Source organism: Streptomyces sp. 2-1 (assembly GCF_048564895.1).
Classification (GTDB): domain Bacteria; phylum Actinomycetota; class Actinomycetes; order Streptomycetales; family Streptomycetaceae; genus Streptomyces; species Streptomyces phaeochromogenes.
Map to the genome: position 1 here is coordinate 6458084 of NZ_CP183383.1, position 57267 is coordinate 6515350.

The 57267-nt window shown below is 68.8% G+C and carries 49 protein-coding genes, 1 tRNA gene and 1 pseudogene (2 of these 51 only partly in view); 34 read left to right on the plus strand and 17 right to left on the minus strand.

All coding sequences use genetic code 11. The features are described from left to right. Positions 1-90: the 3' end of a YcaO-like family protein gene (locus ACN20J_RS28660; protein WP_419667120.1), read on the plus strand. Its footprint begins 1179 nt before the window's first position; the window shows 90 of its 1269 coding nt (coding positions 1180-1269); its start codon lies off the left edge, out of view; its stop codon occupies positions 88-90. Next, entirely contained in the window at positions 87-1343 is a 1257-nt protein-coding gene (locus tag ACN20J_RS28665) for an MFS transporter (protein WP_419667121.1), read from the plus strand. Before ACN20J_RS28660 ends, ACN20J_RS28665 begins: the two co-directional genes overlap by 4 nt. Here ACN20J_RS28665 and ACN20J_RS28670 read toward each other — a convergent pair. Beyond that, positions 1332-2312 carry a helix-turn-helix domain-containing protein gene (locus ACN20J_RS28670; protein ID WP_419667122.1) on the minus strand — a complete coding sequence of 327 codons (981 nt, stop codon included), beginning with the start codon at positions 2310-2312 and terminating at the stop codon, positions 1332-1334. The two genes, ACN20J_RS28665 and ACN20J_RS28670, sit on opposite strands and share 12 nt — an antisense overlap. A gap of 185 nt (positions 2313-2497) precedes the next feature. Between ACN20J_RS28670 and ACN20J_RS28675 the strand changes: the two genes are divergently transcribed. The 3 genes from ACN20J_RS28675 (at position 2498) to ACN20J_RS28685 (ending at position 5965) form a co-directional block, all read left to right on the plus strand. Beyond that, positions 2498-3355, plus strand: a complete 858-nt coding sequence (locus tag ACN20J_RS28675; protein ID WP_419667123.1) for a hypothetical protein — start codon at positions 2498-2500, stop codon at positions 3353-3355. Between the two features lie 110 nt (positions 3356-3465). Continuing rightward, positions 3466-4251, plus strand: a complete 786-nt coding sequence (locus ACN20J_RS28680; RefSeq protein ID WP_189836996.1) for an SDR family oxidoreductase — start codon at positions 3466-3468, stop codon at positions 4249-4251. A gap of 142 nt (positions 4252-4393) precedes the next feature. Further along, complete coding sequence (locus tag ACN20J_RS28685; RefSeq protein WP_190229062.1) at positions 4394-5965, plus strand: sodium:solute symporter family protein; 1572 nt, start codon at positions 4394-4396, stop codon at positions 5963-5965. 93 nt (positions 5966-6058) lie between these two features. Here ACN20J_RS28685 and ACN20J_RS28690 read toward each other — a convergent pair whose 3' ends face one another. From ACN20J_RS28690 to ACN20J_RS28705, 4 genes are all read right to left on the minus strand, one after another. Next, complete coding sequence (locus tag ACN20J_RS28690; RefSeq protein WP_189836998.1) at positions 6059-7213, minus strand: ADP-ribosylglycohydrolase family protein; 1155 nt, start codon at positions 7211-7213, stop codon at positions 6059-6061. A 330-nt stretch (positions 7214-7543) separates the two neighbouring features. Beyond that, a complete protein-coding gene (locus ACN20J_RS28695) occupies positions 7544-7744 on the minus strand; it encodes a DUF397 domain-containing protein (RefSeq protein WP_055615876.1) in 201 nt (66 codons plus the stop codon). Positions 7745-8054: 310 nt separating this feature from the next. Further along, on the minus strand, positions 8055-8924 hold the full coding sequence (locus ACN20J_RS28700; RefSeq protein WP_055615875.1) for a helix-turn-helix domain-containing protein: 870 nt from the start codon (positions 8922-8924) through the stop codon (positions 8055-8057). Between the two features lie 524 nt (positions 8925-9448). Then, positions 9449-10204 carry a GOLPH3/VPS74 family protein gene (locus ACN20J_RS28705; RefSeq protein ID WP_055615874.1) on the minus strand — a complete coding sequence of 252 codons (756 nt, stop codon included), beginning with the start codon at positions 10202-10204 and terminating at the stop codon, positions 9449-9451. A 226-nt stretch (positions 10205-10430) separates the two neighbouring features. On the opposite strand from ACN20J_RS28705, the gene ACN20J_RS28710 reads away from it, so the two are divergent. Both ACN20J_RS28710 and ACN20J_RS28715 read left to right on the plus strand, forming a co-directional pair. Next, positions 10431-13322: a D-alanyl-D-alanine carboxypeptidase gene (locus tag ACN20J_RS28710; RefSeq protein ID WP_419667124.1), complete on the plus strand. Its 2892-nt coding sequence runs from the start codon at positions 10431-10433 to the stop codon at positions 13320-13322. A gap of 215 nt (positions 13323-13537) precedes the next feature. Then, a complete protein-coding gene (locus ACN20J_RS28715; protein ID WP_419667125.1) occupies positions 13538-15523 on the plus strand; it encodes an MFS transporter in 1986 nt (661 codons plus the stop codon). Between the two features lie 181 nt (positions 15524-15704). Here ACN20J_RS28715 and ACN20J_RS28720 read toward each other — a convergent pair whose 3' ends face one another. The 3 genes from ACN20J_RS28720 to ACN20J_RS28730 all read right to left on the minus strand — a co-directional run bounded on the left by ACN20J_RS28720 (position 15705) and on the right by ACN20J_RS28730 (position 18208). Beyond that, on the minus strand, positions 15705-16586 hold the full coding sequence (locus ACN20J_RS28720) for a MerR family transcriptional regulator (protein ID WP_419668976.1): 882 nt from the start codon (positions 16584-16586) through the stop codon (positions 15705-15707). 110 nt (positions 16587-16696) lie between these two features. Next, the gene (locus ACN20J_RS28725; RefSeq protein WP_200396529.1) at positions 16697-17191 is read right to left on the minus strand and encodes a glutathione peroxidase; all 495 of its coding nucleotides are present in this window, start codon (positions 17189-17191) and stop codon (positions 16697-16699) included. 9 nt (positions 17192-17200) lie between these two features. After that, positions 17201-18208: an ArsR/SmtB family transcription factor gene (locus ACN20J_RS28730; protein ID WP_419667126.1), complete on the minus strand. Its 1008-nt coding sequence runs from the start codon at positions 18206-18208 to the stop codon at positions 17201-17203. 156 nt (positions 18209-18364) lie between these two features. Here ACN20J_RS28730 and ACN20J_RS28735 point away from each other — a divergent pair, with 156 nt between their 5' ends. Beyond that, positions 18365-19549, plus strand: a complete 1185-nt coding sequence (locus ACN20J_RS28735; protein WP_419668977.1) for an MFS transporter — start codon at positions 18365-18367, stop codon at positions 19547-19549. Here the strand turns inward: ACN20J_RS28735 and ACN20J_RS28740 are convergent. Next, the gene (locus tag ACN20J_RS28740; protein WP_190229066.1) at positions 19527-19892 is read right to left on the minus strand and encodes a PH domain-containing protein; all 366 of its coding nucleotides are present in this window, start codon (positions 19890-19892) and stop codon (positions 19527-19529) included. The two genes, ACN20J_RS28735 and ACN20J_RS28740, sit on opposite strands and share 23 nt — an antisense overlap. A gap of 293 nt (positions 19893-20185) precedes the next feature. Between ACN20J_RS28740 and ACN20J_RS28745 the strand changes: the two genes are divergently transcribed. Both ACN20J_RS28745 and ACN20J_RS28750 read left to right on the plus strand, forming a co-directional pair. Further along, positions 20186-21433 carry a GNAT family N-acetyltransferase gene (locus tag ACN20J_RS28745; protein ID WP_419667127.1) on the plus strand — a complete coding sequence of 416 codons (1248 nt, stop codon included), beginning with the start codon at positions 20186-20188 and terminating at the stop codon, positions 21431-21433. Positions 21434-21435: 2 nt separating this feature from the next. Next, on the plus strand, positions 21436-22668 hold the full coding sequence (locus ACN20J_RS28750) for a DegT/DnrJ/EryC1/StrS family aminotransferase (protein ID WP_419667128.1): 1233 nt from the start codon (positions 21436-21438) through the stop codon (positions 22666-22668). Positions 22669-22716: 48 nt separating this feature from the next. Here the strand turns inward: ACN20J_RS28750 and ACN20J_RS28755 are convergent, their stop codons facing one another. Next, positions 22717-23094 (minus strand): winged helix-turn-helix transcriptional regulator, encoded by a 378-nt coding sequence (locus ACN20J_RS28755; RefSeq protein WP_190229069.1) that lies wholly within the window; start codon positions 23092-23094, stop codon positions 22717-22719. 108 nt (positions 23095-23202) lie between these two features. Between ACN20J_RS28755 and ACN20J_RS28760 the strand changes: the two genes are divergently transcribed. Next, positions 23203-23565 (plus strand): DoxX family protein, encoded by a 363-nt coding sequence (locus ACN20J_RS28760; RefSeq protein ID WP_361897929.1) that lies wholly within the window; start codon positions 23203-23205, stop codon positions 23563-23565. 51 nt (positions 23566-23616) lie between these two features. Here the strand turns inward: ACN20J_RS28760 and ACN20J_RS28765 are convergent, their stop codons facing one another. Beyond that, positions 23617-24855 carry a M20 family metallo-hydrolase gene (locus ACN20J_RS28765; RefSeq protein ID WP_419667129.1) on the minus strand — a complete coding sequence of 413 codons (1239 nt, stop codon included), beginning with the start codon at positions 24853-24855 and terminating at the stop codon, positions 23617-23619. A 59-nt stretch (positions 24856-24914) separates the two neighbouring features. Further along, a complete protein-coding gene (locus ACN20J_RS28770) occupies positions 24915-26636 on the minus strand; it encodes a thiamine pyrophosphate-dependent enzyme (protein ID WP_419667130.1) in 1722 nt (573 codons plus the stop codon). 379 nt (positions 26637-27015) lie between these two features. Here ACN20J_RS28770 and ACN20J_RS28775 point away from each other — a divergent pair, with 379 nt between their 5' ends. The 18 genes from ACN20J_RS28775 to ACN20J_RS28860 all read left to right on the plus strand — a co-directional run bounded on the left by ACN20J_RS28775 (position 27016) and on the right by ACN20J_RS28860 (position 47295). After that, complete coding sequence (locus ACN20J_RS28775) at positions 27016-28377, plus strand: MFS transporter (protein WP_419667131.1); 1362 nt, start codon at positions 27016-27018, stop codon at positions 28375-28377. Further along, complete coding sequence (locus ACN20J_RS28780) at positions 28374-28790, plus strand: RidA family protein (protein WP_361897937.1); 417 nt, start codon at positions 28374-28376, stop codon at positions 28788-28790. Before ACN20J_RS28775 ends, ACN20J_RS28780 begins: the two co-directional genes overlap by 4 nt. Then, positions 28787-29467: an RraA family protein gene (locus tag ACN20J_RS28785; RefSeq protein ID WP_419667132.1), complete on the plus strand. Its 681-nt coding sequence runs from the start codon at positions 28787-28789 to the stop codon at positions 29465-29467. Before ACN20J_RS28780 ends, ACN20J_RS28785 begins: the two co-directional genes overlap by 4 nt. 108 nt (positions 29468-29575) lie before the next feature. Then, on the plus strand, positions 29576-30943 hold the full coding sequence (locus tag ACN20J_RS28790; RefSeq protein ID WP_419668978.1) for an NAD-dependent succinate-semialdehyde dehydrogenase: 1368 nt from the start codon (positions 29576-29578) through the stop codon (positions 30941-30943). Between the two features lie 61 nt (positions 30944-31004). Then, the gene (locus tag ACN20J_RS28795; RefSeq protein WP_419667133.1) at positions 31005-32219 is read left to right on the plus strand and encodes a PucR family transcriptional regulator; all 1215 of its coding nucleotides are present in this window, start codon (positions 31005-31007) and stop codon (positions 32217-32219) included. A gap of 220 nt (positions 32220-32439) precedes the next feature. Then, the gene (locus ACN20J_RS28800; protein WP_419667134.1) at positions 32440-33789 is read left to right on the plus strand and encodes a phosphatase PAP2 family protein; all 1350 of its coding nucleotides are present in this window, start codon (positions 32440-32442) and stop codon (positions 33787-33789) included. 58 nt (positions 33790-33847) lie between these two features. Then, a complete protein-coding gene (locus ACN20J_RS28805; RefSeq protein ID WP_419667135.1) occupies positions 33848-34570 on the plus strand; it encodes a hypothetical protein in 723 nt (240 codons plus the stop codon). A 119-nt stretch (positions 34571-34689) separates the two neighbouring features. Continuing rightward, on the plus strand, positions 34690-35184 hold the full coding sequence (locus tag ACN20J_RS28810; RefSeq protein WP_419667136.1) for an AAA family ATPase: 495 nt from the start codon (positions 34690-34692) through the stop codon (positions 35182-35184). Positions 35185-35269: 85 nt separating this feature from the next. Next, complete coding sequence (locus ACN20J_RS28815; RefSeq protein WP_419667137.1) at positions 35270-35719, plus strand: cytidine deaminase; 450 nt, start codon at positions 35270-35272, stop codon at positions 35717-35719. A 312-nt stretch (positions 35720-36031) separates the two neighbouring features. Beyond that, the gene (locus ACN20J_RS28820; RefSeq protein ID WP_361916513.1) at positions 36032-37060 is read left to right on the plus strand and encodes a beta-ketoacyl-ACP synthase 3; all 1029 of its coding nucleotides are present in this window, start codon (positions 36032-36034) and stop codon (positions 37058-37060) included. A 189-nt stretch (positions 37061-37249) separates the two neighbouring features. Beyond that, the gene (locus tag ACN20J_RS28825) at positions 37250-37483 is read left to right on the plus strand and encodes an acyl carrier protein (RefSeq protein WP_055618755.1); all 234 of its coding nucleotides are present in this window, start codon (positions 37250-37252) and stop codon (positions 37481-37483) included. An 11-nt stretch (positions 37484-37494) separates the two neighbouring features. Then, a complete protein-coding gene (locus ACN20J_RS28830; RefSeq protein ID WP_419667138.1) occupies positions 37495-38745 on the plus strand; it encodes a beta-ketoacyl-[acyl-carrier-protein] synthase family protein in 1251 nt (416 codons plus the stop codon). Positions 38746-38749: 4 nt separating this feature from the next. Next, positions 38750-39745 carry a 3-oxoacyl-ACP synthase III family protein gene (locus ACN20J_RS28835; RefSeq protein ID WP_189837016.1) on the plus strand — a complete coding sequence of 332 codons (996 nt, stop codon included), beginning with the start codon at positions 38750-38752 and terminating at the stop codon, positions 39743-39745. A 221-nt stretch (positions 39746-39966) separates the two neighbouring features. Continuing rightward, on the plus strand, positions 39967-40761 hold the full coding sequence (locus tag ACN20J_RS28840) for a ferredoxin (protein WP_419667139.1): 795 nt from the start codon (positions 39967-39969) through the stop codon (positions 40759-40761). Positions 40762-40786: 25 nt separating this feature from the next. Further along, complete coding sequence (locus ACN20J_RS28845; RefSeq protein WP_419667140.1) at positions 40787-42022, plus strand: cytochrome P450; 1236 nt, start codon at positions 40787-40789, stop codon at positions 42020-42022. 460 nt (positions 42023-42482) lie between these two features. Beyond that, on the plus strand, positions 42483-43304 hold the full coding sequence (locus ACN20J_RS28850) for a LamG domain-containing protein (RefSeq protein WP_419667141.1): 822 nt from the start codon (positions 42483-42485) through the stop codon (positions 43302-43304). Positions 43305-43635: 331 nt separating this feature from the next. Next, a complete protein-coding gene (locus ACN20J_RS28855) occupies positions 43636-45054 on the plus strand; it encodes an ATP-binding protein (protein WP_419667142.1) in 1419 nt (472 codons plus the stop codon). 1212 nt (positions 45055-46266) lie between these two features. Continuing rightward, a complete protein-coding gene (locus ACN20J_RS28860) occupies positions 46267-47295 on the plus strand; it encodes a TPR end-of-group domain-containing protein (RefSeq protein WP_419667143.1) in 1029 nt (342 codons plus the stop codon). Positions 47296-47382: 87 nt separating this feature from the next. Here ACN20J_RS28860 and ACN20J_RS28865 read toward each other — a convergent pair whose 3' ends face one another. Further along, entirely contained in the window at positions 47383-47685 is a 303-nt protein-coding gene (locus ACN20J_RS28865; RefSeq protein ID WP_419667144.1) for a hypothetical protein, read from the minus strand. A gap of 377 nt (positions 47686-48062) precedes the next feature. After that, entirely contained in the window at positions 48063-48539 is a 477-nt protein-coding gene (locus tag ACN20J_RS28870) for an IS701 family transposase (protein ID WP_419668979.1), read from the minus strand. A gap of 114 nt (positions 48540-48653) precedes the next feature. Here ACN20J_RS28870 and ACN20J_RS28875 point away from each other — a divergent pair, with 114 nt between their 5' ends. Further along, the gene (locus ACN20J_RS28875; protein WP_419667145.1) at positions 48654-49160 is read left to right on the plus strand and encodes a hypothetical protein; all 507 of its coding nucleotides are present in this window, start codon (positions 48654-48656) and stop codon (positions 49158-49160) included. A gap of 222 nt (positions 49161-49382) precedes the next feature. Then, positions 49383-50522 (plus strand): annotated as a pseudogene (locus tag ACN20J_RS28880) (IS701 family transposase); the annotation flags it as partial. Positions 50523-52166: 1644 nt separating this feature from the next. Here ACN20J_RS28880 and ACN20J_RS28885 read toward each other — a convergent pair. Both ACN20J_RS28885 and ACN20J_RS28890 read right to left on the minus strand, forming a co-directional pair. Next, positions 52167-52889 carry a hypothetical protein gene (locus ACN20J_RS28885; protein ID WP_419667146.1) on the minus strand — a complete coding sequence of 241 codons (723 nt, stop codon included), beginning with the start codon at positions 52887-52889 and terminating at the stop codon, positions 52167-52169. A gap of 108 nt (positions 52890-52997) precedes the next feature. Next, positions 52998-54122, minus strand: a complete 1125-nt coding sequence (locus ACN20J_RS28890; protein ID WP_419667147.1) for a DUF1152 domain-containing protein — start codon at positions 54120-54122, stop codon at positions 52998-53000. An 80-nt stretch (positions 54123-54202) separates the two neighbouring features. Here ACN20J_RS28890 and ACN20J_RS28895 point away from each other — a divergent pair, with 80 nt between their 5' ends. Together ACN20J_RS28895 and ACN20J_RS28900 are read left to right on the plus strand one after the other, a co-directional pair. Continuing rightward, the gene (locus ACN20J_RS28895; protein ID WP_419667148.1) at positions 54203-54943 is read left to right on the plus strand and encodes a GntR family transcriptional regulator; all 741 of its coding nucleotides are present in this window, start codon (positions 54203-54205) and stop codon (positions 54941-54943) included. 277 nt (positions 54944-55220) lie between these two features. Beyond that, positions 55221-55712: an ATP-binding protein gene (locus ACN20J_RS28900; RefSeq protein WP_419667149.1), complete on the plus strand. Its 492-nt coding sequence runs from the start codon at positions 55221-55223 to the stop codon at positions 55710-55712. A 193-nt stretch (positions 55713-55905) separates the two neighbouring features. On the opposite strand, the gene ACN20J_RS28905 is transcribed toward ACN20J_RS28900, so the two are convergent. Next, a tRNA-Arg gene (locus ACN20J_RS28905) sits at positions 55906-55978 on the minus strand. Between the two features lie 406 nt (positions 55979-56384). On the opposite strand from ACN20J_RS28905, the gene ACN20J_RS28910 reads away from it, so the two are divergent. Further along, positions 56385-57267, plus strand: partial view of an MMPL family transporter gene (locus ACN20J_RS28910; protein ID WP_419667150.1) — the beginning only. The gene runs 1406 nt beyond the window's last position; the window shows 883 of its 2289 coding nt (coding positions 1-883); it begins with the start codon at positions 56385-56387; the stop codon falls past the right edge of the window.

Here is a 57267-nt window from a genome sequence, read left to right on the forward strand (position 1 = left end):
CCCGGGCTGGAACGGTTCTTCCTGGTCTCCGAGGCGCACCTGGTGGTCCCTGGCCGGCGGGGACTCGCGGCGCTCTCACGAACACGGTGACCGGACGCGCCCGGAACCCCTACCGGTCGGTGGCCGCCCATCCGCGCGTGCGCTGGATTCTCCCCGCGGTCGCCGTGTCGTCACTGGGCGACGGCATGGCGGAGGTCGCCGTCATCTGGCTCGCCCTGCGACTCGCTCCGCCCGGTGGGGAGGGCTGGTGGGTAGCCGCGGCGGCCGGCGCCTATACGCTGCCCGGCGCCGTCGGAACCCTGGTGCTCGGCCGGTTCGTGCGGCGCCGGGATCCGGTCCTGCTGGCTGCGGGTGATGCCGCTCTGCGTGCCGTCGCGCTCACCGCCGTCGCCGGGACCTATCTGCTGGGCGCGCTCACTCCGGCCCTCTACGTACTCGGGCTGGGGCTTTCCTCGGTGCTGCACGCCTGGGGGCAGGCCGGCCTGTACGGCTGGCTGGCCGGAGAACTCGCGGAGGAAGACCGGCTGGCGGGCAATGCGACGCTGTCGGGCGTTGCCACCGCGGCGGCGCTGGGCGGGCCGTTGCTCGCCGCCGCGCTGCTGGCACGGACCGATGCGGCTCTGGTGCTGGCCCTGGACGGCGGCACGTTCGCGGTACTGGCGGTCGCGCTGCTGGCCGGGCGCAGGCGGGGTCCGTCGCGATCGGTTGTCGCCGAACGTCCCCGGTCACCGGGGCATCCGGCCGCGGCCCTGTCCCTGATCGTCCTCGGCGCCGTGGTGCTGCTGTTCTTCGGCGCGGTGTATGTGATGCTGCCGCTCCTGGCACGGCAGCATCCTGGCGGTGGGTCCACCTTCCTGGCTGTGCTGTATACGGCGTTCACCGTGGGGGCTCTCGTCGGCTCCGGGCTCAGCGGCTTCCTGGACGGCCTCCCGCCGCGGCTGCTCATCGCCGTTCTGACCGGGGCGTTCGCGCTGTCGCTCGCTGTGCTGGGGCTGCCCGTCCCGGAGGTACTGACGGTGGTTTCGTTCGCGGTGTCGGGCCTTCTGTGGTCGATGTACTCCACGGTTTCGATCACCTTGCTCCAGCGCACCGTGGAACCTTCGACCCTGGTCGGCGTGCTTGCCCTGAACTCGTCGGCCCGACTGGTGGCCCTGCCGGTCGGCTACGGACTCGGCGGCCTGCTGGTCTCTCTGACCGGTCTCCGGCCGGCCATTCTGTTGGCGGCACTGTCCGTGGCGGGAGCGGGCTGGGCCATGGCAGCCTGCGCCAGGGATGAGCGCACCCGCGCGATGGTGGAGCAGCGCGATGACGCAACAGCGAGGCCGACGAGGTCAGTGACGTGAAGGCCTGTTCTTCAGATAGACCGCGGGAGTCACGCCGTAGTGTGCTTTGAAGTTCCTGATGAAATGGCTTGCATCGGAGAAATTCCAGCGTGCCGCGATATCGGTTATACGGTCAGTGTTCCCGGATCGTACGAGGTCGTCATGGGCTTTCTGGAGTCGGCGCCGTCGCGCAAAGGCCATCGGTGAATCACCGGACTCCGCAAATAATCGATGGAGCGTTCGTAAGGAAATGCCGAGGGATTTCGCAATCATTCTGGGGGAGAGGTCATGTTGAGCGAGGCTCTTCTCTATGGCGATCTTGACCGCCGCGACCCGTAACGTCCCCGTGTCGTGTGCTGTCGTATCGGATCGCCGAGACAGGATGCCGGCGAATATCGCGCCGCACGATTCCAGGGCGAGATTCTGTGTGTCGAGCGATCCGCTGAGGTGATCACGAGACCTCTCGACAGCCTCCATATAGTGGAGAAGGAATTGCACCTGAGGCAGGTTGCAATCCTCTATCAACGGCTCGTTCATCAGCTTCGCTCGCGCGAGCTGCGGTAGGACGAAGTCTCGCGGAACCTTGATGACCCGGGCCCGGGTTCCCGGAGCGCTGGAGAACAGCAGCGGAGCTCTGGTGTCGCGCATGCAGATCTGACCCGGCTTCACCGAGAAATCGCCTTCGCGGCCGGACCATGACATCTCTCCGGACTCCACCAGGTGGGCCGCGATCGGATCCGTGTCGTCGTCGCACCCGGATATGCCGGACACTGAGTCGGAGTAGATGTCCATCGCCATCAGGCTGCTGTAATTGAGGCCCTTCATCGAGTATCTGAACCCGTTCGGATTCGAGGAGTACGGGATGCGAATCTGCCTGAGGTGGGCGAGAGGGCCGTCTCGCCACTCCGTGAACTTGATCTCGGCACGACGGAGGTCATCGCGTCTGAATCCTGCCGACAGCGAGAATTCGATGACCGGGCTGTGATTCACCGGTGTGTCCTTCGGTTCGGTCCTGTGACAGCTGGTTCCGCTGCGCCGCACGGTAGAAGACCGGCGGTTCCTTAACCGTAGCGGCTCGGTCGCCCGTTCGCAAGAGACCGCCAGTCTGTAGTGCGGTCGCGGAGTCGAGAGGCATTCCTCTCCACACCTGACGCTCCATCAGGTAAACCGGACCCATGACAGAGGACGCGACGCACGAAGACGAAACCCGCAGCCGCACATACGCGGAACTGGCCGCCGTCGGCCCCTACGGAGCCGACCTCGGACACGCCCTGATCACCATGGTCGAGCCGCACCCCGGCCACGAACGCCAGTACAACCGCTGGTACGAGGACGACCACTTCATCGCCGGCGCGATGGCCATGCCGTGGATGTACGCGGGCCGCCGCTGGGTCGCCACCCGGGACCTGCAGCGCCTGCGCTATCCCCAGGCCTCCGCCGTCGCGCAGCCGGTGACGGCAGGGTGCTACATATCCGTCTACTGGATCACCGCGGGCCGCTACGCCGACCACATGCGGTGGACCGTCGGTATCAACAAGCGCCTCAACCGCGACCACCGCGTCTTCCAGGACCGCACTCACGTCTTCACGGCCTTCCAGAACCACTCGGCGACCGTGTACCGCGACGGCGGCCAGGGTCCGCGTGACATCCACGCCCTCGATCACCCCTACGCCGGGCTCGTCGTCCAGGTCGTCGAGGCCCACTCCCCGGCCGAGAGGGAGAGTCTGCTCGCGTGGCTGTGCGAAGACCACCTCCCGAAACGGCTCGCCGACTCGCCCGCGGCGATGGTCGCCGTCTTCACGCCCACGCCGCTGCCCCTGGACCGGATGGCCTACGTCAAACAGGTCGAGGGGGTCGGGACCCGGCTGACACTGCTGTGGTTCCTCGAAGGCGATCCCCGCGACAAGTGGCTCGACCACTTCGCGGACCTGGAGACGGCCGTGGCCGCTTCCGGGCTGGGCGACGTCCAGTTCGTCGCACCGTTCATACCCACGGTGCCCGGGACGGACCGCTACGTGAACGAACTCCGGTGAAAGCGCGGCGCCCCCTTCTCTCCGGTTCCCTTCCCTTCCCTTCCGTCCTCCTCCGAGCGCCCCTACTCTGACGGACCGTCAGATCAACCGCCAGAGCCGGGAGGCCTGCAATGTCACTGCTCCAGGGCAAGACCGTCGTCGTCTCGGGGGTCGGGGCCGGGCTCGGTCACCAGGTCGCGGCGGCCGTCGTGCGGGACGGCGGGAACGCCGTGCTCGGCGCCCGCACCGAGGCCAACCTCGCCAAGTCGGCCGCCGAACTCGACCCGGACGGCGCGCACACGGCGTACCGGGCCACCGACATCACCGACGAGCGCCAGTGCGAGGCGCTCGCCGCGCTCGCGAAGGAGCGGTTCGGGCGGGTCGACGCCGTCGTCCATGTGGCCGCCTGGGACAGCTACTTCGGCGGTCTGGAGGACGCCGACTTCGCCACCTGGCAGTCCGTCCTCGACGTGAACCTGCTCGGCACCCTGCGCATGACCCGCGCCTGCCTGCCCGCCCTGAAGGAGCGCGGCGGATCCGTCGTCGTCATCGGCACGCAGTCGTCCGTCGCCGCCCCGTCCCAGGTGCGGCAGGCTGCGTACGCGGCCTCGAAGGGCGCGCTGACCAGCGCGATGTACTCCATGGCCCGGGAGCTGGGCCCGCACCGGATCCGGGTGAACACCGTGCTGCCAGGCTGGATGTGGGGGCCGCCCGTGGAGGCGTACGTACGGTTCACCGCGCACACCGAGGACGTGCCGGAGGCCGAGGTGCTGGAGCGGCTCACCTCGCGGATGGCGCTGCCGGAGCTGGCCACGGACTCGGACGTGGCGGACGCGGCGGCGTTCCTGGCGTCGGACCGGGCGCGCGCAATCACCGGGCAGTCCTTGCTGGTCAACGCGGGGGAGCTGATGCGGTAGCCCCATCCGGCCTCGTTCATGGACATGAACCGAGGTCAGTGAGCAGAACTATTTTACCTCCTCTTGATAGTACGGGCTGTTGTCGCAGTCATGCCATCGAACCCACGATGAGCGGGCGTCACACGACCCTGGGAGGGGACATATGAACGGTCTCGACTGGGCCGTGCTCATCGGCTACTTCGGTGTGATGGTCGCGATCGGTGTCTGGTCCCACAAACGGGTCGACAACGTCAGCGACTTCTTCACGGCCGGCGGCAAGATGCCGTGGTGGCTGTCGGGCATCTCCCATCACATGTCCGGCTACAGCGCGGTGATGTTCACCGGCTACGCCGCCATCGCCTACACGTACGGCGTCACGTCCTATGTCACCTGGTCCTTCCCCATCGCCATCGGCATCGCGATCGGCGCGAAGCTGTTCGCGCCCCGGCTCAACCGGGTGCGCTCACGGCTGCACGTCGCCTCGCCGCTGGAGTACCTGAAGAACCGCTACAACCTGCCCACCCAGCAGGCGCTCGCCTGGTCCGGTGTGCTGCTGAAGATCGTGGACGTGGGCGCCAAGTGGGCCGCCATCGCGACCCTGTTGTCCGTGTTCACCGGTGTCTCGCTCAACATGGGCATCCTGATCACCGGCGCCGTGACGGCCGTCTACTGCACGGTCGGCGGGCTCTGGGCCGACGCGCTCACCGAACTGGGCCAGTTCATCATCCAGTTCATCGCCGGTATCGCGATGCTCGTTGCCGTCATGGCCGAGCTCAACGGCTTCAGCACGCTGTGGAGCGTCTGGGACGAGCCCGCGCTCGACGGCCACACCAAGCCGCTGGCCGGCCCGTACATGATGGTTTTCCTGATCGCCTATCTCTTCATCAAGACCTTCGAGTACAACGGCGGCATGTGGAACCAGGCCCAGCGCTACATGGCCACGGACTCCGCGAAGTCCGCCACGCGGTCGGCCACCCTGTCCGCCGTGCTGTGGCTGGTCTGGCCGCTCGTGCTGTTCTTCCCCATGTGGGTCGCACCGCTGATCATCAAGACGGACGTGCCGGCCGACTCGTACGCGCTGATGGCCGAACAGTTGCTGCCGCACGGGCTGTTGGGTCTTGTCATCGTCGGGTTCTTCTCCCACACGATGGCGATGTGCTCGTCCGACGCCAACGCGATCGCGGCCGTCGTGACCCGCGACATCATGCCCGCCGTCTCGCGCAAGGTGCGCGAGTGGGACACCCGGATGGGGCTGCTGGCCGCGCGCTGGTCCACGCTGCTCTTCCTCGGCCTCTCGATGGCCATCGCGACGCAGGTCAACTCCGGCTTCTTCGACGACATCATCACCGTCGTCATCAAGTGGGTCGCGGGGCTCATGGGCCCGATCGCCATCCCGCTGATGCTGGGCCTGCTGCCCTGGTTCCGCAAGAGCGGTCCCACGGCCGCGCTGATCAGCTGGGGGCTCGGCCTGTTCACCTTCTGGCTGGTCAACTACCCGATCAGCTGGAACGTCGACGGCGGCGTACCCCTGCAGTACCAGGTGTCCATCCCGCTCGCGGTCTCGCTCGTCCTCTACATCCTCATCGGATACGTGAAGCCGGAGGACACCCCCGAACGCGACGCCCTCATCGCGAAGATCAACAACGACGACGACGGCCGGGGCTCGGCCGCCGCTGCGGTGCCGGCTCCCGCGGGGGCGGCGGACGGAGTGGTGGGCGCACCGGTCAAGGACTGACCGCCCGCCCGTACGACCCTGTCCGCCCGTACGACTGCGAGGGTGGCCGCTTCCTGACGAGCGGCCACCCTTCGCGTCCGCCGAGCCCCGTGGTCAGCCCGCCGGGACCGGTGTGGCGCCCGCCAGGGCCGCGTAGCCGCGTGGGTAGCGGGCCAGCCAGCCCGGGGAGGAGCCCGCCGGGCCGTGCAGGGCCGGGCCCTGGGTCATCTCCATCGCGAAGTCGTCGGCGAGGACGAGCATGGTGGGGCGGCCCTCCAGCTCGGCCAGCCAGGACGGCGGCAGGGCCGTCTCGCCGTGGAGCGAGCCGAGCAGGGCGCCCGTGAGCGCGCCGGTGGCCGCCGAGTCGCCGCCGTGGTTCACCGACAGGCACAGACCGTGGCGGGTGTCCTCGCCGACCAGGGCGCAGTAGACGGCGACCGAGAGCAGCCCCTCCGCCGTACCGCCCCCGGCCAGGTCCTCGACCCTGGCCGGAGTGGGCATGCCCTGCCGTACGGCCCCCAGCGCCTGCTGCAGCGCGTCCGAGACGGGCTGGTGCCCCGGGCGCCCGGCCAGCAGCTGCAGGGCCCGCTGGACGGCCGCGTCGAGGCTCTCACCGCGCGCGAGACCGTGCACGACGACGGCGTACGCCCCCGCCGACAGGTAGGCCGTCGGATGCCCGTGGGTCTGTGCCGCGCACTCCACCGCGAGCTGCATCACCAGCTGCGGCTCCCACCCGACGAGCAGCCCGAAGGGCGCGGAGCGGACCGCTGCCTCGGGGCCCCGCTCGTCGGGGTTCTTGGGGGCGTCCAGCGTCCCCATCATCTCGTCGCCGAGCCCCACCAGACAGGCGCGCGCGGGCTCACGCCGGGCGTACAGCCACTCCTCGCGGGCCAGCCAGCCGTCCTCCTTGCGCCGCTCGTCGGGCCCCCAGTCGCGCTGTGTGGCGGCCCACCGCAGATATGCCCGGTGCAGGTCCGTCGGCGGATGCCAGGCTCCTGTGTCGCGGCGCACCTGGGCCCGTATCAACCCGTCCATGGAGAACAGGGTCAGCTGGGTGAGATGGGAGACGGCACCGCGTCTGCCGTGGCCGAAGGCCAGATCGGTGAGCCCCTGAGCCCCGTGCGCCTCGCGGATCCCCTCCATCGAGCGATCCGCGACGGGCGAGCCCAGCGCGTCCCCGACGGCCGCGCCGAGGAGCGTGCCACGCACCCGGCTGCGGAAGTCCTGCTGTTCGGTACGGCCCCAGACGGCACCGGCTGTCGCACCCACCGAGGCCTCCTACAGATCCCGATCCGATCCCGTGCCGATTCCGTCGGTACGGCCGACAGTCCAGCACTGTAATCGAACGGGAACGGTCGGTTGAAGGTCGGAGCGGTTTGCGAACAGTGTGAGAGCTGATCACATTTGGAGGTCTTGAAAGACGGGAAGTCCGGAAAAGGACCGAGCCCCCTCGGCCAGGACGGCGGGCCGGACGAGAGGGCTCTTTCGTGGTGCTTGTGCAGTTGTTGATGCGGTTGTGCGGAGCAGTTGTTGATCCACTGCTTGTCGGTGCTCTTGCTGCGTTGGTGCTCGTGCTGCGCGAGGCATCCGGTGGTGGGGTCAGACGGTGCCCCGGCTCACCTCTGCCACGAAGGCGTTCCACGAGCCGGCCGCGAAGGCCAGCGTCGGGCCCTCGTGGACCTTGGAGTCGCGGACGGCCAGCGCCGTCAGGACGGGGGACTTGACCTCGACGCACGCGCCGTTGCCCTGGGAGTACGAGGACTTCGTCCACGTATCCGTGGCGCCTTGCTTGATTGCCATTTTCGCTCCGGTAGCCAGTTGCTGAGTTGCTGTCACCGCACTGCGGGTTCGTTCCGGAACCCACGGTTCGGATTGCGCCAAGGTTGTTGCTTCTTGGCGTGATCGACGCTACTCGCCAACATCGGCGTACGAAGCGACTATTCACCCGTCTGGGTGGCATATACCAGCGGAGTCTTCCGTCGAGATACCACGAGGGTGTATTCTCCGGCGCCCTCTCGCCGGGGGTGGTGGAATTCGGCCCAACACCGCCTCGCGCGCCGCCCGGTGACACCCTGTCCCACCGGTGCCACCCTGCCTCTCGGGCCCTGACTCAGGACACCGCCTCGGTGGCGTAGTCCTTGGCGACGTCCGCGATGAACTCCCGGGACTGGTCCGCGTTCAGGGCCTGCGCCCGCAGATGCTCGTACATGACGCTGTACTTCTGGACGTCGTTCGCCTTCTCCAGATACAGGTCGCTGGTGACGCCCTCGATGTAGACCACGCTGGAGTCGGCCGCGTCCGGGAACTCCAGGATCGCGTACTGCCCGCTGACCCCGGGATGGGCGCCCATGGTGAACGGGATGACCTGCACCGTCACATGCGGCACGTGGGACATCTCGACGAGATGCTCCAACTGCTCGATCATCACCTGCTTGTTGCCGACGGTCCGGCGCAGCGCGGCCTCGTCGAGCACGGCCCACAGCCGCAGCGGGTTCTCCAGGTCGGAGATACGTTCCTGTCGTCGCAGCCGTACCTGTACGCGCTTCTCGATGTCGCCGGGAGCCGCCTCCGGGAGCGCGCCCTGGATCAGGGACTCCGCGTACGGACGGGTCTGCAGCAGGCCCGGGACGACCAGCGGGTCGTACACGCGCAGGCTCGCCGCGTCCGTCTCCAGACCGATGTAGACGCTGTACGGGATGTCGCCGAAGGAGTGCCACCAGCCCTGCTGGCGCGAGTCCTTGGCCATCTGCATCAGCGAATCGACGATCCGGACGTCCTCGACCTCGTACACCCCGCACAGATCACGGACGTCGCGCTGGCTGATGCTGCGCCGCCCGTTCTCCAGGCGGCTGATCTTCGACTGCGAGACAAGCAGCCGCTCGGCCACTTCTTCTGCCGTCATGCCCTTGAGCTCGCGGAGCCGGCGCAGCTCCTGGCCCAACCGGCGCCGCCTGACGGTGGGATTGACATTGGACGCCACGGGACGTGCACCTCCGGCTGCGTACTGTCTGTACTTTGCGTATCTGCTGTTGAGCAGATTGCCACCAAGGTGCTTGCTACCGCTGGGAAACAGCGGATATGCCGTGCGTACGCGCCACTTGTCGCCACCTCACGCCACCTTGCGTGGAAGAGTGGTGAGAAGTGTGATGAGACGCGCGGTTGTACGTGGAGATACGGGACGTTGCGATACGTGCGACTTGGTGGCACAAGGGATGACATAGGGACAAGACGTAGGGACGAGACACAGGCGCGACATGCGGACGCGCGGGGCGGCGGGCCGTGTCGTCGTCCGGACGTACGGCCCACCGCCCCGCGCGGCCCAGCGGCTCCCGGACCGGGTCTTGGGGACGTCGGTGCGGCGCTGACGTGCGTGACGCGCGATACGGGCCGCGTGCTGCACGGTGGGTGCTGCGGTTGTCGGATCCTGCTGGTCCTGCTGGTCCTGCGAGTCCTACTGGTCCTGCTGTGCTGCGGTCGTGCCGGCGGGTGCCGTGGGACTGCGGCTCAGTGAGCCACGGCACGCGCCATCGAACCGCGGCGCGGTTGCATCGGGACGCCCCTGGCGGGCTCCGGTGCGGGCCTGGCTCCGGGGGCGGCCTGACGGCCGGCCGGTGCCGGGCTGCGGCGTGGCTGTGCCGCCACACCGTTCTGGACGTCCATCACGGCGTGCGCCACGAGACCGCCCATGGGGTCGTGCCTGATCAGGTCCCGGAGGCGGGAGCGAGACGAACGCCCTTCGTTCCCCGGGTAGAGGTGCTTGCCCAGGCCGACGGCGTGCGCCAGCGCGGCCAGCGCGGCGGTCCGCGGGTCCGGCGGTACGCCGGTGCGGATCGCGCTGTCCAGCCGGGCCCTGATCTCCCGGCTGATCTCCGTGTCCGTCGCCTGATAGCGAGTCGTCGGAAGCACCCCGCACATCTGTCCCGCCACGGCATGCACCATGCCGCACCGCTCCAGATGCGAGAGATAGGTCTGGCGCAGCCCCAGTCGGGGTCCGCCGATCCAGTTCACAGCGCGTACTGGAGCACCCCGCCTGCGGAGTAGTTCCAGCGCACAGTCCAAGGTCGGATCTCCGGTCGGCCGTGGTGCCACCACGGCGATACGATCCCCGTCTGGGGCTATCCGTCCGGCCAGCGCCAGCTCCACTAGCTGCGCTCCGGCCAGACCTAGGTCGAGCGACTGCGGCTGTGCGGTGGTACCCGTGGTCGGGTCCAGCGCCAGCAGCAGAAGCTCCTCCGGAAGTGTTCTGCGGCTCCTGCCCATCCATGCCTCCCCGCGTGGATGAATGACAGGGTGACCCCTCTCACATTGGTCTGTCGAGAGTGCGTGACCGGAATGTAGTGGAACCGATAGGTATGTCGTTCTCGTCTACCACGGGGGTTAAGCCCGCACACAGGACACTGGTACATGGTTCGGACACGGGATGTCCGGGCGTGTGTGCACTGCTTGGCGGGTTCATGGTTCGGTTGGCCGCACGGAGTTGTGGCACATGGAGGAGGCACCGGTGGCGGGCGAGTCCCCCGACAGGTCGAAGCAGCACGAGTCGTCGGCAGAACCGACGTCGGGGAGCAAGGCTCCGGTTCCGGATCCGCGGCTGGCCGTCGCCAGGGAGGCCGTGACGGCGGCTGCCCGGGTGGACACGGCCACGGCGGTGTTCTCGACGAAGCGCGCCGCGGGTTCTTCGGGGTCCGCGGGTTCCGCGGGGTCGGACGGCTCGGAGGGGTCCGCCGCCGGGAGTTCCCAGGGGAGTGACGGTTCTGCGGACCGGGAGTCCGCCGGGAAGGGCCCCGCCAAGGGCACCGAGGGCGGTGACGCGCGTCTGCGGGACGTGGTGGCCGCGTGGGTCGCGACCGCGGACGACGAGGCGCCTGAGGGCGCCTCTGACGCCGATGACATCGATGGCTCCGATGACGCTGAAGGTTCCGGTGCCGCGGAGGGGTCCGACGGTCCGGAATCGGACACGTTGGGTTCGGCCGGTTCTGCCGGGTCGGCCGGTTCTGCCGGGTCGGCCGGTTCGGCCGGGGGTGACGCGGAGGTTCCGGACGGAGCCGAGGGTGCCGCTGGCGAGTCCGGGGCCGACGAGGACGCCGAGTCGGAGGGTGCCGCTGCTGCGGAGGCCCCGGCTGCGGAAGACGCCTCCGGCGAGACCGACGGTGACGACGCGGGGCCCGTTGGTGGCGCCGACGCCGATGCCGAGAGCGAGTCGCAGAGCGAGGCGACCGACGAGGCGAAGGACCAGCCGGAGGACGAGCCGAAGGCTGACGCCGACGCGAAGGCGGACGCGGCGCCCGAGACGGTTGGGTCCGACGAGTCCGACGGTGACGGTTCCCGCGACGGTGACGCGGGCGCGAAGGCTGACGTCGTGTCCGAGGCCGACGCTGCCTCCGGTGCGGACGAACCCGCGGACGAGGTCCCCGCTGAGGCCAAGGCCGACGCCGCGAAGACCGACGCCGTGCCTGAGACCGGCGCTGCTTCCGATGGGGACGAACCCGCTGACGAAGCTCCCGCCGAGGCCAAGGCCGATGCTGCGAAGGCAGACGCCGTGCCCGCCGCCGAGGCCGACGCCGACGCTGACGTGAAGACCGATGCCGAGCCCGACGCGGACTCCGGCTCCGGCTCCGACGACGACCCCAAGCCCCCCGTCGACCAGCCCACCGCCATCTTCAAGATGCCGAAGCGTGCCGTGGATCAGCCCACCACCATGCTCAAGCTGGGCGGCGCCAAGCCGGGTGCCGAGGCCGAAGAGAAGCCCAGGACCGAAGCCGCTTCCGAAGCCGATTCGGGGACGGACAAGGGCACGGCGACCGACCCCGGCAAGGGTGCCGAGCCGGACAAGGGCGCCGACCATGCCGCCGAAGGCAAGCCCGCTCCGGCCTGGGCCGCCAAGCCCTCCGAGTCCTCCGCGCCTTCCGCGTCGCCCTCCGCCGAGCCGGAGGCAGAGCGCACCAGCAAATTCGTAGCTCTCAAGCCGCTCGACGAGCCCGCGCCGCCGAAGGCGCGGCCCCTCGCGCCGCCGGCGGTTCCGCCCGCCGCCGAGACGGCCGCCATCCCGCAGGTCGGCCCCGAGCGGACGACCCAGCAACCCCTGCCGCCGAAGCCCCCGTTGGACCTGCTGGCGGAGCTGACGAACACGCCGGCGCCCCGGCAGACCCCGGTGCGGACGATCGTGCGGCGGGTCAAGATCTGGACGCCGCTGGTGCTGCTGCTGGCCGTGGTGTTTGCAGTCGTACAGGCCGTACGCCCGCTGCCCACCCCCACGCTCGCGCTGACGGCCGACGAGTCGTACGCCTTCGAGGGGAACAAGGTCTCCCTCCCGTGGCCCGGCGAGGGCCAGGGCTGGATGGACGTGAACGGCATCGGCACGGTCGACAAGTTCGGCGAGCAGAAGCCGGTCGCCATCGGCTCGGTCGCCAAGGCCATGACGGCGTACGTGATCCTCAAGGAGCACCCGCTGAAGCCCGGCGAGGACGGCGCGAAGATCCCCGTCGACGCGAAGGCGGAGACGGAGGGCGGCTACGACGCGCAGGGCGAGTCGACGCTCAACACCGTCAAGGAGGGCGACACCCTCACCGAGAAGGACGCCATCGCGGCCATCATGATCCCCTCCGCGAACAACATCGCGAGGCTGCTGGCCCGTTGGGACTCGAACGGTTCGGAGGAGGCGTTCGTCAAGAAGATGAACGACGCCGCCAAGGACCTCGGGATGACCAACACGACGTACACCGACCCCTCGGGCCTCAAGGAGACCACCGTCTCCAGCGCCGAGGACCAGGTGAAGCTCGGCAACGAACTGGTGCGGATGCAGGCGCTGGTGGACATCACCAAGCTGCCGACCTGGGTGGACCCGTCCGGCAAGAAGTGGGACAACTACAACCGCCTCGTGCCGTACAACAACGCCATCGGCATCAAGACCGGCTCCACCACCAAGGCCGGCGGCAACCTGCTCTTCGCCGCCACCCAGGAGGTCGGCGGCGAGAACGTCATCGTCGTCGGCGCGGTCCTCGGCCAGCACAAGCCGCCGATCATCGACACGGTCAACGCGGTCAGCAAGGAGGCGATGATCGCCGCCCAGGAGGCGCTGACCTCGCGGAAGATCCTGAAGAAGGGCGACGTCGTGGGGTACGTGGACGACGGGCTCGGCGGTCACACGCCGGTCGTCGCCACGAAGGACGTCTCCGCGGTGGGCTGGGCCGGACAGACCGTCAAGCTGAAGCTGGGCGAGGACGGCACGACCATCCCGAACGAGGCCAAGGCGGGAACCAAGGTCGGCTCCCTGAGCGTCGGTGACGGCACGAGCGGCAACGCCGTCGAGGTGCCGGTCGCGCTCAAGTCGGACCTCGTCGAACCGGGCTACGGGTCCAAGCTCACCCGCGTGAGCTGACGGACATACGAGCGTAGGGGCGTACGGACGTACGCAACCGCGGCGGCTTGGGGGCGTAATGCTCCCAAGCCATGCCGAAACGGCCGCACCCCGCCGACGGAGTACCGCCCCGGCGCTCCGGGCCGGGGTGCGTGCTAGCGTCGCGAGAAGGGCAAGGTCGCCCGCCGCGGGGCCCGGCCGAGCAGTGAAACAACGGGACACGGGAGTGCCTTCACGTGGCGACAGCGGAGCCGACGCACGCCGACGACGCCGAGCCGGGCCAAGAAGCCGGCCAGCGAATACGCCTGCGTACGCGGAACGTTGAACGCCCCGAACCGGACGAAGCCCGAGACGCCTCTGACGTCTCTGACGTCTCTGAGGCCCCCGGGTCCGCCGAACTCCCCGACGCCTCCGACTCCGGGGACGGCGAGGACGGCGAGGACAGTGGGCGTCGCGCGGACCCCGACGGCGTTCACGAGACCACTCGCCTCCACCGCTTCCTGCGGCACCCCGCGACCCTCGCCACCGCCCTCGCCGGCATCCTGCACGTCATCTGGTTCTTCACGTTCGCGAACAGTGGGGGCGACCTCGCGGCGCAGGACGCGTGGGCCGAGTTCGTCGGGCGGAACCCGGGGTCGGCGTACAACCTGGCCTGGTACGGCGGGATGCACCCGGTCTCGTACAGCGTGGTGTCGCCGTATCTGATGGCCGTGCTCGGCGTGCGTACGACGCTGATGATCGCGGGGACGATCTCCGCCGGGCTGCTCACGCTGATCCTGATGCGCACCAGGGCCGTACGGAACCCGGTGTGGCCGTCGCTCGCCGGAGTGTTCGCGCTGGTGTGCAACGCGGTCTCGGGACGGGTGACCTTCGGCCTCGGCATGGTCTTCGCGCTCGGTGCGACCGCCGTCGTCTTCTGCTGGCCGTACCGCTGGCGCTACAAACGCTGGGCCAAGGCACTGTGCGCCGCGCCCCTCGCCGCGCTCGCGACCGCCGCGTCACCCGTCGCCGGGCTCTTCGTGGGCTTCGTCGCGGTGGCGCTCTTCCTGCAGAAGCGCCGCCCGGGCGCGTACGCGCTGGGCCTCGCGCCCGCCGCCGTCGTGGGCGTCTCCGCCTGGCTGTTCCCCTTCTCCGGTACGCAGCCGATGCTGTTCGCCTCGGTCCTGCTGCCCTTCTCGTACTCGGTGTTCGTCTTCCTCCTCGTCCCCAAGGAGTGGAAGACGGTCCGGATCACGGCGGCGGTGTACGGCCTCTCCGTCCTCCTCGTCTGGCTGATCAGCTCGCAGATCGGCTCCAACATCAGCCGCCTGCCCATGCTCCTGGCGGGCGTCGTGCTGATCGCCGCGCTGCCCTTCACCGTGCCGCGCTCACGCAAGTGGTACGCGATCGTCGTGACCTTCGTCGGCATGAACGCCTGGATCGGCTTCAAGGCCGTCGACGACATAGTGCATACGACGCCCGCGGCCTCCTGGGCCCGCGAACTGGCCCCGCTCGTCAACCAGCTCCAGGTCGCCGGTGCCGAGAAGGGCCGCGTCGAGGTCGTACCGGCCCGCTCCCACCGGGAGGCGTCCGCCCTCGCCCCGTACGTCAACCTCGCCCGCGGCTGGAATCGGCAGGCGGACATGGAGCGCAATCCCCTCTTCTACGACGACACCCTCAACTCCGCGAACTACCACGAGTGGCTGCGGCGCTGGGCCGTCCACTTCGTCGTCGTCCCCAAGGGCGAGCCCGACGGTGACGGCGGTGAGCGGGAGCGGGAGCTCGTGCAGCGCGGGATGCCGTATCTGAAGCAGGTCTGGGGCGACGCCAACTGGCAGCTCTTCCAGGTCACCGACCCCACCCCGATGGCCGACCCGCCCGCCGTCGTCGACCGGGCCGAGCAGGGTGAGCTGACGATCGAGGTGAAGCGGGCGGGGCGGGTGCTCATCCGGATCCCGTACTCGCCGTGGCTCGGGCTCGTCGATGCGGAGGGCAAGAGCGTGAAGCCGCCTCGGGAGACCGAGGAGTCGAAGCGGCTGCGGGAGGATGACGACGAGGTGCCGAAGACGTACGAGAACGTCAACGGGTGTCTGATGGAGACGGAGGAGGACGTCAACGGGGACAAGTGGACTGAGCTTCTCGCTCCGCGGGCCGGTACGTATCGGTTGGCTGCGCCTTATCAGTTGCCCCGGGGGACGGGGTGTCCTGAGGAGATGCGGGAGGCTGTGCGGGGGGCCGGGTGATGCTTGCGCGGGGGTTTGTTGTCGGGTGCGGGTCGGTCGGGTGCTGGTTGCGCAGTTCCCCGCGCCCCTAAAAGCGAAAAGCCTGCGCCGTTCCCCGCGCCCCAAAAAAAGACAAAAGACCGCGCCGTTCCCCGCGCCCCTGAAAGACAAAAGACCAAGGACTACGCCGTTCCCCGCGCCCCTAGAACGGGAACGCCACGTCGCATACCTCGTCCTCTGGGCCCGCCTCGTCCCAGTCTGTGAAGTAGATCTCTCGGCAGGGGCCCGCGTAGGGGAGGCCCTCTTTGGTTAGCCAGGCTTCTACTGCCTCGTAGGCCGCGTGGATTTGGGGGTTCGCCACCTGGGCCTTCGTTATGCGGGTGTAGGCGAGGCGGTGGGCGGGTTCTGGGCGGGCTGTGGTGTTCCAGGCGCGGGCGTGTTTTGTGGCCCAGGTGTGGGCGGCCTCCGGGTCGGCTATGGGGACGCAGGACTCGACGGGGCCGTCGCTCTCCTGGGAGACCTCGGAGTGGTAGACGACGAAGGGCGGGCCTGTCGTGCCGCCGCACTCCTTCGCGGCCGCCTCCAGCCGGCCCAGTGATGCCGGGATCCAGACGGGCAGCTCCTCCACGAGGGTGTGCCGCTTCTCGGTGATGACCCACTGCTCCGGTACGTCCACGGTGTGGACCTCGAATGTCGCGTACAACTCGGAACTCCTTCCGGAAAGGCGTCCACGGAGGTAGTGCGCGAGTGTCCGCTGCCCGGCGAGGCGCGCCTCGACGTCCGCCCAGTAGGCGGTCACGAGGTCCGCGGCAGCCTGCCCGTCGGTCTCCTGCCGCTCCACGACCTCGGCGATCCGGGCGAGCGGCATGTCGAGGCCGCGCAGCAGGAAGACCAGGCGGGCGCGTTCGACCTGGGCGGCGCGGTAGTAGCGGTAGCCGGTCGTGTCGTCGACGTGCGCGGGGCGCAGCAGGCCCAGCCGGTCGTACAGCCGCAGCGCCTTCGGCGAGAGCCGCGCACGGGCGGCGAACGCGCCGATCGTGAGCAGGCCCTCGGCCGGGGGCGACGCGTCGGTCGTGTCGGTCACGGGTTCCACGGGCCCATCCTCCGTCACCGGGCGACTGCCGCCCGGCGGGGAGGACGGTGCTCCTTGCCCCAGGGTCAAGGTCAACCGGTGAACCGGTGGGAGCCGCCGCGTCAGGCGACGAGCGCCTCCACGGCCGCGACGACCTCGGCCGACTCCGGCTCGGTCTGCGGGGAGAAGCGGGCGACCACCGTGCCGTCCCGGCCGATCAGGAACTTCTCGAAGTTCCAGCGGATGTCGCCGCTGTGCCCCTCGCCGTCCGCGAAACCGGTGAGCCGCTCGTACAGCGCGTGCCGCCCGTCGCCGTTCACGTCGACCTTCTCGGTCATCGGGAAGGTCACGCCGTACGTCGCCGAGCAGAACTCCGCGATCTCCTCGGACGTGCCGGGCTCCTGGCCCATGAACTGGTTGCAGGGCACGCCGAGCACGGTGAAGCCCTGGGCCGCGTACCGCTCCTGCAGTCGCTCCAGGCCCCCGTACTGGGGGGTGAGCCCGCACTTGGAGGCCACGTTGACGATGAGCACGGCCTGGCCCTTGTACTGGCCGAGGTCCGCGGAACCGCCCTGCAGGGCATCGATGTCGACGTCGAGAACTGAGTCAGTAGTCATAAACGGATGCTAACTCCGGTCCGAAGGGGCACGGGCGGCGCCCCGGTCCCCCTGGGCCGCGACGAGCACCTCGCCCGCGGGGGTCCGGTAGTAGAGGACCGACCGCCCGGAGCGCCGCCGCTCCACGAGCCGGGCGTCGAGCAGGACCTTCAGGTGGCGGCCGACCGAGCCGAGCCCCTGGCCGGTGACGGCCACCACCTGGCTCGTACTCATCGGGGAGTCGAGCAGGACGAGGACACCCGCCCGCGCCGGCCCCAGCAGCCGGCTGAGGCTCTCGGGGGCGCCCGCGGCCGTCGGCCCGGTGTCCGCGAGCGCGCCTGAGCACGGGTACACGACCGCGTACCGGTCGGGCTCCTCCCACGACACCCAGCCCTGCCGCTGCGGTGTCACGGGTACGAAGAGGAGCTCGGCGCCGGAGATCTCGCGGGGCGGGTACTCGTGGAGGTTGATCTGCAGCCGGTTCTCGCCGAGCCAGCGCATGCCCGGCCGCATCGCGTCGAGGGCCGCCGCCCAGCCGCCCTGGCTCAACTGGGCGGTGCGGGCGACGACATCGGCTTCGAGCACGCGACGGCGACGGGGCCAGTAGGGGCGTACGGCCTCGGTCCACACGTGGGTGAGCAGGTCGGCGGCGCGGTCGGGGAGGTCGTCGCGGTCCTGGAGGATGCGGGGGAGCGGGCCGCGCAGGGCCATGGAGAGGTGGGCGCGGGCGGCCTCGGGGGAGGTGCCGCGTACGCGGGCGACCTCGGTGTCGAAGTCCTCCTCGCCGCGCGGGGTGGGCGTGAGGAAGTCGGCGATCCACTCGGGGCCGAGCCCCGCCCGGACGAGGGCGGCGGTGACGGGATCGGCGGCCAGCCGCCGGTCGTGGTCCGGCAGGTGCGCCTCCAGCCAGGTCCGCTCGCCCGGGTGCGTGGCCGTTCCCGCCCGCAGCGCCTTCAGACAGGCGAACGTCTCGGCGAGCGGCGAGAGCACGAACCGGCTGCCCGCGAGGGTGTCGGCGTTGACCTGCCACCAGCCCATGTCGACGGCCTCCCCGGCATCTGTCCCGTTGTCCGGTGCGCTGTCAGTTTCGCTGTCTGGTTCGCCGTCTTCCGTCGTCGGCTCGGCCGTCTGTTTCGCGCAGGCGCGAAACTCTACCTACTGCTTCGGCGCCGGTCCGAGACTCCGGGCATGCCCATGACGTCGTACCGGTCCCTCTTCCGCACCCCGGAGTTCACCCCTCTCTTTCTGGCCTCCTCGGCGCAGGTGGCCGCCCAGACGATGAGCGGGCTCGCGCTCGGCACGCTGGTCTACCGGGCCACGGACTCGCCGCTGCTGTCGGCGCTGAGCATGTTCGGCCCGTCACTGGCCCAGGTGCTGGGCGCGACCACGCTCCTGTCGGCGGCCGACCGGCTGCCGCCCCGAGCCACGCTGACGGGCACCGCGCTGGCGTTCGCGGCGGGTACGGCGGCACTGGCCGCCCCGCCGCCCCTGTGGGGGATCTTCGCCCTGATCCTCGTACTGGGCCTGGTGGCGTCCCTGGGCGGCGGGGTCCGCTGGGGCCTGCTGAACGAGATCCTGCGCGAGGACGGCTACATCCTCGGCCGCTCGGTCTTCAACATGGCGAACGGGATCACCCAGGTCGTGGGGTTCGCGACGGGCGGCGTACTCATCGCGTTCCTGTCCCCGCGCGGCACGCTCCTCACGGCGGCTGTCCTGTACGCGACGGCCGCCGCGGTGTCCCGCTTCGCCCTGACCGCCCGCCCGCCGAGAGCCACGGGCCGCCCGTCGGTGCGCGAGACCCGGCGCACGAACGCGGCCCTGCTCGCCTCGCGCCCCCGCCGTCACCTGTTCCTGGCCCTGTGGATCCCCAACGGCCTGATCGTCGGCTGCGAGTCCCTCTATGTCTCGTACGCCCCCGACCACGCGGGTCTGCTCTTCGCCTGTGCGGCCCTGGGCATGCTGGCCGGGGACGTGGCGGTGGCCCGGTTCGTGCCGCCGCGCCTGCGCCCGCGACTGGGAGTGCCGCTGCTTCTGCTGCTGGCGGCCCCGTACGTCTTCTTCGTCCTGCGCCCGGGGCCGATCCTGGCGGCGGCCCTCGCCACCCTGGCCTCGGCCGGGTTCGCGGCGAGCCTTCTGCAGCAGGAGCGCCTCATGGCCGTGACCCCGCCCGAACTGTCCGGCCACGCACTGGGGTTGCACTCGTCCGGGATGCTGACGATGCAGGGGGTGGGAGCGGCCCTGGCGGGCGCGACGGCCCAACTGACGTCACCGGGCACGGCGATGACGGTGATCGCGCTGGTGTCGATCGCCGTGACGGTGAGCCTGGCACCGGGGCTGCGCCCCGCACCCCGCGCGGCTAGCGCGCCACGAACTGCGTGAGGATCGCCTGCACTTCGTAGATGTCCACGCCCTTGGTGAAGGTCTTCTCGATCGGCGCCGGGGTGCCGGAGATCCAGATCTTCAGCTCGGCGTCGAGGTCGAAGTGGCCCGCGGTCTCGACGGAGAAGTGGGTGATGCTGCGGTAGGGGACGGAGTGGTACTCCGTCTTCTTGCCGGTGATGCCCTGCTTGTCGACCAGGATGAGACGGCGGTCGGTGAAGAGGATGGTGTCGCGTATCAGCAGGTACGCCGCGTACACCTGCTCGTCCTGCCCGAGCAGCCGCGCGTAGTCGTGCCGGGCCTTCGCCGGATCGATGGTGTGCGCGTTTCCGAACAGCGCCATGGTGTGCCCCCGTTGGATGTGTGGAACCGGACGTGCGGACCGGATCGTGATGTCACAAGATCCTCTCACTGTAGGGCAATCAGGGCATTGATTCACCTGGGGCGAGTGGTGGCGGGAGGCGGCTGTTCCGGGGTGCGGACCTGGCAGTCCGATCCGTGACGCTTCCATTACTCACACCACCCTTGACAGCGTGCGTACTGTTTCGCGACGTTTGAGCCCCGCCGAACAGTTCGAGGCGGGGGCGGGACGCGGAGAGCGCGTCATGGGGGAATGGGGGGCTGCCCGTGCGATCCATGAGCACCATCACGATCCACAGACCCGAGGAACTGAGCCTGCCACTGCGCCGGTCCTGGCACCGCGCGATGGACGAGTCACCGGACTACGCGAACCCCTTCCTGGCACCGGAGTTCGCGGCGGGGATCGGCCGGCACCGCGGCGGGGCGCGGGTGGCGGTCCTGCACGAGGACGGAGAGGCCGTCGGCTTCCTCCCGTACGAGCGCAACGCCTTAGGGGTCGGCCGGGCCATCGGACTCGGTCTCTCCGACGCCCAGGCCCTCGTGCACCGGCCCGGCGTCACCTGGGACACCCGGGAACTGCTGCGGGCCTGCGGTCTCTCCGTCTTCGAGTTCGACCACCTCGTCGAGGAGCAGAAGCCCTTCGGGGCGTACGTCACGGGGACGTTCGCCTCACCGGCCATCGACCTGAAGGACGGCGACGACGCCGGCTACGCGGAGTGGCTGCGCGGCGCCTACCCGGGGCTGGCCAAGACGACGCTGAAGAAGGAACGCCGGCTGGCGCGCGACCTGGGCGAGATGCGGTTCGTCTTCGACGAGCGCGATCCGGCGGCGCTGCGCACGCTCATGCGGTGGAAGTCCGCCCAGTACCGCAGGACGGGACGGATGGACCGGTTCGCGCGGCCGTGGATCGTGGAGCTCGTGGAGCAGCTGTTCCAGGTCCGCGAGGAGCACTTCACCGGTGTGCTGTCCGTGGTGTACGCGGGGGACCGGCCGGTGGCCGCGCACTTCGGGCCGCGGTCGCGCACGGTGTTCGCGCCGTGGTTCACCGCGTACGACCCCGACCTCCAGTACTACTCGCCCGGCCTGATCATGCACCTGCGCATGGCCGAGGCCGCCGGCCGGGACGGTGTGCGGCTCATGGACCTCGGGCGCGGCGACAAGGAGTGGAAGGACTGGCTCAAGACCCGCGAGCTGCGGGTGGGCGAGGGCTTCGCGGTCCGTCCCCACCCGGTGGCCACGGCACACCGGCTGTGGCGCAGGCCGGTGCGCGGGCTGCGGAACACGGTCCTGGCCCATCCACGGCTGCGGGAACCGGCCGACCGGCTGCTGAAGACGGTCGGCACGCTGCGTACGACGGGCCGCATGGGCTCCGGCACGGGTACGGGTACGGGTACGGGTACGGGTTCCGGCCCTGCCCCGCGACGGAACACGGGCGGGCAGCGGGGCGCGAACGCGCAGGGCAACTCGACCCCGAAGCGGAACGCGAGCGCGCAGGGCAATGCGGCCCCCCGGCGGGAGAGGTGACGATGGCGTACGGATCGCGGCTCGCCGCGACGATGGCACGCCGGCTCGGACGCGAGTGCGTCTACACGCCCTCGGCACGCCTGGCCCTCTACCTGGCACTGCGACGCTGGTGCCGGCCTGGCGGGCGGGTGCTGATGTCGCCGGTGAACGACGACGTGATCCTCTTCGTCGTCCTCGCGGCCGGACTTCGCCCGGTACTGGCCCCCGTTTCGGTCTGGGACGGCAACATCGACCCTGCCGCCGTACCCGAGGCCACCTGGCGCAGTGTGGACGCCGTCCTCACCACGAACCTGTACGGCATGCCGGACCGGGTCGTCGAACTGCGCCTGCGCTGCGAGGAGTTGGGGATACCCCTGATCGAGGACGCCGCGCACGCGATCGGCACGCACCTGGACGGGCAGCCGATCGGCACGTTCGGAACGGCGGCGGCCTTCAGCCTCTCCAAGCACGTGGCCGCGATGGCGGGCGGCTTCCTGGCCGTGGAGGACGCGCGCACCCGCCGGGAGCTCGAGCTGCTGCGGGACGACCTCCTGGTCCCGGGCCGCCTGGCCGGCGACCTGGCCACGGCGCTGCGCCCACTGGCCCGTTCGGCCGTCCGCACCCTGCACCTGGTGCGCCCGGCCTGGCGGACCATGCAACGCCTCGGCCTCCTCGAACGCGACGACTTCCGCATGGCCCTGCACGCGCCCCGGCTAGCCGTCAGCGCACTTCAGGCGCCGAGCCTGACCGCGTACGAGCCATGGATACGCGTCGACCTCCACGACTTCCGGACCCGCCACGGAACCCTGGTGCGCGGGCAGTTGAAGCTCCGGATGGCGCTGCTCGACGAGAATCTCACCCGACGGCGAGCAGGCGTCAGCGTCCTCTCCGGCACGGCGTGGGCCTCTCCGGCACTCCGCGACCGCGCGGCACGGGGCGGTCCGCTTCCGCTCTTCCGGGTCCCGCTCCTGGTCCACGACCGCGACGCCCTCGTGCAGCGGTTGGTGAGACACGGGGTGGTCGCGGGCTACATCTACGATCCGCCGCTCGACGACTACGCGGGCGCGGAGTTCGTCGAACCGTCCTCCGACCCGTCGTCCGCCCGCTGGTTCGCCTCCCACGTCCTCCCGGCCGACCCTCTCCTGGCCCGCACCCTCACAGCCGCCCTCACGAAGGAACGGACGAAAACCGCGCACCCACCGACCCCGACCGCAGCCGTCCCGGACACCACACCACCGGCGCCGCTGGGGCAGTGAACGGCCGACGGGCCCGCCGACCGTACGCTCGGGTCTCCCCGGCCCGGCTCAGGGGCGCTCCGTGTCGTACGCCGTCTGGTTCCGTTCGATGTCGGGGTTGTTGTCGACGGCCCACTCGGCCAGTGCCACGGCGGGCTCGATCAACGTCCGGCCCATCGCGGTGAGTTCGTACTCGACGCGCGGCGGGACCTCCGCGAACGCCGTGCGGGTCACGAGGCCGTCGCGCTCCAGGTGCCGGACCGTGCGGGTGAGCATGCGCTGCGAGATGCCGGGGATGCGCTGCTGCAGCTCGGTGAAGCGCAGGCGTTCGCCGTCGAGGGTGGCCACCACCAGCAGCGTCCACTTGTCGCCGATGCGGTCCAGGATGCCCCGGATCGCACGGCCGCCGTCGCCGCGGATGAGACAGGTCCTGCGGTACTTCGACATCGGCGTCCCCTGTTCGCAACGCACACCGGTGTGCCTTTTGTAAGGGTCTCGATAGTCACCGACCATGTGCCTACTTACAAGTGGTAACCATGACGGAGGACGCAGAACATGGAGATCGCCTACTGGATCGTCGCCGGACTCCTCGCCGCCTTCTACCTGTACGCGGGTGGCAAGAAGGTCGCGCAGAGCAAGGAGCGACTGGCGCCCATGATGGGCTGGGTGGACACGGTTCCGATGGGTGCGGTCCGGGCCATCGGCGCCGTCGAGATCCTCGGCGCCGCCGGCCTCGTACTGCCGCCGCTCACCGGGACGGCCCCCGCCCTCGCGATATTCGCCGCGCTCGGCTTCCTCGTACTCCAGATCCTGGCGACCGCGCTGCACCTGTCCCGCGGAGAGACCAAGGAGACCGGCCTCAACGTCAGCCTCATCGCCCTCGCGGGGGTGGCCGCGTGGCTGGCCACGACTTGGTGACGCGGTGAGTTGATGACGTGGTGACGTGGTGAGTCCGTGGTCGGTCCGGGCTCAGTCCAGGGCGCCCGACATCAGACGGTGGACCACCTCGGTCAGCAGGTCGGTGCCCGCGCTGATGTCGGCGTCGTCCGTCAACTCGCCCTCGTTGTGGGAGATTCCCTCGATGCTGGGCACGAAGAGCATGATCGAGGGGGCGATGTCCTTCATGTTCACGGAGTCGTGGCCCGCGATGGTCATCATGGTCTGGTGGCTGAGGCCCAGCTCGTCGGCAGCCTGGGCCGCGAGTTCGACCCCGGCCGCCGGGAAGGCCGCCACACCCCAACCGTGCGTCTGGACCTGCTCGATGGTGACCGAGGCGCGCTCCTCGACGCCGGGGATCGACTCGGCCAGCTTCTTGGCCGCCGCGTCGAGGAGGGCCTCGTCGGGGGAGCGCAGGTCGACGTGCAGGCGTACCTCGCGGGCCACGACCACGGGGGAGTTGGGCAGGATGGTCATCTCGCTCACCGAGGTGTGCAGCGGGATGTCCGTGCTCTCCTCGGCCAGTTCGCGCACCGCCACGACGAGGAGCGAGGCGCCGAGCAGGGCGTCGCGCCGGTCCGCCATGATCGTGGAGCCGGTGTGCGACTGCTCGCCGCGGACCACCACCTGGTACTTGCGGGCCGCCCAAGTGGCTTCCACCAGGCCGATGTTGAGCCCCTTGTTCTCCAGGTCGCGGCCCTGCTCGATGTGGATCTCGGCGTACGAGGCCACGTCCGGCCCGGGGTAGTCGCCGATGGTGCCGATCTCGCGGAGGGCGGCTTCGACGGTGGTGCCCGTCGGGTCGGTCGTCGCGAGGGCGGTCGGGGCCGGCAGCTTCCCCGTGAAGACCGCGCTGCCCATCATGCTCGGCTTGAAGCGCGAGCCCTCCTCGTTGAACCAGTTGACGACGGCCACGTTGTGGCGCGGTGTCGCGTCCGAGTCGCCGTACCGCTGGACGGCCCGGTGCGCTGCGTGCGCCGAGGCGAGGACGCCGTACGCCCCGTCGTAACGGCCGCCGAGCGGCTGGCTGTCCAGGTGCGAGCCGGTGAGGACGTACGGGGCTCCGGGCGTGACGGTGAAGAGGCCGAACTGGTTGCCGACGCCGTCGTAGCGGACCTCGGCGCCGCGGGCGGTGAGCCACTGGTGCAGCCAGGCGCGCTGTTCGCCGTCGGCGGCGGTGGCGGCCTGGCGGTCGACTCCGCCGCCGGGGGTGGCACCGAAGGCCGAGAGGGTCGCGAAGTCCTTCAGGAGGGTGGCGTCGGGGGTGCTCATGATCACGTCCTGTCGGTACGGGAGGGGAGGCGAGGGGGCTTGCTTGGTTGGAGCTGGGCTCAGACGGCCGTGGTCGCCGGGGCGCGGACCGCCGGGTCCTGGATCAGGTGCAGCACGGCCGGGAGTCCGCTCGCGCGGGCCCGACGGAACGCCTCGCGGAAGTCGCGGTCCGAGGTCACCGTCTCGCCGTACGCGCCGTACGAGCGGGCCCACGCCGCGAAGTCCGGGTTGGTCAGTCGCGTGCCCGACGGGCGGCCCGGGTAGGCGCCCTCCTGGTGCTCGCGGATCGTCGCGTAGCAGCCGTTGTCGACGACCAGGGCGACGAAGACGGCGCCGTGGCCGACGGCGGTGGCCAGCTCCTGGCCGTTCATCAGGAAGCAGCCGTCACCCGCGACGGACACGACCTCGCGGCCGGGGAAGGCCAGCGAGGCGGCGACGGCTGCCGGTATGCCCATGCCCATGGCGCCGTTGCGGGGCGCGACGAGCGAGGCGGGGGACCGGTGCGGAAGATAGCGGGCCGGCCAGAGGGCGTGGTTTCCGGCGCCGTAGGTGATGACGGCGTCGGGGGTGAGTTCTTCGCGCAGTACGGCCATTACCGCGGTGAGGTCGACGTAGGTGTCGCCGCCCGAGTCGCCCGAGGTCGTCGGCGCGGGAGTGGGCGCGGGAGTGGTGAAGCGGGCCTGGGCTTCCCGGGCCGCCCTGAACCACGCGACGTCGACATCCGGTGACGCGGACGTGGTGACCAGGTCGAGGACGAAGGTCGGCGCGTGGGCCGACACGAACTGGTCGATGCGGCCGCTGTGGCCCTGCGCGTCGCCGGGCAGGACGAGCACCGTCTCCGAGTCGAGGCCGCGGGTGTATCCGTCGCTGAGCACGTCACCGCGCGGGGCGCCGAGGAAGACGGTCAGGTCCGCCTCGTCCAGCAGCCGGGCCGCGTGGTCGCCGCGGCCGTATCCGAGTGAGCCGACGTAGGCGCCGGTGCCTTCGAGGCCATGCTCAGGGCCGTCTTCCAGGTCGTGGGGGACCGCGTCGTAGGCGCGGAAGTCCGCGAGCACGGGGATCGAGTGCCGTGTCGCCCACCGCATGAGTTCCTGGCCGCTCTCCGCGGTCCACTCCTCGCCCCCGACGACGACGAGGGGCCGCCGCGCGCGCTCGAACCGGCGCACCAGCTCCTTGAGCTCCGCCTCGGCGGCCCGCGGCCGGGCCACCGCGAGCGGCCGGACCCCGCCGGAGGGGCCCGCGGGCAGGGTGAGGACATCCTCGGGAATGCCGATCACCACGGGACCGGGCCGACCGCTCCGCGCCACGTGGACGCTCTCCGCGACGACCCTGGCGGCGGCGGTCGGGTCGTCCAGCGTGACGACCTTCTTCGCCGTACTGCCGAACCACCCGGTCAGGTCGAACTCCTGGAACGCCTCCCGGCCACGGTCGGCCACCGGGATCAGCCCGACGAAGAGGAGCATCGGCGTCGCGTCCTGGTAAGCGGTGTGCACAGCGATGAAGGCGTTGGCCGCGCCCGGACCCCGGGTGACCATCGCGACCCCGGGCAGCCCGGTCAGCCGGCCCTCAGCCAGCGCCATGAAGCCCGCACCGCCCTCGTGCCGGGTCACCACCGTCGAGATCGGCGAGTCGTGCAGGCCGTCGAGCACGTCGAGAAAGGACTCCCCGGGAACGCCGTACACCCGCCGAACGCCCTCGCGCTCCAGCTGCGCGACGATCAGATGGCCGGCGGAGAGGGGGCGCTCTGCGGGGTCTACGGGCTCGGGTGCGACGTTCGCCATCGGGGTCTGTTTCCTTCTCTTGAGGCCGCGGTTGCCCGGCCAGTGTTGCCTCGGAGGCGTCAGGAAACACGGGGCAAAGGCCCCCGGATACGGGCGCGGCGATGTGCAGATGAACAGATCCGGGTAGGCGGACGAGGTCCGTCCCCAGCCTGTTGCGCCACCTGTTGCGCCACCCCACCCCCATGTCCGTAACAAGAAGTTTTCATCCGGGCTTCGAAGCCCCACGTGGCGCATTGGTCATGTGCACAGTCGACGGCCCGTGGCGGTGTGCTTCTGCTTCTTGTGGCGGGCGAAGGGGTCGTTGCACGGTGGGCCGACCCGATGGCGCCCGCTCAGTCCCCAGACGATTCCTCGGATCAGACCTCAGACCGGAGTCCCCATGACCGCTCCCGCTTCCCCGCCGACCCCCGGCAGCCGGCTCGACGCGACGAAGATGCGCAGGATCTCCCTCGCCAGCATGGTCGGCACCACGGTCGAGTGGTACGACCTGTTCCTGTTCGGCACCGCCTCCGCGCTGGTCTTCGGCAAGGTGTTCTTCCCCGAGTTCGACGGGGCCGTCGGCACGATCCTGTCGTTCCTGACCTTCGCCTCCGCCTACCTGGCGCGCATGGTCGGCGCCGTGCTCTTCGGCCACTTCGGCGACCGTCTCGGCCGCAAGTCCATGCTGCTGATCTCCCTGACGGCGATGGGCGTGGCCACCTTCTGCATCGGCCTCGTCCCCGGCTACGACACCCTCGGCGTGGCCGCGCCCCTCCTGCTGCTCGGCCTGCGCGTGGTGCAGGGCCTCGCGCTCGGCGGTGAGTGGGGCGGTGCCGTACTGATGACCGTGGAGCACGCACCGGACGACCGGCGCGGGTTCTTCGGTTCGATGGTCCAGATCGGCGTACCGATCGGGACGCTCCTCGCCAACGGGGCGTTCCTGGTGGTGGCCTCCACGACGAGCAGCGAGGCGCTGTACTCGTGGGGCTGGCGGATCCCCTTCCTGGCCTCGGCGATCCTCGTCGGCATCGGCTTCTACATCCGGCTCCACATCGAGGAGACGCCGTCCTTCCAGGCGGTCCGGCAGGAGGGCGCCAAGGCCAGGATCCCGTTCTTCGCCCTGATGGCCCGCTACTGGCGCCAGGTGCTGCTGGGCGGCGTCGCGACGCTCTCCACCGGCTCGACCTTCACCCTGATGGTGGCCTCCGGCGTCAGCTACGGCACCAACGACCTCGGGCACTCGAAGAACCTGATGCTGTGGGCGGTCATGGTGTCCTGTGCCGTCGCCTTCCTGGCCATCCCCTACTTCGGCAGGCTGTCCGACCGCGTCGGCCGCAAACCCGTCATCTACGCGGGCATCGCGGCCGAGGCCGTACTCGCCTTCCCGTTCTTCTGGCTCCTCGACACCGGCTCGGCGCCCCTCGTCTTTGTCGCCTACACGCTGATGATGGTCGCCTTCTCCGCCAACTACGGCCCCATCGCGACCTTCCTCGCCGAACTCTTCGGCACCCGCGTGCGGTACTCCGGCCTCTCGGTCTCCTACATGCTGTCGGGCCTGCTGGGCTCCGCGGCGACCCCGGCCGTCACCGCGTGGCTGCTGACGGCCACCGGAAGCAGCTCCTCGATCGCCTGGTACGTACTCGGCGCGGCGACCGTGTCCCTGCTGGCCCTGCTCCTCCTCGCGGAGACCCGCTTCGGCGACATCGACGAGCCGGGCCTGGCGTCCCCGCCCGCCCCGCGCCCGATCAAGGCCGTCGCATGAGCACCGCGACGACGGCAGCGAACGGGGGCGGGATCACGCGGATCGAGTCGGCGCCGGGCGTCCCGGCCGCCGTGGGTCCGTACGTCCAGGCGACGTCCGCCGGCGGCTTCGTCTTCACCACCGGCCAGATACCCGCCGCCCCGGGACAGTCGGCCGGCACCTTCGAGGACGACGTGCACGCGACGCTCCGCAACCTCGAAGCCGTGCTCCACGCGGCGGGCTCCGACCTCGACCACGTCGTCAAGGTCAACACCTACCTCAGCTCGCCGGACCAGCTCGCGCCCTACAACCAGGTCTACGAGTCGTACTTCGCAGATCGCCGGGCGGCGCGGACGACGGTGTGTGTGGGGCTGTGGGGCGTAACCCTGGAGATCGACTGTGTCGCGGTGGTCAGGTCGGAGGCGGCGAGGTGAGCGTCACGGCCCCCGATCAAGTAGCCCCCGATCAAGTAGCCCGCGATCAAGTAGCCGCCGACCACGCGGAGTTGCTGGAACGTTTCCGGCACGTCGACCTCCCGACCCTCGGCCACTTCCTCGAAGAAGGCTTCGTCGACCCGGCCGTACGGTGGCTGGGGCAGCCGCGGCGGATGGCCGGTACGGCCGCCACCCTCGCCCTCGACGCCCCGGACGCCGCCGCGGTGAACCGCGCGCTCGTCGCGCTGCGCCCCGGTGAGGTGCTCGTCGTCGACATGGGCGGCGACCACACCCACGCGCCGATCGGTGCCGTCACCATCGCGGCGGCGCGGGCGCGTGGCGCCGCGGGCATCGTCGTCGACGGAGTGGTGACCGACGTGGACGCGCTCACGGATCCGCACTCCGGCCTGCCGGTCCATGCCCGGGGCACCACCTGCCTGACCACCAAGCGACTGGACGGCGGGGGAGGGCGGCACCAGGTGCCCGTGGACATCGGCGGGGTCCGCGTGGCCCCGGGCGACATCGTCCTCGGCGACGCCAACGGCGTGATCGCCCTGCCACCGGCCGCGCTGGCCGCCGCGGTGCACGAGGCGGAACTGTCGGACGCGGCCGAGCCGGAGCTCCTCCGGCGGATCCGGGCGGGCGAGGACCTCCGGACGCTCCTCCACCTCGGCTGACCGACAACGAGACCCCAGCAAGGGATGAAGCACGTGACGGAACACGAGACAAAGCCCGAGTCGAAGTACGAGACGAAGCCCGAGTCGAAGCCCGAGTCGCAATACAAGATCGTCGACCCGGCCACCAACACCCTCGTGCGGCGGTATCCGACATCGGACGACGCCGTCGTAGACCGCGCGGTCTCGTCCGCGGCGGACGAGTTCGCCGACTGGCGGCGACGCCCGGTCAAGGAGCGCGCCGATCTCGTCCTCGCCGTGTCCCGCGAGTTCGAGAAGCGGCGCGACGAACTGGCCGCGATCATCACCCGCGAGATGGGCAAGACCACCCGCGAGGCCCTGGGCGAGGTGGACCTGTCGGCGGCGATCTTCGCGTACTACGCGGAGCACGGCCCCGACTTCGCCGCGGACCAGCGGCTCGACATCCGCGGCGGCGACGACGTGGTCGTACGGTCCGAACCGCTCGGCGCGCTGCTCGGCGTGATGCCGTGGAACTACCCGTACTACCAGGTCGCCCGGTTCGCGGCCCCGAACCTCGTGCTCGGCAACACCGTCGTCCTCAAGCACGCCCCGAGCTGCCCCGAGTCGGCGCAGGCCATCGAGGACATGATGAGGGCGGCCGGGCTCCCGGCAGGCGCGTACATCAACGTGTACGCGACGAACGACCAGGTCGCCCGTGTCATCGCGGACCCGCGGGTCCAGGGCGTCTCGCTCACGGGCTCGGAACGGGCCGGGCGTGCGGTGGGCGAGATCGCGGGCCGCCACCTCAAGAAGTACGTCCTCGAACTCGGCGGCTCCGACCCCTTCGTCGTGTTGCCCGACGCCGACCTGGAGGCCGCCGTCGGCGCGGCCGTCGAGGGCCGGATGGGCAACGCGGGCCAGGCGTGCACCGCCTCGAAGCGGTTCATCGTGGTCGACTCCGTCTACGACCGTTTCCTGGAGGCCTTCACCGAGGCGGTGCGGGCCCTGACCGTCGGCGACCCCACCGACGACGGCGTCTCCTTCGGCCCCCTCTCCTCCGAGGAGGCCGCCCGGACCGTGATCGCGCAGGTGGACGACGCGGTGGAGCGGGGCGCGACGGCGGTCACCGGAGGCAGGCGCCCGGCCCGCGAGGGCGCCTTCGTCGAACCGACCGTCCTCACCGGTGTCACCCCCGGCATGCGCGCGTACCGGGAGGAGATCTTCGGCCCGGTCGCGGTCGTCCACCGCGTCCCCGACACCGCGGCGGCGGTCCGCCTCGCCAACGACACCCCGTACGGCCTCGGCAGTGTCGTGTTCGGCCGCGACCTCGCCGCCGCGAAGGCGGTCGCCGACGCGCTCGACGTCGGCATGGTCTCGATCAACGGCCCCTCCGGAACCCAGGAGGACCTCCCCTTCGGCGGGGTCAAACTGTCAGGCGTGGGGCGGGAGTTGGGCGCGTACGGCATGGCCGAGTTCGTGAACCGGAAGGTCATACGCGTACGGGGAGAGGCGGGATAGGCAGATCAGGTGGGGCGACTCCCTGGTCTCCGCCGGCTGAGGACGAGGCACGATGGAGCCCATGAGCACCCCGCCTCCGACCCCGGACTCGCCGCACTCGGCCCTGCCCCCGCCGGACCCGCACGTCGTCGCTCTGGCGCGCCAGTGTCTGGAGGAGATCGACAGCCTGGTCGACGAGTGGGCCGAGTACGTGGGGCCGGTCCGGGCCTCCTACTCGGAGATGGTCTCGCCGCAGGAGTTCCGTGACAGCGCCTGGCAGGCCTTCGAACTCCTGCTGCGTACGGTGGCGCGGCTGCCGGTGCCGGAGCATGTCGCCGGTGTCTCCGCGCGGGTCGGCGAACAGCGCGCCCGGCAGGGCGTTCCGCTGGACGCGCTGCTGCAGGCCGCCCGTGTGGACTTCAGGGTCGTCTGGGCCGCCCTGGTGCGGCGCGCGGGGGACGAGGGCAGGGCGCAGCTGGTCACCTCCGCCTACTACGTGTGGGAGGCGGTCGAGCACCACGTCACCGGCATCATGACCGCCTACCAGCGCACGGTCCTGGAGATGGGGCGGCGGACGGAGGACGAGCGGCGGCTGTGGTTCGGCCGGCTCCTGGACAGCGGCGGCCGCAATCCCACCGTGGTGCAGGACGCGGCGCGGGCTCTCGGATTCCAGGCGTCCGGGCACTTCCTGTGCGCGGTCGCGCCCGGCGGCGGCGAGGCGTCGCTGCGCGGGGTCGCGAACGCGCTCCGCGTCCTCGGTGCCCCGCTGCAGCAGCAGGCGGTCGCCTCGGACATGGTCCTGGTCGTTCAGCTGAGCTCCCGGCTGACCCGGGAAGCGGTGCTGGCACAGCTTGAGGGGACGCCGTGCGGGGTCTCCTCCGCGGTGGCCGGGCTGACCGAGGTGCCGCGCGCGGTGACACTGGCGACCGCCACGGCCCGCGTGCTGCCGCCCGACGCCACGGAGCCGCACCGGCTGGAGGACAGTTGGCTCGACGTCCTGGTCCACCGGGCCGGCGACCTCGGCCGCGATTTGGCGGCCGACGTGTTCGGCGGGCTGCACACGGGAGTTCCCCCGGTCTCCACGGCGGAGGCGGACCGCCTCCTGGAAACCGTCCAGGTCCACCTGTCGGGCACGGGCTCCATCGCCGACACGGCCGCCGCCCTGTACTGCCACCGCAACACGATCCAGCAGCGCCTCAACCGCTTCGCCGAACTGACCGGCCGCGACCCCAGGCGCCCCGAGGACGCGGCCCTGGTGGTCCTGGCCCTCAGCGCGCACCGCCTGCAACAGATGTGAGGACACACAGCTGTCGGCGCGGTCCGGGTTGGGCGGAACCCGGACCGTGATCCTTCCGTCTTCCTTCGTCGGGCGGGCTGTTCTCCATGAGGGAGGACGCGGCCCCGACAGGAACACTCTGCCCGTTGACCACAATCTCAAAATCTATTAAATCGGCTGAAAATTGAGACACATAACCTGGCGTGATTCTGCGCGAAAAAGAAGCAGAATCACGCTTTCAGTGCGGCGTGGGCCCCGGGCGGGACTCTGGGCCGCGGCGGCTGTCGTGGGCCTCGGATTCCTCATAGCGCTGGAGTTCGCCGCACGCCACTACGGCGAGCCGGGCCCGATCACCAACCAGGCGCGGGAGGCGATATTCGCCCCCAAATCCGGCTTCCTGCTGTACGCCGGTATGGCGCTGATGATGGTGGTACTCACCTGGCGGCAACGGTTCATCGCGCTCGGCGCCGCCATCGGTATCGACCTCGCCTTCTGGCTGGTCCGGTGGGCGGCGGACGCCAAGGTGACCGACGGCCACCCCTTCGGCAACGGCGCGTTGTGGGTGATCCTGGGCGGCGCGGTCATCGCCGTCACCCGCCGCACCGGCCGGGAACGCGCCCTGCTGCTGAAGGGCGTCGGGCTGGCCCTGCTGCTGGTGGCGGGCCGCAAGACCGGCGACACCTGGCTGCTCATCACCTCCAGGACCCGCCCAGGGGTGCTCGACCAGTACGTGGCGACCGCCGATCACGCACTGGGCAACCCGTCGTGGCTGGTGGGCCGGATGGTCGCGGCCACCGGCCCGATCGGCTCCAATCTCCTCAACATCGTCTACGGCCAGCTCGCGGTGGCCGCGGTCGTCGTCGCGCTGTACCAGCTGCGCAACGTGGCGGCCGAGCGCCGCTTCCCGCGCCACCATCTGGTGCGTACGTTCCTGGTGATCGGTCTCCTCGGGCCCGCCACCTACATGATCTTCCCGGTGGTCGGACCGGTCTTCGCCTACGGCACCGGCGTCGAGCACTGGTCGTCGGTCGGCCTGTGGCCGGAGGCGCCGCCCAGCAGCCAATGGGCGGTGGCCGACCTGTGGCCGCGGACCCTGCCGCCGATCAGTACCCCGCACCCCATGCCGTTCGACGAGATCACCCCACGCAACTGCATGCCCAGCCTGCACACGGCATGGGCCACCGCGATCTTCATCCACTCCCGGAAGGGCCCGCGGATCCTGCGATACGCGGGCACGTTCTGGCTGGTGGCCACGCTCGGCGCGACCCTGGGATTCGGCTACCACTACGGCGTGGACCTCATCGCCGGCGTGGTGTTCACCCTCACGATCGAGGCGGCACTGCGCTCGTCCGACCGCGGCTGGGACCGCCCGGGTCTCCAACTGGTCGCCTACGGCACGACTGTCTTCGCCGCACTCCTGCTGTCGTACCGCTACCTGCCGTTGGAGATGGCCAGGCACCCGTGGCTGTACGGACCCCTCCTCATCCTGGCGATGACGTCGGTGATCTACGGCTACGTGAGGGTTGCGGCACTGTGGGAGCCGAGGGCGGCTCCGCCGCGACAGCCGGACCGACAGCCTGAGTTGGTCTGATCTGCTCCGGGCCGGGCTGGTGATGACAGCTGAGCGGTCAGCCGGTCATCATCCTTGCGTGCTGAAGATCCCCGGATACGAACACGGCCCTCTGGTCGAGGGCATCGCCTACCTGGACGATTCGTTGTTCTGGCCGGTGCACCTCGGTACCTGCCTGCGTGGAGAGGACGCGCAACGAGCGGCGTTCGGCGCGGACTGGGACGCGGCCGTCGAGCTGAACCGCAGGCTCTCCGCCGCGCACGCGTGGCCGGTGTTCAGCCTCCCCCTGCGCTCCGGTCACACCATCCATGTCGTCTACCGAAACTTCGAGGGCGACCGAGGGGTGGACTACCTCATTCACCACCCGACCTGGTCCGAGGCGGAAACCCTCGCCGTGGACGACGGTCACTTCATGGGACCCGGTACGGCATGGCCGGAGCTGCTGTCCGCGGCTGGACAGCCGGCAGCGGAGGGCGTCGACGATTCCGACGCCCGCCTCCTGCTCATGTTCCCGACCCTCGGGGACGCGCAACTCCCCGACGACGCGCCCGTTGCCCTGACAGCCGCTCTTACTGCCCTCACCTTGATCGAGGAGCCCGCCGAAGTGGCGAGGATGCTTCTTGAGAAGCAGGGGCAATGGGCGCCTGCGCACTGGAGGTCGGCGGACGGCATCCGGATCAACGACGGCGGCCATTCCTACCGAAACCCTCACAATGCTTTCGCCATGCCCGAGGGACGCCTTCTGGAGATCAGCAACGCACTGAACGGCGAGAAGCACCGGCCTGACCAGATATCCGGCTGAAGCACTGAGCGTCCGTATAGCCGAATAGCCCAATAGCTGAAATCCATTTCCATGGCCCGGCTCGGCTGCGTCAGCATGTGCGGCGTTGGGACGATCCCGAGGCGCTGTGGAGGAACCTGGTGGACGCGGGACACGAGCCGAGCCTGATTCTGCTGTGCGGACTCCCGGGCTCCGGGAAGACAACGCTGGCCAAGCGCCTGGCGGACGAGATTCCGGCCGTACGCCTCTGCCCGGACGAATGGCTGGCGGACCTCGGCATCGACCTGTTCGACGTGCAGGCACGCGACCGCCTTGAGAAGCGGTTCTCCCAGCATGCCCAGGAACTGTTGAAGCTAGGGCAGAGCGTCATCCTGGAGTTCGGCTTCTGGTCACGCACCGAGCGGGACGAGAAACGCCTGGGCGCCCGCGCCCTCGGCGCCCACGTCGAACTGCACTACCTGGCAGCGCCGATCGACGAGTTGTGCCGCCGCCTCGAAGCCCGCAACGAGAAGGGCGAGCGGGGGACGGCCCAGATCACTCGCGAGATGCTTGAGCCGTACGCAGAACTCTTCGAGGCCCCGACCACCGACGAACTCAACCTGTTCGACGAGCCGCTTTTGGGGCGGAGGGGATGACGGGGTCTGCCGGTTCACCGTGCTTCCCCACTCGATCCGGCACGGCTGTGGTGCGACACCGCATGAAGGCATAGAGGCAGAGAAGATGACCCCACAGACCGACGACCGTGACGACCGTGTCGACCACGAACTGATCCAGGCAGCGGCCCACATCGCGGCCACCCGCTGCCGGGGCGACAACCACACCATGGCCGCCGCGGCCCGCACCCGCGACGGCCGGATCGTGACCGCGGTGAACGCCTACCACTTCACCGGAGGCCCCTGCGCGGAGCTGGTCCTGATCGGCACCGCTGCCGCCCAGGGGGCCTACGACCTGGACACCATCGTCGCCGTGGGCGACCGCGACCGAGGCGTCGTGCCCCCGTGCGGCCGCTGCCGCCAGGTCCTTCTCGACTACTTCCCGGCACTCCAGGTCATCGTCGGAACGAACGACGACCTCCGGACGGTACCCGTCACCGCCCTGCTCCCCGAAAGCTACATCTGGGCGGACCACCAGCTCGACGCCGAGGAGAGCACACCAAGCAGCACGAGCTGACATACCAGGGGGGCGCAACCCGGCAGCTCTCGAACGGTCGCCCACTGTCGACGTCTTTCGAGTGACAAACAAATGGCGCAACGGCCGTGACGTTTCTGCATTCCGGCCACTGAGCTGGCACTTTTCGGCCAGTCGGGGTGGAGGGCTCATCAGTTCGGATCGTGTCGCGGCTCGGCGTGATCTTGATCCGATCTAAAGTCGTGCCGCTCGTTCAAGATCACTCTCCATCGAGGCCTGTGTGACCTTCCAATTCCCTTGCGCGGAACCCTTCTTGACGACACTGCTGTCGGCCGGACGCGGTGGAGCCACCCGGTGACAGTGGCTGTTCTCGAAGGCATCGCAGGTTTCGTTCCGCCGCGCACGGTGGCCAACGACGACCTGCCCGTCGCGTGGGGTGTCGACGACGCCTGGGTGCGCAGACGCAGCGGCATCGGCGAGCGACGCTGGGCCGCCCCCGGCGTGGCCACCGGCGATCTCGCACTGGAGGCCGCCCGCAAGGCACTGACCGTCGCCGGTCGTCCGCTGGTGGACGCCGTCGTCGTCGCCACCTCGACCCCCGACCGGCCGATGCCGGCCATGGCACCCCGGCTGGCCACCGGACTCGGCCTCGGCGGGGCGGCAGCGTGGGACGTGTCCGCCGCGTGCAGCGGATTCGTCTACGGGCTCGCCACCGCGGCCGGCGCCCTGGCCTCCGGCTGTGCCGACCGCGTGCTGCTGGTCGCCGCCGAGGTGTACTCGACCCTCATCGCCCCGCAGGACCGTTCCGCCGGAATCGTGTTCGCGGACGGCGCCGCCGCGGCCGTACTGCGGCGCGGAACCGAGGGCGAGCCGGGCAGCCTCGTGGCCTTCGACCTCGGCAGCGACGGCTCAGGCGACACCCTCATCCAGGTGCCCGGCGGCGGCGCACTGGAGCGCGCCCGTCCCGACGACTACGGCCCGGACGACCGCTACTTCCGTATGCAGGGGCGCGAGGTGTTCCAGCACGCGGTCACGCGCATGTCCCAGTCCGCCCGGACCGTACTCAAGCACGCGGACTGGTCGGCCGAGGACGTCGACCACTTCTGCGCCCACCAGGCCAACGCGCGGATCCTGTCCGCCGTCGGGGCCCGCATCCCCGTACCCGCCCACCGGCACATCACCAACATCGAGCGCGTCGGGAACACCGGCGCCGCCTCCATTCCCCTGGCCCTGGCCGACGCCGCGGCCCGCGGCGAACTGCGCGGCGGACAGCGCGTACTGCTGACGGCCTTCGGGGCCGGGCTCACCTGGGGTTCGGCCGCCCTGCTGTGGCCGGAGCTGCCGCCTGTGCCGCATGTGGACGGTGTCGCCTCGCCTGCGTAGGCCGCCCGATCGCCCGATCGTCCGACACCCCGTCTGCCCCTGTCTGTCACCGACTGCCCCTGTCTGCCACCGGGGTGCCCCTGCCTGTCGCCCTCACCCTCCCCCCTCGCCCTCAGACCCCGTCCATCGGCCCATGCCTCCATGTCCCCAAGGCCATCGACCCCGCTACTCCCGTTGAAAGGAACGTCCATGTCCCCCGCCCAGACCGCCGTAACCGCCGTACTGACGCAGAAGTTCGAGGTCAGCCCCGAGAGCATCCGCCCGGAAGCCACCCTGGAAAGTCTCGACCTCGACTCCCTCGCCCTGGCCGAACTCGCCCTGGCGCTCCAGGAGGAGCTGGGTGTCCCCGTGGAGGAGGACGAGGCGGCCAAGCACAGCACGGTCGGTGAGCTCGTCGCCGCGCTGAACGCCAAGCGGGCCTGATGGCGGGCCCGATGACCGCTCCGCCATCCCTGCCAACCCTGCGTTCGCCCGTCTCCGTGACCGGTCTGGGGCTGATCACCCCGGCCGGTGTGGGCCGGGAGTCCACATGGGTGGGGATTCTGCGCGGCCGTTCCGTCGCGACGGCGGACCCCGAACTCAAGGAATGCGCGGTCGACTTCTCCTGCCGCGTTCCGGCGATGACGCCGGAGCAGGCCCGCATCGGCGGCGGCAAGGCCTGGCGCATGGGCCACTTCACCCGGCTCGCCGTACTCGCGGCGCGCGAGGCGGTCTCCGACGCGGGCCTCGACCCCACCGGGTGGGACGGCTCGCGGGTCGCCGTGGTGATCGGTTCGGGTCTGGCCGGCGCCGCGCACCTGGAGGACCAGACCCTCCGCCACCACCACGGAGGACCCGAACTGGTCTCTCCCGCGCTCGTGCCCATGCTGATCCCCAACATGGCGGCGGGCGAGGTGCTGCTGGACCTGGGCGCCCGCGGCCCGTCGCTGGCCACGGAGACCGCGTGCGCCTCCGGGGCCAGCGCCCTGGCCACGGCACGCCAGCTGCTCCTGGCCGGGCTGTGCGACATCGCGATCGCGGGAGGTGCGGAGGCCGCCGTCACCCCGGTGATCACGTCCGGCTTCCAGCGGATGGGGGCGCTCTCGTCCCGCACCGGCGACCCCGGGGCGGCCTCACGGCCCTTCGCCGCGGACCGGGACGGCTTCGTGATCTCCGAGGGCGCCGCCGTACTCGTACTGGAACGGCCGGAGGACGCCCGGGCGCGCGGCCGACGCGCCTACGCCCAGCTCGCGGGCACCGGCCTCACCTCGGACGCGTACCACCCAACTGCCCCGTCCCCCGGCGGAGTTCACGCCGAGACCGCGCTGCGGGCGGCGCTCGCGGAGGCGGACCTGTGTCCCGCGGACGTCGACCACGTCAACGCCCACGGCACCTCGACGCCCCTCAACGACCTGACCGAGGCGGAGATGATCGGCCGCGTGCTCCCGCACCGGCCCAGCGTCACCGCCGCCAAGGGGGTCCTCGGGCACAGTCTCGGTGCCGCGGGCGCGATCGAGGCGGCGCTGACGGCACTGACCATCAGGCACTCCACCGTGCCGCCGATCGCCAACCTCACGCCCGGCAACCTCGCCTTCGACCTGGACTGTGTGACGGGCCAGCCCCGCGCCCAGCGCGTCCGGGCCGCCGTGAGTCAGTCCTTCGGGTTCGGCGGGCACAACGTCGTGCTGCTCTTCACCGAGGAATGACCAATTGACCGTTCACAGCACCATCGTTCACGCGGCCGTCCACATCCCCGAGGGGCGGCAGAGCGTGACCGCGGTGGAAGACCGCTTCCGCGCGGGCAACCCCACCCACCCGCTGTCCCGCGGAGTGCTCCAGCGCATGTACGGGCTGGCCGAGCGCACCGTGGCCGACGACCACGACCAGCCCTCCGACCTGGCGGTCCACGCGGCACGCGACCTGCTGGCGGACACCGGTACCGATCCGGCCGGCATCGACCTGCTCCTGTACGCGGGCATCCTCGCCGACATGGAGGAGCCGGCCACCGCCCACGTCGTCGCCGACAAACTCGGCCTGCGGTGCCCCGTGTTCGACCTGAAGAACGCCTGCAACGGCGTCCTCAACGCGCTGGAGGTCGCCGACGCGTTCATCCGGGCCGGTCAGTACCGCAGGGTGCTGGTGGCCACGGCCGAGGTCAGTACCCGCGAGAGCCGCTGGACGGTGGACGACCCGGCCGACGTGTCGACCGCACTGCCCAGCCTCAGCACCGGCGACATGGGCTCCGCGCTCCTGGTCGAGGCGAGCGACCGGCCGGGCATCCTCGGCTCCCGCTTCTTCGCCAACTCCTGGGGCTGGCAGGCAGCGACACTGCCCAACCCGTACGCGCAACACCGCCGACTCGGCCATCTGCGCATCGACTCCGCGCAGTTGGCGGCCTCGTTCGACGGCCTGCCGGACAAAGTACGGGGAGCACTACGGGAGTTGGACGTCGAGGGCGACGACCTTGACCTCGTCTGTGTCCACCAGCCGTCGGTGCCGTTCACCCGCGTCGTCTGCGACTGGGTCGGCGTCGACCCGAGCCGGATCCTCGCCACCTTCCCCACCCACGGCAACGTGGCGACCAACACCATCCCCCTCCAACTGGCCACCGCCCTCGGCACCGGTCGCCTCCAACGCGGCGACCTGGTCGGCATGTTCGGCTTCGCGAGCGGGGCGAGCGCGGGGGTGGTGGTGTGCCGGTGGTGAAGGGTGGGTGATGTGGGGGGAGTTGGCGCGGGCGGGCGGCTTCGGCGCCGGATACGAACCCGGGTGCCGGATGTGACCCCGGCCGGTGCCGCTTCCTACTCCGTGCCTGACAAGGGCCCAGCCCCAGGCACGCCCCCAGCCCCTGACACGGATCCAGTGCCCGAAGCGGGCCCGGACCCCGTACTCCGTACTCCGTACGTACGAACGCGAAGGCTTCCCCCATGCTCCACACGCCTGCCCCACCCCGCATTGCTCCCCTCTCGCCGTCCGAGTGGCCCCCGGTCCTGCGGTCGCTGCTCGCGGACTCCCACGCGGACGGTCCAGGCCGGGAGAACCTGTTCGGCACCCTCGCCCACCACCCGGCCCTGGCCCACGCCTGGCTCTCCCTCGCGCGCGTACTCACCCACGAGGGAACCCTCGGCCACCGCCGACGTGAACTGGTCGTCCTGCGCACCGCGCACCGGCTCGACGCGGCGTACGTGTACGAGCGGCACCGCACGCCGGCCGCGCAGGCCGGGCTGACGGCGGAGGAGATCGAGGCCACGGCGGCCGACCCGCACACCCATCCCTGGGCGCCGGAGGAACTCGTACTCCTACAGGCATGCGACCTGCTCGCCGCGAACGCCCCAGTCCCCGACGGGCTTTGGGACCGGCTGGCCCGCGCACTACGCCCGGAGCAGCTGGTCGAACTGCTGGTCCTGACGGGCCAGACCGCCACGATGTGCACAGCCCTGAACGTCCTGCGCACCCCCTCCGACCCCGCGCCGTCCGACTCGGCTCCCTCCGACGGCTCCGCGGCCGGACGGCGGCGGCACCTCACCATGCGCCTGGACAGGGAACGCTGCTGCAGCGCGGGCCAGTGCGTCGGTGCGGCGCCGGAGGTGTTCGAGCAGAGCGAGACGGACGGACGCGTCACGCTCCTCGTCCCGGAGCCGGACCAGCGGTACGCGGCCGACGTACGCCTGGCCGCGGACCTGTGCCCCAGCGGTGCCATCACCCTCGTCGACACCCCCTGAACGCCACCAGGAGACAGCGCAGTCCATGACCACCACCGCGTCCCCCACGCCCACACCCATGCCGACGACGGCAGTCAACCTCCCCTCCCCCTACGGGAGTTGCCCGTTCGATCCGCCTCCCGCCTACGTGGCCGCAGCTCGGGAGGGCGCTGTCACCCGTGCCGTACTGCCGGACGGGACGGCGGCCTGGCTGGTGACCGGCTACGAGGAGGTACGGGCGGTCCTGGCCGACCCCAGGTTCAGCGCAGACGCCCGGACTCCGGGTTTCCCCTTCCTCTCTCCCGGTCAGCGTGAACTGGCCACAGCCAAACCGAGCTTCATCCGCATGGACGACCCCGAACACGCGCGGCTGCGCCGCATGGTGACCAAGGACTTCCTGGTCAAACGGATCGAGGAACTGCGCCCCGGTATCCAGGACATCGTCGACAGGGCGGTGGACCGGATGACCGAGGGCCGCACGTCGGCGGACCTGGTGGCCGACTTCGCCCTCCCCGTCCCCTCCCTGGTCATCTGCCTGATGCTCGGGGTGCCGTACGAGGACCACGACCTGTTCCAGTCGCTCAGCCGCACGCTGCTGGACAACAACTCGACACGGGAGCAGGCCGAAGAGGCTCACGGCCGCCTGATGGGCTACCTGGCCGAACTGGCCGAACGCAAACGCCGCCACCCCGAGGACGACATCCTCAGCCGCCTCGCGGCACGCGACGACCTGACCCCCCAGGAGACGGCATCGCTCGGCTTCCTGCTCCTGGTCACCGGCCACGAGAGCACGGCGAACATGACGGCCATCAGCGTCCTGGCCCTACTGCGCCACCCCGACCAGGCGGCCCGCCTCCGCGCCGACCCCGGACTGATCCGCGGAGCCGTCGAGGAACTCCTCCGCCACCTCACGATCATCCACCTGGGCCTGGGCCGCGCGACGACGGAGCCCGTGACGCTGGCCGGCACGACGATCCCCGCCGCCGCCGGCGTCATCTGCATGCTCTCCACCGCCAACCGAGAGGAGCCCCTCTTCACGACCACCACCGGCACCGCCCCGACAACCCTCGACCTCACCCGAGACGCCCGCCGCCACGTCGCCTTCGGCTACGGAACCCACCAGTGCCTGGGCCAGACCCTGGCCCGGGTCGAACTCCAGACCATCCTCACGACCCTGCTGCACCGCCTGCCTGCACTTCGGCTCGCGGTGCCACCGGACCAACTCACGTACAACGAGAACAACATCGTTTATGGGCTTCGGGGTCTGCCGGTGACTTGGTAGGCGTTGGGGCGGCGCAGGTGGCTTGGCTGCGGGCGTGCCTGCCGACTCGTCAGCCATCGGCTGAGGCTCGACATGGTCGGCTGGGGGCTGAGGCCGTATGCGCGCAGGATGGACGTTCGTCGTGCGGGACACGTGGTGCGGAGCCACTGGCCACATGGGCCGGCTGTTCCAGAGGCGCTGGTTGTGCGTGACCGCGCTCGTTGATGTGACCTGATACGTCCTCGTGTGAGCTGATGTGTGCTGACCTGGGTGGAGCTGAGCGGCGGTCGTGCCTGGCTGTGGTGGTTGCTGCCTCCGCCTGCTCCGACGCACAGCTCAGCGCGGTCGCTCTGCCTGGTCGTACTCGGTTGCCTTGAGGCTGGGCCGAAATGTGATCTGCACGGTCGGAACTCCTTGCGCTTGAAGGTAGTGGGACTGGAGGATCACTCAGGATCTTGACCAGGTTCTTTAAAGGGGGGTCATGTACGACAGATACCGCGCCGCGTTTGTGGCGTCAGGCGCCGTCGCGCTCGTGTTCACACTCGGTGCGCTCCCTGGCGCCGCCTACGCGGTCGGCCAGGGGCACGAAGCCCGGGCCGAAGAGACGTCACCGAGCCGGGAGGGCTACTGGCCCTTGGAGGAGGCGCCCGGCGGAATCGCTCCCAATGTGGAGCCCGAGGGTCTGCCGCTGACGTTGAACGGCGATGCGTGGATCTACCACAACGAGGACATCTTCGGAGATCCCGCACTGGTTGACCAGGGCGATCTCAGGCTTGACGGCGACGGTGACTGGGCGGCGACATCCGCGGCACCGGTCGGCGGGGACGGGAGTTTCACTCTCGCTGCCCGCGCTCGCTTGGCCGCAGCCGACGACAGGACACAGACCGTCCTGTCACTCCCGGGCTCCGACGCCGACCGCATCGCGATCCGGTACCGGGCGGCAAGCGGGAAATGGGAAGTCGTGGTGTCCACCGAGGACGAGGCGAATGCTCCGCAGGTGGTCATCACAGAGGAGCAGGCTCTGCCCGATGACCATCCTCAGGGCGTGGGCGACCACTTGGCCGTCGTATTCGACGCCCCTGCTCATGAGCTCCGTTTTTATGTGAACGGGCAGCTGGCCAACACGTCGACTGCCGTGGACACGACCTCGTGGACGGCCTCGGGCGGTCTTCAGGTGGGACGCTCGGCGATCCACGGTGAGTACTTCCAGGGCACCGTGGACGAGGTGCGCGCCTACTCCGGCGCCGCGAACCCGACGATGATCAACCAGATGGCCTCCCTGACGGGCCTCCCTGACCTCTGAGTTCCAGGTGGCCGGCCGGATCCATAGGTCGTGAAGCCCACCCGACAGGCCCGGGTTCTACCGGGGGCCGGTGAGTCGAGTTTCCCCTGTTCAGGAGCGTCAGCCCGCGCGGCTGGTGGTCGCCATTGGCTGCCGGCGACTCCTGTGGCTCGCTGATGCCGAAGGCCCCGGACCATGATCGGTCCGGGGCCTTCGGTCTGGGTGCCCCGGCATGATTCGAACCTGCGACACCAGTGGCATCTCCCAGCTTCCATTTGAATTTTACTAACAAGCATGTCACTAACATTGATGTTAGTCTCTGCGTTGTTTGTTAGGGCTGGAAGGCAACGGCATGGCAGATTTCGTGGGCAGGCGGCACGAGCTCGAGACGCTGGATCGCGAGCTCGGCAAGGTGACGGCCGGGGTCGGTGGGGAGCGACCCGGGCGGTGCGTGATGCTTCGAGGGCGCCGCCGGGTGGGGAAGTCGCGGTTGGTGGAGCGATTCGCCGAGAGGTCCGGTGCGCCGTTCCTCTTCTACGCCGCCACAGGGGCGTCGTCGGGGGTGGACCTGGAGCGGCTCAGCCAGGATGCGCAGTCATCCAGCCTTCCGCTGGCGAATCTACTGTCCGCGGCCCGCCCGGCGAGTTGGGACGCCGCCTTCGATGTACTGGCGGCGGCACTGCCGCACGACCAAGCGAGCGTGGTGGTCATGGATGAGGTGCCCTATTTGATGGACGCGGAGGGCGCCTTCGAGGGCATGCTTCAGCGGGCCTGGGATCGAGTGCTGGAGACGAAACCGGTTCTTCTGGTTCTCATCGGCTCCGACCTGTCGATGATGGAGGCGCTGAACGACTATGGACGCCCGTTCCACCAGCGCGGACGGGAGATGGTGCTGGGTCCGCTCAACCCGGCGGAGGTGGGCGAGATGCTGGGCCTTGATGCCGCCTCCGCCTTCGATGCGGCCTTGATCACCGGTGGACTGCCGCTGATCTGCGCAGAGTGGACGCACGGCGCTGGGATGTGGGAGTTCCTGCAGGCAGCACTCACCGATCCGGTCTCGGCCTTGTTGGTGTCGGCGGAGCGCTCGCTGGCCGCAGAATTCCCCCAGCAGGTCCAAGCCCGCACCGTCCTCTCGGCGATCGGCAGCGGTGAGCGGACGTTCTCCAACATCGCCCGTGCAGCCGGCGGAATCGGGGCGACCCCGCTGCAGCGGTCGCTGGCGATCCTCACGGACAAGCGGGTGATCGCGGCGGAGCTTCCCGTGTCCACGCGACCTTCGAAGGACCGTCGCTACCGGGTCGCGGATCCGTACCTCCGTTTCTGGCTGAAGCTTCTGGGCCCGGCGATGGAGGAGATCGAGCGGGGCCGGGGCGACCTGACGCTGCGGCGCATCCGCGAGAACTGGACCAGCTGGCGCGGCAGGGCCGTTGAACCTCTGGTGCGCGAGGCGCTGGCACGGCTGCTGCCCGACGCGAACCTCCCCGCCGCCCCCGCCATCGGCGGCTACTGGACCCGTACCAACGATGTGGAGATCGACGTCGTGGGAGCGGACCGTGCGCCGATCGCCAAGGAACTGTTGTTCGTCGGCTCGGTGAAGTGGCTGGAGAACTCCCCGTTCGACCGGCATGATCTCGCGGCGCTGCACCGACACCGCGCCGCGCTCACGCCGGCTCCCGTGCCTGTGATCGCGCTCTCGCGCAGCGGGACCGACTGCGCGGGGCTCGACGCCGCGTACGGCCCGGCGGAACTCCTCGCGGCGTGGTCCTCCTGAGCATGCAGGAACAGGTGTGGGTGCCAGGTGTTGATGGCCTGTCGCCCCGACTCGGGTCGGTCGACCCTCCGCCCCACCTCGACGGTGACGTCCTCCCGCTCACGCAAACGGCCCCGGATGATGAGTCCGAGGCCGAGAAATGCCTCCCTGGGCGTGAAACCCCAGGTCAGCGCTATCGCGTTGTGCCCCCGGCAGGATTCGAACCTGCGACACCCGCTTTAGGAGTTCGATCCGGGTCCGCTCCGGCTGCTATCGGCGACTGGTGCGACGGCCGGACGGAGGTGCTGGTGTACGCCCCCGTCCGGCGTCGTTGATGTCAGCTGTGGATGTCAGAAGCTCTCTGATCTGTAGCACTTAGCGGTCATACACGCTGTAGCAGGGGCCGTGAGGGCCTGTGTCGAGCGCATGGGGCTGCTGTACTTGGTTGCTGTACAGCAGGATCCCGACGGGGGTGAGGTCATGGAGCGGGAACAACTTGAACGGCTGCTGGGCGGGGGCGACGAGGCGTCGTCGGCCGCCCTGGCTGCTCTCCGTACTGGCGCTTCTCACGTTGTCTGGGACGGAACAACGTCAACCGAGTCGCTCGCGGCGGTCTACGGGCGCCGACTCCGACACACCCTTCGGAGGGGCATCGAGACCTCCGGCCTGGCGCGAGCAGTGCAACGCCTGGACCTATATGGCCGACCAGTTCGGCTGGGCCAAATCAGGACGGTCGATGGGTCGTGGATCTTCATGCTGTTCCTCGACGAGGACGGCAGTGCGCTCGTGGCATGCACCGGAGTCCGACAAACCCAACCAGGCCCACCACGATCAGACGCTTGCTGAAGCTCTGTACCGCCAACACGCTTTCCAATTGTGGTGGTGGGGCGCTGAGCTGGGTCCAGGGCCGTTCACCTGGGTTCACGGGAGGCTGACCGCTGGTTCATGGGCGGCTCTTGGTCTCGCCTGAACGCCCGTGAACGGGGCTGAATGAGACGGAAACTGAGACGGTGGAGCCTGGTGAGGCGTTCAGACTTCCCATGCTTAATGAGGCGGTCGACGAACTCCGCGTCGTCCACGTGCCCGTGGGCATCGACGGAGATCGGAGCGGCTGGTCACGTCGACGTGACCAGCCATGCAAGCACTTGCTCAGTCAACGGCCCGTCAGTTGACGCCTTGTCCGCTTTGCCCATTCGCCCTCGTCCAAGGGCACAGCCACGCCACTATAGGAGGGTGGCTAACGAACAGACCCACACCAGCCGAGAGACCGCGTCGGCGCAGCTGCTGACCTCAGTGCTTGGCAACCAGCAGATCGATCCCGGCGGTGTTCTCGCCCCGACGCAGTTGCTGGCTGCAGTGCTTGTGCTGCTCCTGGTCTCGGTTCCTGCGTTCATCACGGGCGCGGTCACTGCCACCTCGCCGAGCTGGGTGCCGGGAATGTTCGCGGTTGCCGCGGTCGTCGACGTCCCGCTGACTCTGCTCTTTATCTACCAACTGTTGACCAAGCACCGGCAGAACATCACCAATGACGAGGTGTACGAGCGGGCGGTGTTGCTTGCCCCCCGTGCAAGTCGCGGTCTGGATGAATCGCTGAGTCAGGCAGGTGTCAACACCGCGAGCCTGATCACTGGAACTGCTGCTGCGGACCAGCGAGTGCGCGAATCCTTGGCAGAGGTGGAAGCTGTGGTGAGTGTCCTGCGGGATCGTGCCGCCGGGAACGCCGTGCCACCCGACGTCGAACTGAGCCTGGCAAAGGCACTTATGGCTGAGCGACGGTGGGCGGAGGCGTCGGAGCGCTTCGACCGGTATGTGGACGAGGTGGATGCGGACTGGGAGATTCACTTCGCCCGAGGCGTGGCGCATGCGAATAGCAGGGGAGGGCCTTCATCTGACCTTTCCGCATTGAGGGCGATAAACGAGGCGATTGCTCTAGTTCCGGAGGACGCCGAAGCAAACCTTGTTGCGCGGCTGTTCGCCTATCGAGGAGCGATGGCCAAGCGCCTTGGCAGATATGTACAGGCGGAGGCTGATCTACTGTTGGCCAGACGCTACGCCACGGCCGCCTATGAGATCACCGATATCACCTACAATCTGGCTGCGGTGTATGCCCTGGCCAGTCGCCGCGAGGAAGCGCTCGCGGAACTACGCCAGTTGCACAGCCTTGGCGGCATCAACCTCGTCCGCGGGCATCTGGACGACTATTTCAGAGGGCTGCGCGATGACCCGGACTTTCAGCAGATCACGGGAATTTCCACATCCTGATGTTTCGGGCCAACCGGCCATAATGAATAAATAGCGCATATGGCTGTAATTCTCGAAGTGTGCCGGCGTCTCGGATTTCAACTGGCGCTATCGCGATGCCTCTCCCTGCGTCTTCACTCTTTCTACGAGCGCGGTGAATCCCACATACGGTGAATCGCGCTCTGATTCCGCTCCGCTGTACTCTTCGGCCAGCAACACACTTCCAAACAACCCTGCTCCCACCCGGAGTGGAAGTACACCCTGCTCAAGACGAAACAAGGGATCTAGTTCCCCACGGAAAGCATCGCAGACGAAATTCGCAGCTTTGGTCAATTCGAAGGATAGCTCATACAGAACGTCGGTGTTGAACTGGAATTCCCGAAGTGATTCATCGTATTCCTTCTGGCTCATCTCTCTATGCTTGTGAGCTCTATACATCTCATATATTTCTTCTCGTCCGTCCAATCGATCCATCGCCCTGCGAATGTGCCTAACGGTGTCCAGTAGAGCCAGAGAGTAATTTGCGAAAGAATTCCGGACCCTCGGATATCCCTCCGGCCACTTTCTTGTTGTGAGCCATTCCGACTCGATCGCTAGGGCATCAATATTAGCGCCGACGAGCCTCGGTATCGGTGCGTTGAGTTTGCTGGTGAAGCTGTCCCACTCGTCCAGGTTGGCCTTTGCTACCCAAACCTCGATTATGGCTGAGACTCTGAGCTCTACCTCCTCGCGGCGCCGTTGCGAATCCTATCGATAAGGCTGGAGGAGCTGGGTTTTCGGTCGACACGCTACGCCGAATGAAGGTACTTCACGAAACTGAGCAGCGCGCCGGAAAGACCGGGAGTCGAGTAGGCGAGGTAGACGGCCACCTGACTGTTCTCGATGCGTCCGGCGGTGCCGGTGTACTGGCGCTGAACGCCCACCGTGGCGGTGCCCTTCTTCAGGTCGCCGGTCTCATCGACGACCAGCACCGCGTCGTTGTGGTGCAGTTGCTCGACGACGAAACCGCGGATGTCGTCGCGGACCGCGTCGGCGTCCCATCTGGCCCTGGACAGCAAGTGCTGCATGCCGTCCGGAGTCGCGCCCCCGGCGTGCTCGGCGAGCGTCCAGCAATTCTTGCGTGGCAGCTCCGACAGCAACCCGAGTACCAGCGCCCTCGCCCGGCGCCGTGGTTCCACCCGGGCGAACCGCCCCGCGGCGCGGCCCGTCAGGACCTCGAACCTGTCCTGCCACCGGGCAGGATCTATGCTGTGAACTGCGGCCACCGTCTGATCTTCTGTCTTCACACACTGATGATCACCGGTGGCCGCACCCGTTCCCGGACCAGCCCCAGAGCCTTGGCAAAGTCGCGTGATGTCTCGTTCTGAGAGGATCCTGGCGTGTTCAACTTCGGGATCGAAAGCTACCGGCCTCATTGGCTGAACGGTCGCTCCGCAGTCGCGGCGGGCCAAGGCCAGCAACTGCGCGCGCTCATCGGCCGCCCGTTGACCCATGCCTGGCTGGTCTGGGACGTTCAGGACAACGAGTGGTTCTCCGACTGCCCCGTCCTGCTCGACTTCGCCGGAGAGCAGGTTGAGATCAACCACCAAAAGTTCGACGACCTCTCGATCACCTGGAACACGGTCGACCCCCACCAACCGGTCCTGTGGCCCGACTTCGATCTCCAGTGGCGCCACGACATGCGCCCCGAGCTGCACGCCATCCAGGGCCAGGTCCTTCAGGACGTAGAGCTCCTCGAGTGGATCGGGAGCGACATGGCCCAGGGAACAGTCGCTGTCAGCTTCTGCTTCCCCCACAGTCAACTGACCATCGCCAACGCCCTCGACGAGAACGCGCTGACCTTCGGGCCACCCGAGTCGCGCTACCAGCGTCACTCACTGCGCTAAAGCACCCGCCCCGACACCGGGCACCCTCACGCGACTTTGCCGAGGCCCGGGACCAGCCCGATAGGCAGATCACGATCTACGGCTGGAGTACTAGTACTCCAGTTGCACTTCTCCATATGCCCTGGTCACGGGGCTCATTCTGAGTCTAGTTCGCTGACGCTGGATCAGGTTGGTGGTGGTTCGTGACTCACCCGATCGGGGCGCGTTGAACCGGTTGTGGATATGGGGAGCGATAGTGAAGTCGGTTCGTGGGATACCGAGTTGGAGTCGTTGCTGCTGCGGGTGGGCGAGCGGTTTGGCCGCGTCGAGCCGCGGCGGCGGATGCGGGACTACGTGCGTGGCCTGCTGGGCCCGGTGGGCCGGAAGAACAGCTGGCAGATAGCTGAGCACGCAGGCAATGACACCCCGTATGGGTTGCAGCGACTGCTGTCGTGGTGCCAGTGGGACCCGGACGAGGTCCGCGACGATCTGCGGGACTACGTGGCCGAGCGGCTCGGGCAGACGGACGGCGTTCTGATCGTGGACGACACCGGATTCCTTAAGAAGGGCATCGTCTCCGCCGGGGTGCAAAGGCAGTATTCCGGCACAGCTGGCCGCACGGAGAACTGCCAGATCGGAGTGTTCGCCGCCTACGCCTCTGCGAAGGGCCGGGCCCTGGTGGACCGCGAGCTCTACCTGCCCAAGTCCTGGACGGAGGATTCCGACCGGTGCCGCTCCGCCCGGATCCCGGAGGGCAAGTCCTTCGCGACCAAGCCAGAACTTGCCCGTGCCATGGTCCGGCGGGCACTGGACTCCGCCCTGCCGATCACCTGGGTGACTGCTGATGCGGCCTACGGACAGGAGTGGCACTTCCGGCGGATGCTGGAGGAGGCCGGTGTGGGCTACGTCCTGGCCGTGCCCAAGTCGCAACAGGTCAAGTCTCCAGCGGGAAGCTGGCGCATCGACCATGTCCTGATGGGTGCCCCGGCCGAGGCGTGGGAGCGGATCTCCTGCGGTGACGGTGCGAAGGGGCCGCGGGTCTACGACTGGGCCGCGGCCAAGCTGCCCACCGTGGAGGGTTCGGACCCCGCTCACTTCCGCTGGGTGCTGGCCCGCCGCAGCTTGGCGCGTCCCGGGGAGATCGCGTATTACCTGGCCTTCGCGCCGGCGGACGCCACCGTCCCCGAACTGGTGCGGGTGGCCGGTGCCCGGTGGGCCATCGAGGAGTGCTTCCAGGCAGCGAAGAACGAGTGCGGCCTGGACCAGTACGAAGTCCGCCGTTATCCGGGCTGGTACCGCCACATCACCCTGGCCATGCTCGCGCACGCCTTCCTGGCGGCGATGACAGCCCAGGCCCTCGAAAAGGGGGCCGCAGAAACGGTTCGAGCGGACTCGTTCCCCTCACTGTGGCAGAAGTCCGACGGCTCCTGGACCTTGCCCATCCCCCCTTGGCCCGGCACCGGTCGCCTGCGCGGCGGCTCTACTGGTCCCGCTGGCGCCGACGCCACCAGGCCATCGCCCGCCGCTGCCACTACCAGCGCCGACGCTCCGATCGGGTGAGTCACGAACCACCACCAACCTGATCCAGCGTCAGCGAACTAGACTCAGAATGAGCCCCGTGACCAGGGCATATGGAGAAGTGCAACTGGAGTACTAGAGACTCTTGAAGTGGGTAAGTGCACGATCAGCTTCTTCTGCGAGTGCCGCAGTGGACTCTACCCAAGTAAGTCGCAAAATGTTTGCATCGTTGTTTTTTCGGGTCGCATCGAGAATGTGCTGAAATGACATTTCATGCCGGTCATTGAATAGTTGAAACTTCTTGAGCTCCCACTTCTTGGGTGCGTCTTCTTCGAGTTTGTTGATTGTGTTGATTATTTTCTCTGGAGCTGGTATCCAAGGAAGCGACGAGGCTGTCAAGCGTGGTCGTGAATTTCGCTCTAGCGCCTCCCATTGATAGCGAACCCTGCCAACCCAAGATGACCTTTCATTACGACCCATCGGTTGGATAATTGAGCTAATTAGAGAATTCTGGTTCTCAATCTCATTTGCTAGACCACTCAGGAATGAAGCGACCTCCGAAAATCCGTTCTCGCTCGCCCTGCAGCTCCATTTCTGGTCTTGAGTACTGCGGGAAAACCTATATCGTTCAACTGTCCGCTGGCGCTGAGGCGCCCCGATTACGGAAAAGGAGTTAGCTCGAGTTAGAAGTCTTCGGCTGGCCTGAACAGAGCTCGCAAATTCCTGAGCAAGCTTTCTCATATCTCCTCTCACGGTCGACGGCGCGCCCGGGTAGGCGGCACTGAGAGCCGCGCTATCGAAGTCGTTCGCAATTTGGACGGACAGGGAAATGGCAACCTGTCGCTCCGAATTATTTGCCTCCCTTTTGGAAATCCATCCAAGGAATAGGAGAATAAATGGAGCACCAAAGCACGCGGCGGCGGCGCTGGATGTCATATTGACGAGGAACGGCATTCCGTTCCAAGAATCTGCTACATCAAGGGAGACGCCGAGCCCTATCAGTAGAAACCCGATAATTGGCAGGTAAATGCAGACTCTCCGAGTTTCCGGCGATGCGTCACGCCAGACATTTCTAAACCAATTCATGCCGGTTATCCGTTCGGGCAAGGTGGCAATACTTATAGGTAGGCTACGTGAGACTCATCCCTGGCGCAGATTTTTCTGATAGGTCGGTGGAACGGCTTTGGGCTAGAGCTGCTTTGGGGCGAGTAATCATGGCCCCGTAAGCTTGCGGCGCACCAGGCAGGTAGTGGACCTGCCTGGTAAAGCACGACGTGGGGGCCATGATCTTCGCGGCTCGCGCCGAAGTGGCTGGCTAGAATCGCGGAGCCGACCGCCCCAGCCGCGAGGTACCCCTTCTCTGGCATCAGGTGGCTGCATGCTGTGCACGCGGCCCGGGCCCCGGCCGGGCTGGAGCGGGGCGGAGACAGGAGCGCAGGCCCGGCCGGGGCCCGGGCCGCGCGCGGGGAGCGGAGCGAGCCGCCTTGAACTCGTAGGGAAAGTTGTAACTCAGCTGCTGGCTTTGCGTCGCCATTCGCGCATCCGAGCGTCCCAGTAGATGACGACTTTGCCACCGTCCGGGTCTGCGGCGGCCAGTCCGAGAAGGTCAGCAGTAGCCAGAGCTTGCAACGCGTCGTTGGGCAGGTGGTCGGGCATGACAAAGCTGACGCCGCTCTCTGTATCTTGCACAGTGATCTTGTGAGAGCTGTGCCATCTGGCCTGATCCACGGCGTTGCCAACCGAGGTGCGATGGCGGATGTAGCGCTCTCGGTAAGCCCTTGCCACCTCGAACATCCGCGCTCCAGCCTGAGTGGCCAGTGATTGCATGAATGGCAGCACAGTGGCAGTGACCGTGACGGTCGCTGCCGTCCCCAGCCATTCCGGCATGTGCTGGTCAAGAGTAGTTATGTCTCTGCGGAAGATCTCGTGCTGTGCCACCTGCTTCCAAGCAGGTCCTCTTTGCTTGAGGTGGCTCTGGAGTTCGTTCAGCATGGTCTCGCGCTTGTGACCATTGGGTTCACTAACCCGCGAAGCTTGGTTGAGCCACTCCGTCACGTCGGATGGCTCGGGAGATCCGCTCACCAACCTCAGACAGATAGACAGCAGATCGCCTTGCTCTGCAACTTCTGAAACGGTCCGAGCGGGTTGCCGGTACCGACGCACAACTGGATCCTCAGGGTAGCTATCCGGCCACTGAAGGTCGTCCGGCAGTGTCGTTTCGTCATCACCCATGCCCCAATGCATCTCCCGAGTCTGCCGTTTCGACGGACATCGAGTACGCAACTTCGGAGACTGACAGCAGCAACTTGGGCAGAGTCCATACCGATCAAGCCTTGAGGGTCACCGAGCGCCATAACCTCTGCTGAGATTCGACGCTTGGTCTCCGATGTGCCACAGCGGCGCGCTGTACCGCTCCGGGCGGGAGCTGATCAGCAGTTGGTGCAGGTCCTCGCGCTGGGAGCCGTTGAGGTTCAGGGCCTCGGTGAGGTGGCGGAATGTTGTGTGGGTGACTCCGCGGCGCCGGGCTTCGCCCTCGAACTGGTCGAGTTGGGCCAGCACGGATTGGGGGACCAGGTCCGCGGGTGGCTGGTCCTTGAGCCATGCGGCCTTGTTGCGCTCATAGTCGATCTCTGAGTAGCCGCAGATTTCGCGGCTATGAGCCTCGACCTCGTCCAGGGCCTCGGTCGCCATGATGGCGCGGGCCAGTTGGTTGCGGGTGACGGCGTTGTCCAGGTCGACCTCGTGGACGGTGGGGCCTTCGTCTGTGAGGGCTACGGGTAGTCCGGCGTCCCGCACTTCGCAGGTGCCGCGTACGCCTCGGGCTGTGGCTGCGAGCATTCCGGTGGCCTCGGATGGGTGCCACTCCAGCACGGACCCGACCGGCTCGACATCCTTCGGCGTGAACGTGTGGACAAGGGCACCAAGCATGCCGCGGAGGTCATCGAGTGGTAGTTCGCCGTCCAGGCCGGGACCGGCAACCAGCAGCCGGACAGGCGCATTCACCTGGCAGCAGGCTGCGAGCGTGAGCGCGTCCGCGAGCGGGCTTTTCAGCGTCGGTTCGTCGCCCCGGGCGAGGATGTCGCCCCCCACGTCGAGCAGATCGATCGACTCCGGCGACAAGTGGCCGATCAGCTCTTCGAGTTGGCGCGTGATGCCCTCGGCGCCGTGGTGCGGGTCGATCAGGGCGAAGGTGTGCGGGAGCTCTGCGACGAGCCGGGGGAGTGTGGAGCCCGCGGGTGCGATCGGGCGGGCGTCTGCCGGCACTGTCCAGACTGATGGGGTGAGCTGTTCGAGGCCGGTGAAGTTGTCCGGTCCTCGGGGGCCCGGTACCGGGTCGATGAGGAGGCGGTCCCAGGCGTACGTGAGGATCACCGCCTGGCCTTCGTCGCCGTAGAGGGCGGTGTGGAGCATGGCGGCGGCGACTGCGTCGCCCCCTCCTCCTGCTGCGACGATCAACCTCGTCATGCGGCCAGCGTACGGGGTGGAGGGTTGACCATTCACTCTATAGTGGCTAGAGGCCATAGCCACTTGGACGAGGAGGGTGAATGCCTCAGATCGAGGAGGCTCAGCCGAAGTATCTCCAGATCGCGCACTTCATCCGCGATCAGATCCTTCGGGGAGACCTGCGGCCGGGGGACGAGGTGTCCTCGGAGCGGCAGTTGGCGGCGGACTGGAAGGTGTCCCGGCCCACGGCTGCGCGGTCGTTGGAAGCGCTGAGCCATCAGGGGCTCGTCGAGAAGCGTCAGGGATCGGGCACGTACGTGCGCAGCTTGGAGGTCAACCGGCGGGCGCGTGAGCTGTACGGCCGGGCCCGGCAGACCGGGAAGATCTACACGCCCGGTGAGTACGCGGTGATCACGTCGGCCGGTTGGCTGGATGCGCCGGATCACGTTGCCGAAGCCTTGGGGCTGGTCAAGGACCGTCGGGCCGTGCACAGGCGACAGGTGACCAACAACCATGATGGGCCGATCACCCTGTCTACCTCGTGGTTCGCTCCTGACGTCGGCCAGCGTGCGCCCAAGCTCCTGGAGCCCGAGCGGATCCAGGAGGGGACCCTCATGTACGTCGAGAACATGACGGGCCGCCAGGGCAGCTATGCCGAGGACCGTATGTGCGCGCGGAGCGCCACCGACGAGGAGGCATCAGGCCTTCAACTGGCGGCCGGTTCAGCCGTTCTGATCGTTCACCACGTCGTCTTCGACCTTCAGGACCGGCCGTTGGAGTTCGCCGAAGCCGCCTATCCCCCGCACCGCTGGGCCTTCGAACAGGGCTACCCCCTCACCTGACAGCCCGGCAGTTGCGCCGAACCATTTGCACACTCCAAGTGGCTAATGCCACCATCCATCAAGTGGCTAAGGCCACTTGGACTGGAAGGGGCACGGCGTGACGAGTCAGCGGCCTGACGAGGGCGCGCGGTTAGTTTGCCGGGGATGCCGTGGGTGCGGTTGGAAACGCGTCGGCTCCCGTACGGCTCTGGCGCTCTTCACGGCCAACGACCGCGCTCGTGCCACATCGAAACAGCGCTGCCTCGACTGCGATGGCAGCGGCAAGGAGTGAGCGCGGATGGATGACACCACCGATGGCCGCGACGGTTTCGGTACCGCACGACTCGGGGCGATGATCCTGCACCCGGCGCCGGAGTCCGCACCCCGGGCCCGGAGCTGGTTCCGGAAGTTCATCGCCGCGTACAACCCGGCCTGCCCGATCGACGACTGCACACTGATGGTCTCGGAACTGGTCACCAACGCGATTCTCTACGGACGAGCGGATGAACCCTGGTTGGTGCGCGTCGAGTGGTGCCGCGTGGAGACGTCACTTCGGATCGAGGTGCACAACCCGGGGTTCCCGGCGAATGTGCGACTGCCGCGCCCTGAGGCCAACGACACACACGGGCGCGGCCTGTTCCTGGTCGACGCCATCGCCGACTCGTGGCACTCGGGACCCAGTCGATTCGGCGGGACCGTGGTCTCCGCGGTGGTGGCTAACGCCTGGCCGTCGAACGAAGGCTTCGGCCCACTTCTGCTGCGAGTGTGCAAGTTTCGCTGGTCTGGTTGACCCGTTGGCTTGGTCAATTTCGCCTGATCCTGCTGCATGACGCTCGCCATGGCACGGTCGCCCTGCTCACAGCAGCCGGAGTCGCCCCCGCGTTGATGTTGATACGGAGATCTTGGGCACTCCCAGATCGGCATCGCCGTGCATGCCAAAGGCCCCACCTCCGAAATTTCGGAGGTGGGGCCTTTGACCGTTGTGCCCCCGGCAGGATTCGAACCTGCGACACCCGCTTTAGGAGAGCGGTGCTCTATCCCCTGAGCTACGAAGGCGTGGTGCCGGTTCCTGGGCTCAGGTGGGGGTGGGGGTGTCGTGCGTGTCCCCAGCCCTCCTCCTGATGGCAGGGAGAGGTACCGGGAACAGCGTAGCGGACGAGCGTGGGGGCTGGGCGGGCAGTGGTCCGGGGTGGCCTACGCCTGGGCTCGGAGCCGCGGGGTGTGCGGCGCGGGAGAGCGGGGCCCCGTCCTCGTGGTGTAGCCCGCTACACCACGGTTCGGGAGCGCACTCTCTCGTGGCGGCGGGCCGCCGCCGGGATCGTTGATCTCGGAAGTCGACGGCCCGCGGAGGGCGTTGACGGCCCCGGCGGGAGCCACCTCGCTCGCCCCCCACACCTCGCACCGCCGCCGTACCCCCGCACGCCGCCCACACCCCTCGACGTACGCGACTCTTGGAGACCCCGTGGCCACTTTCCTCTACCGACTCGGCCGGCTGGCCTTTCGAAGGCGTTGGTACGTGACCCTCTTGTGGGTGACAGTCCTCGCCGCCGTCGGATTCGGGGCCGCCAAAGCACCCGCCCCCGACGCGACGAACAGCATGCCGGGTATCGAGTCCCAGAAGGCCTTCGACCTGATGGAAGAACGCTTCCCTGGGACGGAGGCCGACGGCGCGACCGCCCGTATCGTGTTCGTCGCGCCGGATGGGCAGAAGATCACCGCCGCCGATCACCGGAAGGCCGTCGACACGCTGGTCGAGCGGGTGGCCGACGGGCCGCAGGTCGCCAGCGCCGTCGATCCCTTCCAGACCGAGGTCGAGGCCGAGGCCGTCAGCAAGGATGCGACGACCGCCTACGCCACCGTGACCTACAAGACCGCCGCCGACGATCTCACCGACGCCGCCAAGGACCGGCTGGAGAGTGCCATCGAGCAGGCCCGGGACACGGGTCTGACCGTCGAGGTCGGCGGGACCGCGCTGGAGAGCCAGCCGTCGGCGGGCGGCTCGGCGGAGGTGATCGGTGTCGCCATCGCCGCCTTCGTGCTGCTGATCACCTTCGGGTCGCTCGCCGCCGCCGGGCTTCCGCTGCTCACGGCGATCCTCGGCGTCGGAGTCAGCATGGCGTCGATCATGGCGCTGGCCAGTGCGTTCGGGCTGTCGGCCACGACCGGCACCCTCGCCACCATGCTGGGCCTGGCCTGCGGTATCGACTACGCCGTGTTCATCGTCTCCCGCTACCGCGAGGAGCGCGCCAAGGGCCACTCCCCGCAGGAAGCGGCCGGGCTCGCCGCCGGTACCGCCGGATCCGCCGTCGTCTTCGCCGGGCTCACCGTCGTGATCGCGCTGGCGG

What these genes read in the sequence shown, in the direction of transcription:
- ACN20J_RS28750 (WP_419667128.1), top strand. Translation starts at nt 21,436, where the DNA reads ATGGCGTACGGATCGCGGCTCGCCGCGACGATGGCACGCCGGCTCGGA.
- ACN20J_RS28740 (WP_190229066.1), bottom strand. Translation starts at nt 19,892, where the DNA reads ATGGCGCTGTTCGGAAACGCGCACACCATCGATCCGGCGAAGGCCCGG.
- ACN20J_RS28735 (WP_419668977.1), top strand. Translation starts at nt 18,365, where the DNA reads ATGACGTCGTACCGGTCCCTCTTCCGCACCCCGGAGTTCACCCCTCTC.
- ACN20J_RS28760 (WP_361897929.1), top strand. Translation starts at nt 23,203, where the DNA reads ATGGAGATCGCCTACTGGATCGTCGCCGGACTCCTCGCCGCCTTCTAC.
- ACN20J_RS28730 (WP_419667126.1), bottom strand. Translation starts at nt 18,208, where the DNA reads ATGGGCTGGTGGCAGGTCAACGCCGACACCCTCGCGGGCAGCCGGTTC.
- ACN20J_RS28765 (WP_419667129.1), bottom strand. Translation starts at nt 24,855, where the DNA reads ATGAGCACCCCCGACGCCACCCTCCTGAAGGACTTCGCGACCCTCTCG.
- ACN20J_RS28900 (WP_419667149.1), top strand. Translation starts at nt 55,221, where the DNA reads ATGGATGACACCACCGATGGCCGCGACGGTTTCGGTACCGCACGACTC.
- ACN20J_RS28840 (WP_419667139.1), top strand. Translation starts at nt 39,967, where the DNA reads ATGCTCCACACGCCTGCCCCACCCCGCATTGCTCCCCTCTCGCCGTCC.
- ACN20J_RS28895 (WP_419667148.1), top strand. Translation starts at nt 54,203, where the DNA reads ATGCCTCAGATCGAGGAGGCTCAGCCGAAGTATCTCCAGATCGCGCAC.
- ACN20J_RS28885 (WP_419667146.1), bottom strand. Translation starts at nt 52,889, where the DNA reads ATGGGTGATGACGAAACGACACTGCCGGACGACCTTCAGTGGCCGGAT.
- ACN20J_RS28710 (WP_419667124.1), top strand. Translation starts at nt 10,431, where the DNA reads ATGGAGGAGGCACCGGTGGCGGGCGAGTCCCCCGACAGGTCGAAGCAG.
- ACN20J_RS28780 (WP_361897937.1), top strand. Translation starts at nt 28,374, where the DNA reads ATGAGCACCGCGACGACGGCAGCGAACGGGGGCGGGATCACGCGGATC.
- ACN20J_RS28845 (WP_419667140.1), top strand. Translation starts at nt 40,787, where the DNA reads ATGACCACCACCGCGTCCCCCACGCCCACACCCATGCCGACGACGGCA.
- ACN20J_RS28695 (WP_055615876.1), bottom strand. Translation starts at nt 7,744, where the DNA reads ATGGCAATCAAGCAAGGCGCCACGGATACGTGGACGAAGTCCTCGTAC.
- ACN20J_RS28825 (WP_055618755.1), top strand. Translation starts at nt 37,250, where the DNA reads ATGTCCCCCGCCCAGACCGCCGTAACCGCCGTACTGACGCAGAAGTTC.
- ACN20J_RS28890 (WP_419667147.1), bottom strand. Translation starts at nt 54,122, where the DNA reads ATGACGAGGTTGATCGTCGCAGCAGGAGGAGGGGGCGACGCAGTCGCC.
- ACN20J_RS28855 (WP_419667142.1), top strand. Translation starts at nt 43,636, where the DNA reads ATGGCAGATTTCGTGGGCAGGCGGCACGAGCTCGAGACGCTGGATCGC.
- ACN20J_RS28705 (WP_055615874.1), bottom strand. Translation starts at nt 10,204, where the DNA reads ATGGGCAGGAGCCGCAGAACACTTCCGGAGGAGCTTCTGCTGCTGGCG.
- ACN20J_RS28865 (WP_419667144.1), bottom strand. Translation starts at nt 47,685, where the DNA reads ATGAGCCAGAAGGAATACGATGAATCACTTCGGGAATTCCAGTTCAAC.
- ACN20J_RS28815 (WP_419667137.1), top strand. Translation starts at nt 35,270, where the DNA reads ATGACCCCACAGACCGACGACCGTGACGACCGTGTCGACCACGAACTG.
- ACN20J_RS28745 (WP_419667127.1), top strand. Translation starts at nt 20,186, where the DNA reads ATGAGCACCATCACGATCCACAGACCCGAGGAACTGAGCCTGCCACTG.
- ACN20J_RS28775 (WP_419667131.1), top strand. Translation starts at nt 27,016, where the DNA reads ATGACCGCTCCCGCTTCCCCGCCGACCCCCGGCAGCCGGCTCGACGCG.
- ACN20J_RS28675 (WP_419667123.1), top strand. Translation starts at nt 2,498, where the DNA reads ATGACAGAGGACGCGACGCACGAAGACGAAACCCGCAGCCGCACATAC.
- ACN20J_RS28850 (WP_419667141.1), top strand. Translation starts at nt 42,483, where the DNA reads ATGTACGACAGATACCGCGCCGCGTTTGTGGCGTCAGGCGCCGTCGCG.
- ACN20J_RS28725 (WP_200396529.1), bottom strand. Translation starts at nt 17,191, where the DNA reads ATGACTACTGACTCAGTTCTCGACGTCGACATCGATGCCCTGCAGGGC.
- ACN20J_RS28680 (WP_189836996.1), top strand. Translation starts at nt 3,466, where the DNA reads ATGTCACTGCTCCAGGGCAAGACCGTCGTCGTCTCGGGGGTCGGGGCC.
- ACN20J_RS28755 (WP_190229069.1), bottom strand. Translation starts at nt 23,094, where the DNA reads ATGTCGAAGTACCGCAGGACCTGTCTCATCCGCGGCGACGGCGGCCGT.
- ACN20J_RS28795 (WP_419667133.1), top strand. Translation starts at nt 31,005, where the DNA reads ATGAGCACCCCGCCTCCGACCCCGGACTCGCCGCACTCGGCCCTGCCC.
- ACN20J_RS28770 (WP_419667130.1), bottom strand. Translation starts at nt 26,636, where the DNA reads ATGGCGAACGTCGCACCCGAGCCCGTAGACCCCGCAGAGCGCCCCCTC.
- ACN20J_RS28830 (WP_419667138.1), top strand. Translation starts at nt 37,495, where the DNA reads ATGACCGCTCCGCCATCCCTGCCAACCCTGCGTTCGCCCGTCTCCGTG.
- ACN20J_RS28685 (WP_190229062.1), top strand. Translation starts at nt 4,394, where the DNA reads ATGAACGGTCTCGACTGGGCCGTGCTCATCGGCTACTTCGGTGTGATG.